This window comes from Micromonospora sp. NPDC050686 (assembly GCF_040654475.1).
Classification (GTDB): Bacteria; Actinomycetota; Actinomycetes; order Mycobacteriales; family Micromonosporaceae; genus Micromonospora.
The window spans coordinates 57,453-115,123 of record NZ_JBFAID010000011.1 but is presented as its reverse complement, the minus strand read 5'-3'; the positions used below and the strand labels follow the sequence as shown (position 1 = coordinate 115,123).

Genomic DNA, 57,671 nt, shown 5'->3' with positions numbered 1-57,671 from the left:
AGGATCGCGCCGACGAAGAACAGGACGAGGCCGACGGCTGCGGCCAATCCGAAGGGACGTGCGCCGAGAAGGCCGAGCACCAGACCGATGACGCCGGCCCCCTCGACCACCGCGAGGTACGGGATCCACCGCGCGGACAGCCCGACCTCGGCGCAGTTGCGCATCACGAAGTCCGCCCTGATCACCTTGGCGGTCACCTCGATGGCGTTGGCGAGGGCGCAGAGGATGGTCGCGACGACCAGGACGCCCTCCGGTACGGCGATCATGACGCGCGCCGGCGCGATCGAGCGATCAGCAAGCTCATAGGTGCCCCCATGTGCGTGGGTTCATCAGGTTGTGGCCTCCCGCCCCTTCCGACGCCCGGCACGCATGAAAGGTGACCAGACGTTGCACTCGTCGAACATTTCGAGGCCTCGAGGGCCCGACTGATGTCGTTGGCCTATCGCATCGTCGGCTCGCACCATGATGCCGAAGACGCGGTGCAGGCCGCCTGGCTGCGCGCGCGGTCGGCCGACCCGCGTAACTGGTCAACCCCGAGGGCTGGCTCAACACGGTGACGGCACGCCTGTGCCTCGATCAGCTTCGCGCCCGCCATCGCCGGCGCGAGGTCCCGCTCAACGCCGACGACATCCCCGGGCGAGCAGCTGGCGGCCGACGAGGCGTCCGTCCGTCGTGAGGATGTCTCCCGGGCGCTGCTGGTCGTGCTCGGCGAACCGTGGGGGACCGAACACTCGCTCCTTGAAGAAGCGGGCAATCCGATCTACGAGCAGGTTCTTGCCGCATCCCTCCTCTTCGTTCCGCCCCCACCCACGCCGGTCGCGGTTGTCACAGAAGAGATAGGACTGGAGTCGGCAGTTTTGCCCGGTTTGCAGGTGAGCGTTGTTCCGGCACTGATCGAGATCCTTTGCCCGAAATCTCCATGCCATACCGTATGGTATGTTCGGTTGATGGGAACGCGTGATCTGTGGCTCGGCGAGGGTGTCGTGGTGCTGGCCGACGAGGGGCCGGCGGGTGTGCGGATCGACCGTCTGGCTGCCCGCCTCCGCCTGACTAAGGGGTCGTTCCATCATCACTTCACGGGAGTCGCCGACTACCACGCGGCGTTGCTGACCCATATCGAGCATGGACAGGTCGCTCTGCTCGACGGGCTGTCCGGCGAGCTCGCGGCCGTCGATCCGGTCGACGCCCTGCAGGCCCTTCCCTCGCGGCTGGACGAGTTGTTCGACGCCGAACTGGATCGGGCCCTGCGGGCGTGGGCGATCGGAAACGACGGTGCCCGTGGCGTGGTCGAGCGCGTGGACAGCGCGCGCCTCACGTTCCTCGAGACCCTCTGGAACCGCGCTGTGCCCGACCCGACCCGGGCGCGCGCCGCCGCCCTGTTGCCGCATCTTCTCCTGATCGGAGCGAACGCCATCCGCCCACCGCTCGACGCTGCCAGTCGACGCGCGGTGTTCGACCTACTGCCAGACCTGATTCCCCATGTCTGAGGCCTCGTTCCGGCGTCCCCACCTGCGGGCGGGCGCCGTGATTGCCGTCGCTGCTGCGCTCGCGCCGGGCATCGGGACCGCTCCCGGGGTTCATCGCCCATAAGGAGGAATCAGATGGCCGCTGTCGATGTGTTGATCGTCGCGGCCGGCCCGACCGGGCTCACCCTCGCGGTCGATCTGGCCCGCCGTGGAGTTCGCGCGGTGCTGCTCGAGGCCGCCCCCGCACTGCCTCGACAGTCCCGAGGCAAGGGCCTGCAATCTCGAAGCCTGCAGGTGCTCGACGATCTCGATGTTATCGACGCGGTTCTGGGACACGGCCAGTCACGCCAGGACATCACCCTGTACCGCGATGGCCGACACCCCTCGCGGATACCCGCCGGTTTCGCCGAGCCGCGGGCGGATCTGCCGTACCCGAACATCGTGATGATTCCTCAGTGGCGCTCCACCACGCTGCTCGCACGGCTGCTGCACGAACTCGGTTCCGCGATCCGGTTCAACACCCGCCTCGAGTCGTTCACCGTCGGTGACGACGCGGTGCACGCCGTGGTCACCACACCGGACGGCGGCCGGGAGGACTTGACCGTCAGCTACCTCGTCGGCTGCGACGGCGCGCACAGCATCGTGCGCCGCACACTCGACCTCGAGTTCGCCGGCTCCTCCGACGAGACGCAGCGCTACCTGCTCGGTGATGTCACCGTTCCCGGTTGGCACCCCGAAGTCGACGGAGCCGTTCGCTCTCACGCATGGCTCGGCACGGACGGGTCGTTCCTCGGTCTGGCCGGCCTGCCCGGGACGGGGCAGTGGCAGATCGGCGCGAGCATCACCGTCGACGACGACCTCGAGCCCACCCTGCAGGCCCTCCAGCGGCTATGGGACGAGCGCACCGGCCACCCGCAGGTCCGCCTGTCCGACGCGACCTGGTTGTCGAACTTTCGGGTCAACGTCCGCATGGGATTGGGCATAATGGCGAACGGCGGGCAATTCGGGAAGGTTCCATAGTGGAGTTTCGGATCCTTGGCGCCGTCGAGGCGTGGGCCGGCGGGAAACGGGCCAACCTCGGTTCACGCAAGCAGCGCCTCGTGCTCGCGGTGCTGCTGCTGGAGGCCAACCACCTGGTGCCGCTGGACCGGCTGGTCGACCTCGTCTGGGGCGAGCGGGCGCCGGCGTCCGCACGGGCCTCCGTCCAGACGCTCGTGTCCCGGCTGCGTGCGGCGTTTCGACAGGTCGGCGACGGGCCATCCATCGTCGGCCGGGGAGCTGGCTACGTCGTACACGTGGATCCGCTCTTGATCGACGCGCATCGGTTCACCACTCTGGTCCTCGCGGCCGGCGCGTCGCGCGACGAGCCCGCCGTCGGTCTGTTCGACAAGGCGCTCGCGCTCTGGCACGGCGAGCCGCTGGCCGGTGTGGCGTCCACGGATGTCGCGGAACGCCTGTGCGGCCATCTCCGTGAAGCCCGATGGACCGCGCTCGAGGACCGCGTGGCTGCCCAGTTACGGCTGGGAGGCGGTCGGCAGTTGCTCGCCGAGCTCACCGGCATCGTAGCCGAACATCCTCTCCGGCAGCGGCTGGTGGGCCAGCTCATGCTGGCCTTGCACCGCGATGGCCGGACCGCCGCCGCACTCGATGCCTATCGCACACTGCGGACGCGACTGGCCGACGAGCTCGGCCTCGATCCGGCTCCAGAACTCGTGCGGTTGGAGTCCGCGATTCTGCGCGCGGACCCGGCTTTGGATCCGGCCACAAGATCCAGAACAGCATCGCCACCCGAGCCGGTACGGCCGGCGCAGCTACCGCACGACGCCATCGGGTTCGCCGGACGTGCCGAAGAGCTCGCCCGACTCGACGCCGGACTGCGCTCACCGTCAGGCCCGAAGATCTGGGTAATCAGCGGCACCGCTGGCGTCGGCAAAACGGCGCTCGCCGTCCAATGGGCCCACCGCAACCGCGACAAGTTCCCAGGCGGGCAGCTCTACCTCGACCTCCGTGGCTTCGACGCCGAGCACTCGCCGCTCAGCGCGGCGGCCGGGCTCCTCCAGCTGCTCAGTGGCCTCGGGGCCGATTCCCGGCTGATCCCGGCGGATCTGGATGGCCGGACCGCCCTCTTTCGCTCGCTGCTGGCCGACGAACGCGTCCTGCTGGTGCTGGACAACGTGCGCGACGCCGCCCAGGTGAACGCGCTGATCCCGCCTGCGGGCACGGTCATCCTCACCAGCAGGCAGCGGCTCGGTGACCTGATCGCCTCTACCGGCGCGCAGACGGTATCGCTGTCCGTGCTCGCCGCCGCCGACTCGCGCCGGCTGCTGGAGGCCGCGCTCGGCGTCGACCAGGTCGCCGCCGAAGCCTCGGCCGCCGCGAAGCTGGCGCATCTCTGCGGTCACCTGCCGCTCGCCTTGCGGATCGCGGTGGCCAACATCGTCGCCGTCCCGAAGGCCGAGATCACCGGGTTGGTGCAGGAGCTCTCTGATGGCGACCGGTTGGCCGGCCTCACCGTGGACGGCGCCGAGGAAAGCGCCGTGACGAGGGCGTTCGCCTCGTCCTACAAGGCACTCCCGGCGGAGCATCGGCGGCTGTTCCGCAGCCTCGGGCTGATGCCGGGATCGACGTTCACCCCGCTGGCGGCGAGCGTGGCCGCCGGGCTGCCGCCGGCCCGGACGGAACGGCTGATGCAGGCGTTGGCCGCGGCACACCTGATCGAGCAGCTCACGCGCGGGCGCTACCGGTTCCACGACCTGCTCAGACGGTACGCGGTCGACCGTTCGCTGGCCGAAGACACGGCGATCGAGCGCGAACGCGCTCGAGGACTCGTCCTGGACCACTACCTGCACACGGCTGACGCGGCGGGCAGACAGCTCATCCCTCACTTTCTTCGGCTGCCGCGAAAGGTGTCAGACGAGATCAGCTTTCCCGACAACACGAGCGCGCTCGCCTGGCTCGACGCCGAGTGGCCGAACCTCGCCGCCGCGGTCGACCAGGCGGCGGCAGGCGGCCCGCGACCGCTGGCCTGGCACATCGCCGACGCCCTGCGCGCCTACTTCCACCACCGCGGTCACCGCGCGGAGTGGGTCAGCGTGGCCTCGGTGGCGCTGGAAGCGGCACGCGGCGTCGGCGACGAACGGGCACAGGCCGCGATGCACCAGAGCATCGCACTGGCCTACGTCAACATGGGCCGCTACGCCGAGGCACGAGATCATCTCGACGGCGCAATACGGCGAACCGCGGCAGACGGCTGGCACGAAGGCCGTGCCGCCGCGCTGAACAATCTCAGCGCCGTGCACCAGCGCCTCGGCAACCCCCAAGCGTCGATCGACTGCGGGCTGGAGTCGCTGGACCTTCAACATCAGTTGGGGAAGGGCAACGGGACCGCCATGACACTGGCGAATATCGGCTTCGCCAAGTGGCAATTGGGCCTGCTCGACCACGCGCTCGAGCACTTCGCCCGGGCGCTGAAGCTGGGGAGACAGCAAGGCGCCCGCTACAGCGTCGCCGTCGTGCTGGTGGATCTCGGGAATGTGCACCGGGACCTCGGCAACCGAGACACGGCCGACCGGTTCTACACCCGGGCGCTGGCCGTCAACCGTGAGCTCGGATACCACTACGGCGAGGCGACCGCGCTGTCCGGCCGCGCACTGCTGCACTGCCAGACCGGCCCGTCGAAGCAAACCCTCGATGACGCCTTATCAGCAGTGGAACTGACCAGAAAGATAGGTGACCGCGGCACGGAGGCATGGACGCTCAACGCACTCGGAGACGTCTGCCTGCGGTTGGGCCTGACCGCCGAAGCCGCGGGCCACTTCGACCGCGCCTTGCAGATCGCGCGCACGACCAGCTTCCGTTGGTGCGAGGCCGACGCGTTGCGAGGCTCGGCCGCGGCGCTGCTCAACCTCGACGACCTCGATGAAGCCCTGGCCCGAGCCGCGCTCACGATCAAACTGTCCCACCATGCGGGTTATCAACTCGTCGAGGCCCGCGCACTGCGCACGCTCGCCGACATCCAGGCCAGACTCAACGCCGCTGGCCCGACCAGCGCCTGTACCTGATCGTGGACAACTTCTCCCCGCACAAACACCCCGAGGTCCGCGCCTGGTGCGACGCCCACAATGTCGCCCTGGTCTTCCTGCCCACGTACACGTCCTGGCTGAACTGGATGGAGGCCGAGTTCGCCGTCGTCAGGTACTTCGCCCTCAACGGCACCGACCACCGCACCCACGCCGAGCAGGTCGCGGCCATCGGCGGCTACATCCGCTGGCGCAACGACCGATCCCGCCCCAAGACCACAATCGCCGCCAACTCCAAGATCCGACATCCGGATTACCCGTTCAAAGCTGCATGACGAGGCACCAGTCCTCGAGTACGGCCGACAATCTGGACCGCCGGCTCGGACGAGGGCAGCGCTGCCGTCGTCCGAGCCGGCGTGCGGACTCATCTCTGCGGGGCGTCCCGTGGCCTTAGCAGCTCGAACACGCTGGAGAAGCTGTCTTTCCCGTTGCCGTCGGCCGACCGTCTGTCGAGCAGGGCCTTCAATGGTTCGTGCACGTCGGTGTCTATACCGTTGGCCCTGCTGATGTGGATGAGGTTGTCCACTCCGACCCGGTTCAGGTCGACCGTGGAAACCCCGCCTTCGTACGTCCCGGACGCGGCTTCGCGTGCCAACTCGGGCAGGAACTGCGCTATCCCGTTCATCCATCTGGCCGCCAGCGGGGCAAACACCGCCGGTGTGGTGCCCACCGCGTCGAGTACCGCCGCAGCGTGTAGGAATCCGGTGAGGGCCGCGTACCCGGTGCCCAGGAGGGCCAGGTCGTGGATCTCCGCCAGACCGGGGTCCACGCCGAAGTAGTGACTTGCCGCCATCACCTCCAGCTCGGTCCGGTAGGTGACGAAGGCCTTCCGGGAACCGCTGTAGAGGAAGAATGCCTCCGGGGTGGCGACTGTCTGCGGCAGGGCCATCATCGCGCCATCGAGGTAGTCGGCGCCGTGTCCGGCTGCCCAGGTGGCCAGCTCCCGGGCCTGCTCCGGGGCGCCGTTGGCGAGATTGACCAGGACGCGGCCGGGTAGGGCGGTGGTGGCCGGTTTGAGGGCTTGCCGTACCGCGTTGTAATCGAGGAGCGGGACGATCACCAGCGAGCTGGCCGCGACCGCTTCGGCGACGGTGACCGCGCGGATGGCGCCTTGCGCGACAAGCGCGTCGGCCTTCTCGTGGGTGCGATTCCATACGGTCGTGGAGTAACCGGCGCTGAGGAACGCGGCGGCGATCGGCGTGCCCATCCGGCCGAGCCCGAGGACCGTCACGGTCGGTTTTCCCTGCTCAGACATCCCGCTCGCCCTTCCTGATCGTCTCGACGACGCTCGCGATGCCATCGGCGCCGTACCCGGCGGCCCTTGCCCGGTCCAGCAGCGCCTTGACCAGTTCCGGCACATCCGTGCTGACGCGTTGGGCTTCGCTGGTATCGACGAGGTGCTCCATCGCTGCCGCGTGCACCTCCACGGTGCCGTCGTCGTTCGGGTAGTGGCCGTCCTCGATCTGGTGGGCGTGATCGGCCATCAGCGAGGTGACGAACGGCATGTGGCCCGTCGCCACGGCGGCGAAGGCGGTCGGGTCGACGCCCTCCGCGCCGACCAGGGCGACGGCGTGGTAGAAGCCGGCCAGCGCGCCCCAGGCCAGGCCGAACAAGGCGGTGTCGTACAGTGGGGCCAATGCTGGGTCGGCACCGAGGTGCACGGCGTTTCCCAGGCTCGCCAGCACCACCCGGTGCGCGGTGAAGGCGTCCGGAGAGCCGCTGAAGACGAACAGTGCCTCGGGGCGCCCGACCAGCCGGGTGCCGCTCATCGCGGCGCCGTCCAGGTATTCCGCGCCGTGTCCGGCTACCCAGTCGGCCATCCGACCGGCTGCCTCAGTGGTGCCGGAGGTTAGGTTCACCAGCACCCGGCCGCGCAGGCTCTCGGCCACCGGTCCAAGCAAGCCCTGCACGGTCTCGTAGTTCGGTAGGCAGACCACCACCAACGTGCTCCCAGCGACCGCCTCGGCTGCGGTGGCCGCACGGACGGCACCTTCCCCGACGAGCGCATCGGCCTTTTCGGCGGTGCGGTTCCACACGGTCGTCTGGTAGCCGGCGGCAAGGAACGCCTGGGCCAGCCGGGTGCCCATCTGGCCCAGGCCGATCACCGACACCGTGGACCGCTCGTGGTTCTCGATTTCTGACATACGAAGGCTCCTTGCTCCATAGACCGGGTTCGCCCCGACGGTGCCCCGAGGTGTGGAACCACCGTGCCGACGGGCGCTGTCGGGGGTCTGTCGAGCTGCTGTCGGGACTCGGCCGGCTCCTGTCGGATGGTGGGTACCGTGCTGCCATGTATTTCTCAGTGCTGGGCCCGCTCACCGCCTGGACGACAGATGGAAGGCAGGTCGACGTCCCTGAGGCGAAGGTCCGCGCTCTGCTGGCCGACCTACTCGTGCATGCGGGACATCCGGTGTCGGTCGACCGGCTGGTACACGACCTGTGGGGCGACAGGCTGCCCGGCAACCCGGCCGGTGCCCTGCAGACGAAGGTCTCCCGGCTGCGTCGTGCCCTGGCCCAGGCCGAGCCCGGGGCCGAGGCGTTGCTGGAATCCCGGCCCCCCGGGTACCTGTTGCGGGTCGGCCCCCGTGACGTTGACGCCGACCGGTTCGCCGACCTGACGGCCACCGCATACGCCACCGCGGACCTTCGCGCCAGAGCGGACCTACTGGTGGATGCTCTGGCACTGTGGAAGGGAGAGGCATTCGCTGACCTGGTCGATGCGGAGTTCGTCCGGAGCGCGACCGGGCGGCTTGAGGAGCAGCGGCTGGCGGCACTTGAGGCACTGGCCGAGACCCGACTGAAGCTGGGCGAGCACCACGCGCTGATCAGTGAGCTAGGCGAGTTGGTGGCCCGCCATCCGCTACGAGAGCGGATTCGGGCGGTGCAACTGCGTGCGTTGTACCGGGCCGGGCGGCAGGCCGAGGCGCTAGCTGGCTACACCGAGCTGCGGGAACAACTGGCCAACGAGCTGGGCGTGGACCCCGGTCCGGAGCTGACCGCTCTCCACCGGGCGATCCTTGAGCACGACGCGGCGTTGGACACGGCTCTGCCCTCCCGGTCGCGGGCGCCCGGAGAGTTGTCGGCGAAGCTGTCGGCCCCGCTAACCGACCTGGTCGGTAGGAGTGAAGCGGTGAACACCGTACGCGAGCTGCTCGCGGCCAACCGGCTGGTCACACTGACCGGCCCCGGCGGGGTGGGCAAGACCCGGCTGGCGGAGGAGACCGCCAGACAACCGGCCGACGCGTACCCCGATGGCGTCCGGGTTATCAGCCTGGCCGGATCCACCGAGGCGGCCGAGCAGCTGAGCTCTGCCTTGGGGGTCCGCGAGGACGGCACGGTGGGCCTGGAGGACGCGCTGCGTACCCGGCAGCTTCTCCTGCTGCTCGACAACTGCGAGCATGTGATCGATTCGGTGGCTGACATCGTCCGCAGGCTCCTGGCCGCCGCTCCCGGGCTGCGGATCCTGGCCACCAGCAGAGAGCCCCTCGGGCTGGCCGGAGAGACGGTGTGGACGGTGCCGCCACTTCCGCAACTTGACGCCGAGCGCCTGTTCGCCGCACGCGCCGCGGCCGCTGCCCCCGGGTTCGTCATAGGTGAGGACAACGCGGACGCCGTCGCGACGATCTGTCGCCGCCTCGACCGGCTCCCCCTTGCGTTGGAACTGGCCGCCACCCGGGTCCGGGCACTGGGCGTACACGAACTTTCCGCCCGGCTGGACGACCGGTTCCGGCTGCTGGCCGACGGCCACCGTGGTGTGCCACCGCGTCAGCGGACCCTACGCGCGGTGATCGACTGGAGCTGGGAGCTGCTGAGTGAGGACGAGCGGGTGGTCCTGCGGCGCCTGGCGGTCAACTCCGACAGCTGCACCCTGGATGCCGCCGAAGCGGTGTGCGGTCGCGACCAGCATGCGCTCGCCCCACTGATCCGACTCGTGGATCGCTCGCTCGTCACCGTGGCCGACGGCCCCCGCTACCGCCTCCCGGAATCGATCGCGGCCTACGCGAACGAACGCCTGGCAGAGGCGGGCGAGTCCGAAGCCGCTCAGCTGCGCCACCATGCCTACTACACCGACCTCGCCGAGGAGGCCGCCGCTCAGCTCCACGGCCCCGAACAACAGCGGTGGCTGAAGCGCCTGGACCACGAAACGGCAAATCTACGTATCGCCCTGGAACGTGCCGTCCAGCGGCAGATACCGGCTGGGGCGATACGTCTCACACTCGCCTTGACCTGGTATTGGTTCCTGCGTGGCCGCCAGGGCGAGGCTCGACGGTCGCTGGGCGAGGCTCTGACCATCGGCGACGACGTCCCGGCGGCCCTCCGCGCCCAGGCCGCGCTCTGGCATGCCGGCTTCACCCTGCTGACCGGAGGCGACAGCGACCCCACCGTGCGCATCGGGCCGGTCCGGGAATCCGATGGGGCCGCCGGCGACCGGGCCGACCTCGCACGCGCCGAATGGTTCCTCGGCTACGCGCTTTTCAGTAGCGGTGGGGACCTCGCCCGCAGCGAGAGCCTGGTGGATCGGGCCCTCGCGGACTTCCGTGCCGTCGGTGACCACTGGGGAATTGCCGCAGCGCAGAGCACCCGGGCCAAGCAGGCTCTCATGCGGGGTGACCTCGCCGCGCTGCGCAGCACCGGCGAGCACGGCCACGCGCTCTTCGAAGAACTGGGCGACCGCTGGGGGCGGTTGCAGACCACCTATCCGCTGGCAGCATTGGCCGAGATCACCGGCGACTACGAGCATGCCGCACAGATGCACCAGAACGGTCTCCAACTGGCCGAGGAACTGGGGTTCTGGACGGAGGCCGCCGACCGGCTCACCGGGCTCGGCCGGATCGCTTTACTGGTCGGTGACTTCCAGCAAGCCGGAGAACTCCACCGAAAGTCGATGCGCCTGGCCGCCGAGCACGGCTACACAGCAGGCGAAATCCATGCCGAGATCGGCCTCGCCCTCGGAGCCCGTAGAGAAGGCAGATTTGATGTCGCCGAGAAGTACCTACACAAGGTGTTGGAGTGGCACCATGAGGTCGCCTTCGGCCCCGGCCCCGCCCTCATCCTGGCCGAACTTGGCTTCCTCGCCGAGCAACGCGGCGACGAACACAGCGCCCTGGCGCTGCACCGGGAAGGCCTGGCCGTCGCACGGTCCGGCGGTGACCCCAGGGCACTCGCTCTCGCCTTCGAGGGCCTCGCCGGTGCGCAGGCCCTCGCCGGGCAGGCAGTGCAGGCCGCCCGCCTACTGGGCACGGCCGCCCGGATCCGCGAATCGGCTGGAGCCTCCATGCCGAAGGCCGAGCGTGGCGATGTCGATCGCATCACCGCCAGATCTCTAGCGGCCCTCGGCGAAGAAGCGTTCGCCACGGAGTTCTCGGCAGGCGTCGACGAACGCCGTGACGTAGGGCTGACATGCCAGACCGAGCCATACTCCCGGCACTAGCTGTGGCAGGCGGCCAAGGCGGTGAGGATGACGTCGACGAGCCGGTTCCGGGGATAGGGATCGCTTAGCTCGCCGGAGGCCGTGAAGTATTGCGGACGTGCGGAGGTGAGCCCGACCAGGCAGTCCAAGGCGAGGTCGATGTCGAGGTCGTTGGGGAGTTCTCCTCGCTCGATCGCCTTGCGCAGCATGCCGGCGCCAGCCGTGCGGCGGGGGCTGGTGCGCCCAGACGCACACCTAGCCTGGCGAGGCCGTGCCGGATCACCGCATCTCGGCCGCTGGCTTGACAACGCGTTACAGCGAGGAACAGCCCGAGCGTGATGCCACCGTGTCCGCGCCCGTAGCAGCCACTGACAGCGATCACCGAGTCCAGCCTGTAGACGGCCGTCGGCGTGGAGATCGAGCGCATCACGTCGTACCGGGAAGGATGATGGCTTGTGGCCTCCAGCCAGCACCGCGACGGCCGGGCCTGCGAGCCGGAGGCCCAATGGTCGTTCGTGGCCGTCGGCACCGGCCGGTGCCGGGAACGGCGCTGCCCGGCCGGCTCGGCGTGCACCCGCATTGCCCGAAGTGGGGTGACCCGCGTCACGTCATGTCAGGTGTCGGTGTTCCGCGGTGTCTTGAGGACATGAGAGAGCACGACAGGCGCCACAAAGTCACCGTCATCGGCGGTGGTTACGCAGGAACGCTGGCGGCCAACCATTTAAGGATGCGCGCCGACATCGACATCACGCTGGTCAATCCCTGGCCGGACTTCGTCGAACGGGTGCGGCTGCACCAGTTCGTGGCCGGCACCGGCGACGCCACGATCGACTACGGCACGCTGCTCGGCGAAGGCATCCAGTTGGTCGTCGACACCGCCACGCGCATCGACACCGCCGCCCGCGCAGTGCGGCTGGCTTCGGGCCGTGCGCTGAGCTACGACCATGTTATCTACGCAGTCGGCAGTACCGCGGCGATACCGTCATCGGTGCCTGGCGCCGCCGAGTTCGCTTTCCCCATCGCCGATTTCGACGCTGCGCGGCGGCTGCGCGCCAGGCTGGCGGAGGTGCCCGTCGACGCTCCGGTCACCGTGGTCGGCGGCGGACTGACCGGCGTCGAGACGGCGGCCGAGTTGGCCGAGCAGGGACGCAAGGTCACCCTGGTCGGTGGAGGAACCCTGGTGTCGTCGTGGAGTGCGCCGGGTCGCCGATACGCCGCCAGATGGCTGTCCCGGCACGGTGTCGCCCTGCTCGAAGGTGACGTGGTGACCGAGGTCCGGTCGGATGCGGTCGTCCTCGCCGACGGCACGGTGCGGTCGAGCACCCTGACCATCTGGGCGACCGGTTTTGGCGTGCCGGGGCTGGCGGCCGCGAGCGGGCTGCGCACCGACACCCTCGGCCGGCTGCTCACCGACGAGACGTTGGCCAGTGTCGACGACGACCGGGTGGTCGCCTGCGGCGACGCCGCGGCACCGTCGGGCCACCCGCTGCGGATGAGCTGCCAAGCCGCCGGGGCGCTGGGAGCCCAAGCCGCCAACACCGTGCTGAGCCACATCGCGGGTGTCGCACCGGCGGTGATCGACCAGGCGCTCACGGGGTCGTGCGTCAGCCTCGGCCGGCACACCGCCATGCGGCAGCTCGCGCGCAGGGACGACACCGCGGTGAACCTCTACATCGGTGGCCGCCTGGGCGCCGCGATCAAGGAGCTTACCTGCAAGGTCGCGGTGTCGCGGATCCGTCGCGAGGCCCGCAAGCCGGGCTCCGCGTCCTGGATCAAGGGCGGTCGGCGGCTGGAGCAGCCGGCGTCCGCTGCGGGGCCGGTCACGTCCCCGTGACCACCGATGAGCATGCCGAGCGGTTCACCCTGTTGCGGCCGCTGTTGTTTACGATCGCCTACGAAATACTCGGCTCGGCCACCGAAACCGACGATGTGTTGCAGGACAGCTATCTGCGGTGGGCCGAGGTGGACCTTGCGACAGTGCGGGACACCAGGTCGTACCTGGCGCGGCTGGTGACCCGCCAGACGCTCAACGCGTTGCGGGCGGGCGCGCGCCGTCGCGAGGACTATGTCGGTCCGTGGCTGCCCGAACCGCTGCTGCTCGACGAGAACGACCCGTCGGCCGATGTGGTGCTCGCCGAGTCGGTGTCGATGGCGATGCTCGTGCTGCTCGAAACACTCACCCACGATGAGCGTGCGGTGTTCGTGCTTCGCGAGGTGTTCGGCTTCGGCTACGACGAGATAGCCGCATCGGTGGGCAAATCCGTGGCGACGGTGCACCAGGTGGCGCACCGCGCCCGCGAGCACGTACGGGCGCGACGCAGGCGATTCCAACCCGTCGACGCCGCGAAGACCGCGCAGATCACCGAGGAGTTCATTACCGCGGCGGCCACCGGTGACATGGCAGGACTGCTCGCCCTGCTCGCTCCGAACGTCACCTGGACCGCCGACAGCGGCGGCAAGGCCACCGCGGCGCGCCGGCCGGTGGTGGGCGCGCAGAAGGTGGCCGCCGTTCTCATGAACCTCTTCCGCACAAGGTGGCAGATGCCAGGCATGCGGATCCAGATGGCCAACTGCAACAACACGCCCGCGGTGGTCGCCCACATCGGCGGTGACCACCCCGAAGGGGTCCTCCTGATCGAGATCATCGACGGGAAGATCACCAACTTCTACGCCATCCGCAACCCAGACAAACTCGTCGCGATGACGGTCCCCCGGCAGATCAGCCGCTGAGGAGCGCGACAAACCACCGTGAACTCGCGCCATCGCGTATGTCGACCAAAAACTGAGGAACTCCCATGTTGCGAAGAGTAATGACCTTGCCCAGTGGCAGGATTGCGAAGTGGGCCGTCGTGGCCATCTGGGTCGCCCTGCTGGTGCCGGCCTTCATGCTGGCCGGCAAGCTGGGCGACGTTGAGAGGAACGACAATTCGGCCTGGCTGCCCAGCAACGCGGAGGCGACCAAGGTCTTCGAGCAGGCCAGGAAGTTCCAGGCCGCCGAGACCCTGCCCGCGATCGTGATCTACGACCGGCCCGCCGGCGTCACCCCTGCGGACATGGCCAAGGCCCACGCCGACGCCGACGCCTTCAAGGGCATCGAGATGGTCGTGGGGCAGCCACAAGGTCCATTGAAGTCCCAGGACGGCAAGGCCATCCAGACCGTGGTCCAGGTTGACGACGGTAACGAGGGCTGGGACGGGGCCCACGAGGTCGTCGACGCGATGACGAAGATCGGCGAACAGAACGCCAACGGTCTCCGGTTCCACGTCACCGGGCCGGCCGGCTACGCATCCGACTCGATAACGGCGTTCGGTGGAGGCGGCGCCCTGGGGATGATCACGGCGTTGGTGGTGGTCGTCATCCTGCTCTTCACCTACCGCAGCCCCTTGCTGCCGTTGCTGCCGCTACTGACCGCGGGCGGCGCCCTGGTCACGGCGGAAGCGGTGATCTACCTGCTGGCGAAGAACACCGGGCTCATCGTCAACACGCAGACCAGCCTCGTTTTGACCGTACTGGTGTTCGGCGCCGCCACCGACTACGCGTTGCTGCTCATCGCGCGCTACCGGGAGGAGTTGCGGCGACACGAGGACCGGCACGAGGCGATGGCGGAGGCCCTGTACCGTTCCAGTCCCGCGATCATCGCCAGCGCCGCGACCGTCGCAGTTAGCCTGCTGGTGCTACTGCTGGCCACCCTCAACTCCACAAAAGGCCTCGGCCCGGCCTGTGCCATCGGTATCCTCATCGGGCTGCTCGCCATGGTCACCCTGATGCCGGCCCTGCTGGTCATCTGCGGCCGCTGGATCTTCTGGCCGGTGAAGCCGTCGTACGGCTCGGTTGGGACGGCCAAGGACAGCATCTGGACGCGGGTCGGCACCGCCATCTCCAGCCGGCCGCGGATCGTGTGGGTCAGCACCACCCTCGTCCTCGGCGTCATGGCGATCGGGATGCTGGGGCTCAAAGCCGATGGGATCCCGAGCAAAGGCCAGTTCACCAACGAGCCACAGGCCGTCGTCGGCGAGGAGATCCAGTCCAGGCACTTCCCGGCCGGGTCGGGTGACCCGATCTACGTCATAGCGAAGGCTGTCTCGGCGGAGCAGGTCAAGAGCGCGCTGTCAGGCGTCCCAGGGATCGCTGACGTCGCGACGCCCGTGATCAAGGATGGTGAGGTCTTCGTTCTCGGGACGCTCAAGGACGCTCCCGGCAGCACGGCCGCGATGCGCACCGTCGAGCAGGCCAGAACCGCGGTCCACAAGATCGAGGGTGCGGATGCCCGGCTCGGCGGCAGCACGGCGATCGCACTCGATACACAACAGTCGGCCGCCCGCGACTCCAAGGTGATCATCCCCGTCGTACTGATCGTGGTATTCCTCATCCTCGCACTGCTGCTACGGGCGATCGTCGCACCGCTGCTGCTCATGGCGACGGTGGTGCTGTCGTTCGGAGCGGCCCTCGGCGTGAGCGCTCTGATGTTCAACCATATGTTCGACTTCGCCGGGGCGGACGCGAACCTCCCGCTCCTGGTGTTCGTATTCCTGGTCGCACTAGGCATCGACTACAACATCTTCCTGGTCACCCGGGTGCGGGAAGAGTCACAGCTGCACGGCACCCGACACGGCGCGCGGACTGGACTGTCCGCCACCGGCGGTGTGATCACCTCGGCAGGTCTGGTACTGGCCGGTACCTTCGCGGCGCTGGGATCACTGCCGTTGGTGTTCGCGGCGCAGCTAGGGTTCGCCGTGGCGTTCGGCGTGCTGCTGGACACCATGATCGTCCGCTCGGTGCTGGTCACCGCGCTGACTGTCGATGTGGGTCGGTGGATGTGGTGGCCCAGCAAGCTGTCTGAACATCACGACCCCAATCCACCTGCGGGCGAGTCCGACCCTGAACCCGCTCTCATGGGCGCGGGCAGGTGACAACCGTGCCTAACCCTCCGCCGCGGGCCTTCTCGCGCCGGCCGGGAGGCCCGCTCCTGGAAGTGATGTCGCATGGGAAGGCCGGCCGTACGGTGCGCGAGCGGTAGGCAGCAGGGGCGGGCGGCCGTTCGGTCGCCCGCCTTTTCGAGCAGGTGTCCGGGTATGCCGCTGTTTCGGCTCGTTAGCAGTCCGAGGCGGTCGGCCCGTCGGCCTCGCGGCAGCGGCCTGACGTAGGAACAACGTGGAGGGTGCCGGCGCCCTGCCTCCGCCCTGGTCGCGTCGGGGCCGCCGCCCGAAACGAACCATTACCCCAGACTTTAGATCCATACGGCCGTCACTTTTGCTGAACTGGAGCGTAGTTTCCGATTCAGGCATCTAGCTTCCTGCGGTTCTCGGCGATAGCCTCGCGCCGGGCGTGTACCACACTCGCCTGGCTCGTCGAGATCCCCCTCCACTTCCGTCGCTGGAACTGGAAAGGAACCACATGTCCAGTCAACCTCCGGTCGCACGTACCCTCAGATCACACCCGCGCACGGGCCGAGACACCCGACGCCGTCTGCTGCGCTGCCTGGTCGCTGTCGTCCTACCGGCGGCGTCGCTGTCCGCCGGCTCCCTCGCCGTCGGCACCCCGGCCTGGGCCGCGCCCACCAGCGCGCCGGCCGTCCTCACCCCCACCGCCGCCACCGGGACCAACGGCTGGTATCGAGAGCCGGTCACGGTGAACCTCTCCGCGACCGACGCGGTCAACGGCGTCCAGCGCCTGGAGTACCGGCTCGGCAACTCGGCACCGTTCCAGACCGCGGCGGCCGCGGCCGCCCCGTACCCCGCCAGCCTGGCCGGCTCGGTCCAGATCACCCAGCAGGGCAGCACCGTCGTCGGCTACCGGGCCATCGGCGGCGACGGCTCGGCCGAGGCTCTCCGTACCATCACCGTCCGGATCGACACCGTGGCACCGGTGGTCAGCTGGCCCGGCATCGTCGACGGGCGCGTCGGCCACACCGCGACGCTGATCCCGACCCGGACCGATCCCGCGCCCGGCTCCGGGGGAGTCTTCATCCACCGCATGTGGATCGACGGAAGCGAGGTCACCCCGCTGCCCGTCGCCACCTCCAGCCTGGCCACCGGTGGGCACACGATCAGCGTGGTGGCCAGCGACGCCGCCGGCAACGCGGCGCGTTTCGACCAGGCGTTCGTGGTGACCACGTCCTACGCCGATCTCGACGCCCTCATCGCCGGCTTCGTCACCAGCGGCGCGATCAGCGCCGCCGCCGGGGACAGCCTGCGCGGCACGTTGGCGGAGGCGGCGAGCCTGGCGGAGGCGGGCAGCACCAACGCTGCCGTACGCGCCCTCAACCAGTTCGTCGCCGCGGCGCAGCGCGCGACGCAACCCGGCTCGGCTCGCGACACCCTGGTCGGTGACGCCCGCTACCTGCAGCAGCAGATCACCAACACGCTGCCGGAGGAACCGACGACCGGGATGACCGTCACGCCGACCGCGGGACCGAACCCGATCCCCGCGGCGAGGCCGCTCGCGGCTTCGACAAACTTCCCCGGCGCCGGCTTCCGGGTGCTGTACTTCTCGGCCACCAAGGGCTTCCGGCACGACCACATCCCCGACACCGCCCTGCTCGTCGAGCAGTTGGGTGAGCAGTACGGCTTCGACGTCGACATCTGGGACCCGAGGCTCGCCCCGGCGTCGCTGCCGAGCACGCCGTTCACCTCCGCGGCCGACCTGGCGAAATACAAGACGATCATCTTCTCCTCGCCGGTGGACGGGACGAACCCCAACAGCTCGCCGGACGCGGACGCGCTCAACGCCAGCGAGCTGGCCGCCCTCCAGGGATACATCCGGGCCGGCGGCGGGTACCTCGGGCTGCACGGCGCGTCGGACGCGATCCACAACGTGCCCTGGTACCGCGACCTGGTCGGTGCGTGGTTCACCAACCACCCCGGCGGTCAGAACGGCGAGGGGACCTGCGGTAGCTGCATCAACGTGCGGGTCAACACCGAGGACCGCACGAACCCGGCCGTCGCGCACCTGCCGAAGACCTGGCTCACCATCGACGAGCTGTACAACTTCGACCACAACCCGCGCGCCGACGTGCACACGCTGCTGAGCCTCGACGAGTCGTCGTACCAGCGGAGCCTCAACAGCGGCAACGCCGCGACCAACCCGCTGCGCCTGATGGGCGGGGACCACCCGATCGCCTGGTGCCAGGAGTACGACGGTGGACGCGCGTTCTCGCTCATCCTCGGCCACGATCGCGCGCAGTACTACCGCGACCCGTTCACGCGGATCCTGCTCAGCGGTATCCACTGGACGGCCGGGCAGTCCGAGGCGAACTGCTCGACCTTCCGGCAGACCCGGACGCTGATCAGCGGCGACGTTGCCGCCGGTGCCCTGGACGCGAAGTCGGCCGAGGCCGCCTCCGCGCTGCTCGACGAAGCCCAGGCCGCGTACCTCGCGCTGAACTACAACGCCGCGACCACGTCGCTCAACCAGATCATCGCGATCGTCGGCAACCCCGCGGCCGGCAGCGAGAAGGCCCGTGCCGAACTCGACCGCCAGGCCCGCCAGCTGCGGGACTGGATGTTGTCGTTGAAGTCGTCCTGACCCCTGCGTTGCCGCCGGCCCGCTACCGGCCGGCGGCAACGCGGGCGGGGACGCCCCCGCAGGCTCAGGCCGGCTTCTTCGCGGCATGCACAGCGAGCCGAGCCGCGCGCCCCTCGTCGCGCGGCCGATGTGGCGGTGGCGGGCACCGGCCGCCTCGCCGGCAATCCCGTGTTCACGGCACCGCACGGCGAGCCACGGGTGATGCTGGAGATCTAGGCTGTCGCCGGGGGACCGCGTGCCGCCGGGCAGGCCAGGGCGGCCGGCACCGGCGGGGTGACCGGCGGCGAGGGTGGCACGGACGCCGCGAGGCGGACGGTCGCTGGGGCGGGAGGTGGGACAGGTGCGCCACGAAGGGGCCCACGGCGGTGACGCCGACGGTCACGCCACGGGTAACCACGCCGGCCACGACAAGCACGCCGGCCACGACAACCACGCCGGTCACGACAAGCACGCCGGTCACGACCCGGCGATGTTCCGCCGCCGGTTCTGGGTGTGCCTGGCGCTGACCGTTCCCGTCGTGCTCACCAGCCACATGGTGATGGGCTGGCTGCACTACTCGCTGGAGTTCCCCGGCGTCTCCTGGGTGGGGCCGGTGCTCGGCTCGGTGGTGTTCGGCTACGGCGGCTGGCCGTTCCTGGTCGGGGCCGGCCGGGAGGTACGCGACCGGGCGCCCGGCATGATGCTGCTGATCTCGATGGCGATCACCGTGGCGTACGTCGCCTCGCTGGCCACCAGCGTCGGCCTCTTCGGCCTGGACTTCTGGTGGGAACTCGCCGCGCTGGTCACGATCATGCTGTTGGGGCACTGGCAGGAGATGACGGCGATCGGCCAGGCGCGTGGCGCGTTGGCCGCGCTGGCGGCTCTGCTGCCCGACGACGCGGAGCGGATCGGCCGGGACGGGGCCGTCGCACGGGTGCCGGTGGCCGACCTGCGCACCGGGGACCGGGTGCTGATCCGCCCCGGCGGCCGGGTGCCCGCCGACGGGCACGTCGTCGAGGGCGGCGCCGAACTGGACGAGTCGATGATCACCGGGGAGTCGCGGCCGGTGCCGCGCGGGGTCGGAGACCGGGTGGTCGCCGGCACGGTGGCCACCGACTCGGCCATCCGGGTAGCGGTCGACGCGGTCGGCGAGGACACCGCGCTGGCCGGCATCCAGCGGCTGGTGGCGCAGGCCCAGGCGGCCGGCGGACGCGCGCAGGTGCTGGCCGACCGGTTTGCCGCCTGGCTGTTCTACCTCGCCACCGCCACCGCCCTGGTCACCCTGGTGGTCTGGTTGGCGTTGGGCGACGTCGGTGAGGCGGTGGTCCGCACCGTCAGCGTGCTGGTGATCTCCTGCCCGCACGCGCTGGGGTTGGCGATCCCGCTGGTCATCGCGTTGTCGACCAGCGTGGCGGCCCGGGCCGGCATCCTGGTCAAGGACCGGCTGGCGCTGGAGCGGATGCGCACCGTGGACGCCGTCCTGATCGACAAGACCGGCACCCTGACCAAGGGCCGGCACACCGTGACCGGGGTGGCCGCCGTCGACGGGTTGGCCGAGGACGAGGTGCTGCGGCTGGCCGGCGGGGTGGAGGCGGACAGCGAGCACCCGCTCGCCCGGGCCATCGTCGCCGCCGCCGCGCACACCGGACCGGCCGCCGGCACCGACTTCCGGTCCCTGCCGGGCCGCGGCGTGCGCGCCACCGTGGCCGGGAAGCCGTACGCGGTGGGCGGCCCGGCGCTGCTGCGCGAGCTGCGTGCGGACGTCCCCGCCGAGCTGCGCCGGGCCGACGAGTCGTGGTCGGCGCGGGGTGCCGCCGTGCTGTACCTGGCCCGGCTCGACGGCGAACCGCGGCTGGTGGGTGCGTTGGCGCTGGAGGACGAGGTCCGCCCGGAGGCGCGGGAGGCGATCGCCGAGCTGCGCCGGCTCGGGATCGGCAAGATCGCCATGGTCACCGGCGACGCCCGGCCGGTGGCCGACGCGGTCGCCGCCGACCTGGGTTTCCGCCCCGGCGTGGACGAGGTCTTCGCCGAGGTGCTGCCCGCCGACAAGGACGACATCGTCGCCGGCCTCCAGCAGCGGGGCCACCGGGTGGCGATGGTCGGCGACGGGGTCAACGACGCCCCCGCCCTCGCCCGCGCCGACGTCGGGCTCGCCATCGGCGCCGGTACGGACGTCGCCATCGAGTCGGCCGGCGTGGTGCTCGCCTCCTCCGACCCGCGCGGCGTCCCCGCCGCCGTCCGGCTGTCCAAGGCGTCCTACCGCAAGCAGGTGCAGAACCTCGCCTGGGCGGCCGGCTACAACGTGGTCGCCATCCCCGCCGCCGCCGGTGTCTTCGCCTGGGCCGGTTTCTCCCTCGGACCGGCCGCCGCAGCCGTGCTGATGTCCGCCTCGACGATCGTCGTGGCCCTCAACGCGCAGACCCTGCGCCGGGTCCAGCTGACCCCGCAGGACGGCTGAGTGGGGTCCGTCCGCCCCGGGGGTGCTCAACCGGCGGCGGTGGTCCGGAAAGCCGCGGCGAGCCGGTCGAGTCCCGGGCCGATCCGGTCGCGGTCGATCCGGCCGAACCCGAGCACCACCCCCGCCAGGTCCGCGTCGAGCCGGTACCGGTCGAGGTCGTCGGCGGCCACCCCGCGCGCCCGGGCCGCCGCCAGCACCCGTGCGGTGTCCACCGTCGCACCGGGCGCGAGCCGGGCGGCCAGGTGCAGCCCGGCCGCCGACGGCACCCGTACCAGCCAGTCGGCGAAGTCCCGGTCGAGGCGGGCGGCGATCTCCTCGTGCCGGACGGCGTACTCCCGGGTGGCGCGGCGGATGTGCCGGGCGAGCAGCCCCTCTTCCATGAACTGGGCCATCGCGCCCTGGGTCGTCGGGTCCCCGTGCCAGTCGGTGAGCCGCTTCGCGGCCAGCAGGGCCGGTTGCAGCGACGCCGGCGCCACCAGGAACCCCAGGCGCAGCATCGGCAGCATCGTCTTGGAGAACGAGCCGACGTACACCACCCGGCCGTCCCGGTCGAGGCTCTGCAACGGTTCCAGTGGGCGGTCGGAGAACCGGAACTCGCTGTCGTAGTCGTCCTCGACCACCACCGCGCCGTGGCGTTCCGCCCAGGCCAGCAGCGCCGTGCGGCGGGCCAGCGACATCGGCGTGCCGAGCGGGAACTGGTGCGAGGGCGTGGCGTAGACCAGCCGCACGCCGGGCGGGATCCGGTCGACGACCAGCCCCTCGGCGTCGACCGGCACGCCGACCACCGTGGCGCCCAGGGACCGGAACAGCAGCCGCGCCGGCGGGTATCCCGGGTCCTCCACCGCCACCCGGTCACCCGGTGAGATGAGCACCCGGCCGATCAGGTCCAGGGCCTGCTGCGCGCCGCTGGTCACCAGCACGTCGTCGGCGCTCGCCCGCACCGAACGGGCCACCCCGACGTACCGGGCGGTCGCCGCGCGCAACCCCGGATGACCGGCCGGGTCGCCGTAGCCGCCGTCGCGGACCGTCGCGGCCCGCAGTTGCTGCGCCACCAGCCGCCGCCAGGTGTCCAGCGGGAAGAGCCGGCCGTCGGGCACGCCGACCGCGAAGTCGTACGCCGGCGGCGGCGACGGCCGGGCGGTGGCGGCCGGTGCCGCCCGCCACAGCGGGCGTGGCGCCACCTCCCGCCCGGCCGGCGCCTGCCGGCGGACCTGGGCCGGGGCGAGGGGAGCGGCGGCCACGAAGGTGCCGGCGCCGACCCGGCCGACCAGGAAACCCTCGGCGGTCAACCGGTCGTACGCGGCGGCCACCGTGTTGCGGGAGACGGCGAGCCGCAGTGCCAGCTCGCGGGTCGGCGGCAGCCGTTCGCCGGCGACCAGCCGGCCGTCGACGATCGCGTCCCGCAGCTGCCGGTAGATCCGGGCGGCGAGGTCGCCCTGCCCCGCCAGGCTCACCTGGATGTCCACCCGCCGGAGCCTACATTGGCCCAGATGATGCTCGTGTGATTGGTGCTTATCCTGGGCCAATCCTCTCCCTAGGCTGAACCCGCACCCCGCCTGAGGAAGAGGTACGCCAATGACGACCGTGGACATGTGGTTCGATCCCCGCTGCCCCTGGGCCTGGAACGCCTCCCGCTGGCTGCTGGAGGTCGAGCAGGTCCGCGACGTACGCGTGCGGTTCCACGTGATGAGCCTGTCCATCCTCAACGACGGGCGCGAGGGCCTGGAGGAGTGGTACCGGGAGTGGCTCACCCACGGCCGGGGACCGGTGCGGGTGTGCGTCGCCGCCGAACTCGCCCACGGCAACGACGTGCTGCGCGACCTCTACACCGCCCTCGGCAACCGCATCCACCACCAGCGGGCGCCGATCGGCCGCCAGTTGTACGTCGACGCCCTCGCCGACGTCGGCCTGCCCACCGACCTCGCCGACGCGGCCGAGACGACGGACCACGACAAGGCCCTGCTCGCCAGCCACGAGGCCGGGTTGAAGCCGGTGGGGGAGGACCTTGGCACCCCCACCATCCACGTACCCGGACCGGACGGGCGGGTGAACGCGTTCTTCGGGCCGGTGGTCAGCCCGGTGCCGCGCGGCGAGGCGGCCGGGCGGCTGTGGGACGGGGTGCTCCAGGTGACCGGGACGGACGGGTTCTTCGAGCTGAAGCGGGGGCGGGACCGGCGTCCGATCGTCAGCTGAGGCGGTCGCCACCGAGGCGAGCAAAGGCCACCGGATGGAAGCGGCTCGTCTGTCATCCACCGGATAGCGTCATCCATCACGCTGCGTAGGATCTGATGTGCCGAGCCGGTCGGTTCAATTCTTCGGGACGCGCGCCCCCGTTTCTCATCCCAGGCTTCGTCAACGCACGACAGAGGGTGTGGTGCTGTTGTGATCACTCAGGCGATGTGGACCCACGGGCACACCATGCGGGTGGAGAACGCCGCTGGTCTGGCCAGTGTCTGGCGCGCGGGATTCTTCATCCGCGTCGTCGGAAAACCGAACACGACCAACTGGTTTCATTTCGCGGTGCCGACCTCGGTCATCGTGAAGGACAAACGGCAGATGACCGATTCCGTCATGCTGCGGTTCCGCGCGAATTCCACCGCCGCGGCGGTGACCGCCGTCCACGTGTACGACGGCGAACGCCGCATCGTCAACCACGACGGGCTGAACCTGTCGCCCACGACCTTCGGCCTGAACCGGTTCGACGTGCCGGGCAAGCCCGACGTGCTGTGGGGGATCGGCATCTCCGTCGGCGTCCGCTTCTCCGGCGGCACCGACGCGCAGAACACCCTCGAGTTCGCCGCCGCCGGCTGCGACTTCAAACTGCTGGAGACCGTACGCCTGCACGTCAAGGTGCTGACCGCGCCGACCCGGTTCACCATCGACCAGATGATCGCCGGGATGCGCGAGTCGTACGAGCCGGCCGGCTTCCGGGTGGTCCGCGCCAGCGACGAGAACCTGAACCTGCCCGCGCTCAACGTGGTCGACGTCGGCGGCTGCACCCGGGGCGAGACGACCGAGGAGCAGCGCACCCTGTTCGGCAACCGCAACAACGTCGGCACCAACGAGGTCGTCGCCTACTTCGTACAGGCGACCAACCCGCCGTTGAACGGCTGCGCCGCGCATCCCGACGGCCGGCCGGGCGCGGTGGTGGCCAGCGGCGCGAGCCGCTGGACCCTCGGCCACGAGATCGGGCACGTCCTCGGCCTCAACCACGTCAACGACAACAACCGGCTGATGACCGGCAACGGCACCGACAACATCACCAACCCGCCCCCGGACCTCATCAACTCCGAGATCACGACCATGCGCAACAGCGCTCCGACGATCAATCCGTGAGGGGGGAGAAGACATGCCGATTTCCCTGGACGAGCTGCGTCGCCTGCTCAGCAGCGACGAGCCCGACTACCGGGCCATCGCCGCGGCGGCCGGACCGGAGGCGGCCGAGCACCTGCGGGTCCTCGCCCGCGACGACAACGTGATGCTTGCCAGCAAGGCCGTCTACGCGGCCAGCCTGCTGGCCGACAGCACCGCGCAGCAGGTCGTCGACGAGGCCGCCGCCAGCGACGAGCCGCTGCTGCGGATCGCGTCCGCGTCGGCGCTGGCCAACCTGCCCGAGGACGCCCGCAACCGGGTCGCCGAGCGGCTCATCGACGCCGGGGACGTCGCCGTCGAGAAGCTCGTCATCCGCTCGCTCGGGCCCTCGCTCACCCCGAAGCTCGAACGTTCCCTGGGCCGGCTGGCCGACACCAGCAACTCAGCGACCATCCGCGATCTGTCCCGCGCCAAGCTGACCGATCGCTGACCCCACCACCCACGACGCGACGAGAGGGACGGCAATGGCTCTGGAACAAGCGATGTGGGCGCACGGCCACAGCCTGGCGGTGGAATTCCCCGACCGCATCAAGAGCGAATGGCGGGCCGGCTTCTTCATCCGGCTCGTCGGCAGGCCCGGCACCACCAACTGGCTGCATTTCGGCATCCCCACCCCGGTGATCGTCAACGACAACCGGCTCGCGATCGACTCGGCGCTGATCCGCTTCCGCTGCGAGACCAGCCAGGCCGCGGTCACCAACGTGCACGTCTTCGACGGCGAGAAGCGGATCGCCGCGCACGACAACCTGGCGCTCGCACCGACGACCTTCGGGATGCAACGGTTCGGAGTGCCGGGCCGCCCCGAGGTGCTCTGGGGTGTCGGGGTGACCCTCGGCGTCCGGTTCAACGGCACCACCGACCAGCAGAACACCATGGAGATCAGCTCCGCCGGCGTGGACTTCTTCCCGTAGGCCCCGCCGCCGCCGGGGACGGAGCACGTGGTCTCCGTCCCCGGCCGGCTCTGGATGCCCAGCCCGGACGATAAGGTGCGCGCGTGGAGGAACTCAGCCGCCTGTTCCGCGCCGCCGCCGACCACGCCGCCGACTACCGGCGGTCGCTGCCCGACCGGCCGGTCGGCGTACCCGTCGACCAGGCCGCGATCGCCGCCGCGTTCGCCGGCCCGCTGCCCGCCGCGCCCACCCCACCCGCCCAGGTGCTGGCCGACCTGGTGGCCGCCGCCGAACCGGGCCTGGTCGCCACCGCCGGCCCGCGGTACTTCGGCTTCGTCGTCGGCGGGGCGCTGCCGGCCGCCACCGCGGCCGACATCCTCGCCGCCGGCTGGGACCAGCTCGCGTTCAACCCGGTCACCTCGCCGGCCGCCCTCGCCGCCGAGGCCGCCGCCGGCGGCTGGCTCAAGGAACTGCTGGGCATCCCGGCGTCGGCGTCGGTCGGCTTCGTCACCGGCGGCCAGGCCGCCAACACCGCCGGCCTCGCCGCCGCCCGGCACCAGGTGCTGGCCGACGCCGGCTGGGACGTGGAACGGCGCGGCCTGCTCGGCGCCCCGCCCATCCGGGTGATCGCCGGCGAGGAACGGCACGCCACCATCGACCGGTCACTACGGCTGCTCGGCCTCGGCGTGGACGCGGTGCAGCCGGTGCCCGCCGGCCCGAACGGCGCCGTCGACCCCGCCGCGCTGCGGGACGTGCTGCGCGCCGGCGCCACCGGCCCGACCATCGTGTGCCTCCAGGCCGGCAACGTGAACACCGGCGCCTGCGACGAACTGCGGGACGCGTGCGAACTGGCTCACCGGCACGGCGCCTGGGTGCACGTGGACGGCGCGTTCGGCCTCTGGGCCGGGGCCAGCCCGACCACCCGGCACCTGATGGACGGGCTGGAACTGGCGGACTCCTGGGCGTGTGACGGCCACAAGTGGCTGAACCTGCCGTACGACACCGCCTTCGCCTTCTGCTCCCGGCCCGACGTGCACGCGGCGGCCATGTCGTACGCCGCCGCGTACCTGGTCGGCTCCGGCGGCACGCCCACCGGCGCGGACCTCACCGCGGAGTCCTCCCGGCGGGCCCGCGGCTTCGCCGTCTGGTCGGGGCTGCGCGAACTGGGCCGCGACGGGGTCGCCGGGCTGATCGACCACTGCTGCGCGCTGGCCCGCCGGTTCGCCGACGGCCTGACCGCGGCCGGCTTCGAGGTGGCGAACGAGGTCGTCCTCAACCAGGTGCTGGTCGGCTTCGGCGACGACGCGCGGACCGATCGGGTGATCGCGGCGGCGCAGGCCGAGGGCACCTGCTGGGTGGGCGGCACGACCTGGCGGGGTCGGCGACTGATGCGGATCTCGGTGTCGAACGCCACCACCACCGAGGCGGACGTGGACCGTTCGGTCGCCGCGATCACCCGGCTCGCCGGCTGACCGCGCCGGCATGACCGCGGCTCCTACGGCACCCGGCCGGTGAACACCGGAACGGCTGGGACGTCGCGGTGGTTCGGGGCGGCGTCGACGCTGCGACGCCGCCCCGAACGCAGGCGGAACGTTCCCGGTCAGCGGGAGGCGAGGAACTCGTCGATGGCGATGGTCACCTGCCAGCCGCTGGCGTGGCTGCGCAGGATCGACATCACCCGGTCGTGCAGGTCGGTCGCCCCGAACCGGTCGTAGCTGTCGGAGACGACCAGGTCCAGCCACGACCGCTTGACGGGTACGGGCTTCCCCTCGACCGGCTTGGCGAAGAACCCGGCGAGAGCGTTTGCGATCCGCCGCTTCTCCACCGCGACCTGCTCCGACAGGTCGCCCCGCCGGTCGGCCGGCAGCCGGCCCACGATCGCCGTCGCCTCGGCGAGGTCGGTGACGGCGGAGTCGAGCTGACCGGCGTCGGCCAGCTCGGTCGCCGCGATCCGGTCGAGCAGCTCACGGGCCTGGACGAGGAGCTTCACGACCGCCACCCGCTGGTTCAACGCGGCGACCTGGGTCGGGTCGGTGACCTTCGCGATGGCCGCCTCGGCGGCGACGATCGCCTGCGCCGACGGGTCGGCCTCGGCGGCGGCGACCGCGGCCTGCGCCGCCTTCAGCAGGTAGGCCGGCGAGCCCGGGTCGTCGGCGAAGACCCGCCACTCGGTGATCGCGACCGCCGAGTAGGTGGTGCCGTTGCCGTTGGCCCGGATCGTGGCCCGTACCCGGCGGGTGGTGACGGGGTCGAAGGTGACGTTGTTGAACGCGGTGGTGCTGGTGCCGTAGGCGGATGGGCCGGTCACGTCACGCCACCCGGCGCCGGCCTCGTCCCAGTACTGCAGCACCCACCCGTCCGGTTGGGCGACCCCGTCGCCGGTGCCCCGGTTGGAGTCCCGCCAGAACTTCAGCTCCGTCCCGGCGAGCCGCACCGGACGGGACCAGTCGTACTGGACCCACTGGGTCGCCGGTCGGTCGCCGGACCAGGTGCCCCAGATCTGCGCCTGGCTCGGGTTGGCCGGGTCGGTGTTGTCGTTGAGCGCGGTGACGCTGTTCCAGCCGGCGGTGTAGGAGGCGGTGGGGGTTCCGACGGGACCGATGTTGCCGGTGAGCGGGCCGGACAGGTCCGCCGGGACGGTGACCGTCTTGGCGGTCTCCACGTTGCCGGCCCGGTCGATGGCACGGAACGAAACGGTGTGCTTGCCCGCGTCGGGTGCGGCGATCGGGCCGCGGTAGGTGGTCCACGCCCCGGTGTCGACGGAGTACTCGATGCCAGCGGCCCCGGAGGTGGCGTCGCTCGCGCTCACCGTGACCGCCCGGGTGTCGCCGTCCACGCTGGCCGTGCTGACCGGGGCGGTCGCGTCGATGCGTACGGTGAGGCTCGCGGGCGTCGAGGGATTGCCCGCCCGGTCGGTCGCCGTAGCCGTGACCGTGTGCTGGCCGTCCCCGGAGACGGTGACGTCGACGTACCGTACGTCGGTGTCGACGACCGGTTGGCCGGCGTCGCCCCGCGACTCGATGCGCAGTCGGCCGCCACGGTCGTCGACGCCGGCTACGCGCACCCGTACCGCGGACCGGAACCAGCCGGCGGTGCCGGCGCTGCCGCTGGGCGTGAGCGTCAGGGTCGGCGGAGTCTCGTCGCCCTCGGTGTCGTCGGGTGAGATGACCGTGACCTCGGCGGAGACGCGCCCGGCGGCGTAGCCGAGCACGGTGCCCCGGGTGGTGAACCTGCCGGTCTTCGCGACGTCCTCCGCCGTCACGGGGTCCCAGAAGACCGGCACCTGCAGCGTTTCGCCGGCGAAGGGCACGGGGAGCGTGCCGGGCAGCTCAATCTCGCCCACCTCGACAGTCATCGGTGGTGCGGTGACGGATTCCGGCTGTGCGGCGAGAACCTTCCACTCCTCGACCGCCACCGCCGAGAAGGTGCTGCCGTTGGTCGACGCGTCGAAGAGCGCGCGGACCTGCGTGGTGGTCACCGCGTCGAACGTGGTGTTCTGGAATCCCTGCGTGCCGGTCGGGTAGCCGGTCGGGTTCGGGACGTCGGCCCACTGGCCGGTGGCGAGGTTCCAGTACTGGATGCGCCAGCGGGCGGGTGCGGCGACGCCGATGCCGCTGCCCTGCGGTTGGTCGTTCCAGAAGTCGATCTGGGAACCGGAGATCCGCATCGGCTGGTCCCACGTGTACTGCACCCACTGCTGAGGCGGGTTGGTGCCGGTCCAGGTCCCCCACATGTCCGGCGGCAGCGGGTTCGACCGGACGATCTCGTCGTTGAGCGCCTTCACCCAGTACTGCGTCGGCACGGGCTCGTTGGAGACGGTGACCTTCGCCTCCTGGGCGATGTTCGCCCGGGGCGTCAGGTCGCGTCCCTTGACCGGGGTCGTGGCGACCATCTTCATCCGTGGCGGGGTCTGTGTGTCGTCCCACTCGACCGGGTCGATGGCCACGGAACGACGGAAGTGACCGCCGCCCACGGCGTCCGCCGTGTGGTACGTGAGGTACCACCGGCCGTTGAACTCCACGATGCCCGGGTGGCTCGTCGTGGAGGAGACCGGCCGAAGTACGGTCCCCCGGTAGGTCCACGGTCCCGCGGGCGATGCGGCCGTGGCGTAGGCGATGCAGGCGTGGTAATTCGCCGGGGTGCACTGTGAGGTCGGGCCGGCGTTGTTTCCGGCGTAGGCCAGGTAGTAGGTGCCGTTGCGTTTGAAGATCCAGGGGGCTTCGAAGAAGCCGGTCAGGCCGGTGACGGAGCGCTGGCTGCCGACCGGAGTCTTCATGTCCTGCTGGAACTCGAGCATGCGCAGTTGGCCGAAGGTGCCCCAGTAGACGTACACCCGCTGGTTGGGGGCCTCACCGTCGATGAGGATCGTCGGATCGATGTTCTGGATCGTGTTCGCCGTGGGCACGCGCTGCGAGATCAGCGGCCCGCCCACGTGGTCGCTCCACGGCCCGGTCGGCGTCTCGGAGACGGCCACCCCGATGGCGAACTTGTCGGACGCGGTGCTGCTGCGCTCGAAGACCGGAACGTACCAGTAGTACCGGCCGTCCACGCCCTGAATCATCTGGCCGGCGTACGCGCGACCCGGCGTGGCCCAGGCGAAGACGGTCTCTGGGCGCATCAGCGACGGATGGTGGGTCCACTGCCCGGCCGCGACGTCGGTGGTCCGGAACGCGCCCCACTCGTTCATGATGAAGTCGTTGGTGGACGGCCCGGCCTGGTCGCGACCGGTGTAGATGTAAAGCTCGTCCCGACCGCTGTCGTTGCCCCGGGCCCCGGCCGGCACGACGACCGGCGCCGGGTCCGCCGAGTAGTAGCTGCCGTCGCCGAGGATCGGGTTGCGGGTGTTGGTGAAGGTGTATGAGTCGGCGGCGTGGGCCGGCGTGGCGACCCCGGCCAGGACGCCGGCGACGAGCCCGGCGACCGCCGCCAGGGCGGCGGCCGCGCGGAACCGGCGCGCCGGCCGGCAGGTCGGTGGCGCGGCACCGCGCCCCGCGGTGGTGTTCACGGTTTCGGATCTCCTCGCTGCTGGGTGGGGGAGGGTGGTGGCGCCGGTGAGCCGCCGCCGGCGTGGAGCTGGCCGGCCGCGCGCCCTTGGTTAGCGCTAACAATCCTGGGCGCGCGCGCCGGCCAGCTGCCGCTGAGCTATGGGGCGAGTTCGTTCTTCGCCTTGGCCGCGCCGGAGACAACGAGGTCCTTCTCCGCCTCGGTGAAGGTGCCGTCCCGCAGGAACGCCTCCGCGGTGCGGGCGACCGCCGACTGGAAGGCGCCGTGGGTGGCGAACGGCGCCTGGTCCCACACCAGGTCGAGGAAGGTCGGACCGTCGTCGCCGGGGGAGGTGATGCCGGTGACGGGGACGTCGTAGTTCGGCAGGCCGTCGTCGCGCTTGTAGTTGGGCACGCCGGTGTCGACGGATCCGAACACGATCGTCGGCTCTACCCGCCGGAAGTACGACGAGGCGGCCTGCGAGTCGCTGATGTAGTACGGCCGCAGGGTGAAGCCGTGGGTGGTGAAGATCGGGTCACCCGCGGCGGTGGTGCTCGCGTGGGTGATGGCCGAGCGGGCGTAGTCACCGTCCCGCTTCAGGTGGCGGTACAGGGACAGTTCCCGATAGCTGCCGGCGCCCGGGTTGCCGAGGATCTGCAGCAGGACGGGGCCCCAGAAGATCGCCTGGGTGTCGGGGCGGTCCAGCGCCCGCTCGACGCGGATGCTGAACGGCATCCGGATCTCGATGGTGTCGCCCGGCTTCCAGGTCCGGCTCAGCGTGACGTAGCTCCCCGGACTGGCGGCGACTCCGGCGTCGACTCCGTTGACGGTGACGAAGAAGCCTCGCTGCACCCAGCCCGGCACCCGCAGCTTGATGTCGAGCGGGCCGGCGCCGTTGACGACCAGCTTCGTGCGGTCGGCGCGGGGGTAGCTCGTCTCCTGGGTGACCGTGAAGCCCTTCTCTGCCCAGGCCAGCGTGGACGGCACGAACAGGTTGACCCACAGGGTCGCGCCGTCGGCGGACTTGAAGTAGATCGTCTCCTGATACTTGGTGTGGTTCTCGACGCCCGTTCCGCCACAGCAGGTGCCGGCGTTGCCGTAGCTGCGTACGGTGCCCGGGGTCAGTGGTTGGAAGTAGGTGACCTGGGGGTTGCTGACGCTCGCGCTGTCCGCCCGCGAGCCGAGGATCATATTGAACAGACCCCGCTCGTAGTAGTCCATGTACGCCGGGTCGTGCTCGTGCAGGAACAGGTTACGAGCCAACTTGATCGTGTTGTAGGCGGTGCAGGTCTCGGCGCCGCCCTGGGCGATGGCGTTCGCGATGTTGTCCCGGTTCTGGAACAGCTCGGTGTTGTTGTTGGACCCGGGGTAGTTGCCACCCGTGCCGCCGTGGGCGAACATCCGGTGCGGGACGACCATCCCGTAGAAGTTCTTCGCGACCTGGAAGTAGTCCGGATCGCCGGTGTGCTCGTAGACCCGCAGGTACCCGATGAACTGTGGCACGTGCGTGTTGGCGTGCAGTCGGTCCGGGCGGCGCCGACCGGGCCGGTTCTGCGGTGTCGCCACGAGGATGTCCCGGTTCTCCAGGCAGGCGTCGAAAAGCGACTCGCGGTTGTCGAAGCGCTTCGCGGTGTCCAGGTGCCTCGCGTCGCCGGTGAGCGCGTAGATCTCCGGAAACACCTCGTTGGCCCCGCCGAACTCGCCGGCGATGTAGAGGTCCCACATGTAGTTCAGGTTGTCCCGGGTGATGGGGCCGGAATAGTTGGGATGGTTCTTGTCCCCGATCGTCAGCGCGAGGTGCGCCCAGTTCCCCATCCTGACCACGACGTCGCGGGCCGTCTCGTTGTCGGTGTGGTAATAGGCGTCGAGCAGGCCACGCATGATCTTGTGCTGGGTGTACCAGGGAGCCCAGGTGTTGGTGTCCGCGTTGCCGCCGTAGACCGCCCAGCGCGGCGGCCCGAGCCGCAGCACCGCGTCTTCCGGGATCGCACCGAGGTAGCCGGGGTGGGTGGGGATCCACGCGGCGGCCCCGCCGTCCCGGGCCGGCACGATGCCGGCGTCGCGACCGTTGGGCGAGGAGTCCCTGACGGTGGTGCCGCCGTCCTCCTCGAACCGGTACCACGCGATGGTCCCACCGCCGGTGGTCCCGGCCGGCGACTCCAGCAGCGACCGGACCTCCTGCTCATCCAGCGCCCGGTCGAAGATGTGGAACTCGTCGATGCTGGCGTCCAGGAACGGGTCGCCGTACTGCGATCGGCCGATCCACCGGTTGCCCGGGTTGCCGAGGTTGGTCGGGTTGAGGGTCATGTTCGTGTTCCTGCCGGCCTGCTGCCCGTTCACGTACAGCGTGCCGGTGTTCTGCGACAGCGTGACGGCAAGGTGCACCCACTGGTTGGTCGGCAGTGCGGCGTTTCCGTTGATCTGCTGTTCCTGGCCCGACCCGCCTACCGTGATGGCGAACCTCGGCACGTTGCCGGTAACGCCGGCGCGCGGCGTCAGGAACATGTTGACCGTAGCGTTCTGACCGAAGTCGAACAGCCGGCTCCAGTTCTGGGTGGAGGCGAGGTTCACCCAGGTGGCGATGGTGAAGTTGGTGAGCTGGTTGATCGACTCCTGGGGAAGGGTCACGTACTGCGCCCTGCTCGGCCCGTTCAGCCGCAGCCCGTTACCGAAGCGGCCCGCCACCCGGCCGATCTGCGGCGGCGGCGGGTCCTCGCCGCCAGGGCCGCCGTTGTCCATCCGCGCGGTGATCGCGGCCTGGCACGCGGCGAGCTCACCGACCATCCAGTCGAGCTTGCTCTTGAAGATCGGCTCGCCCTGGTCGGCGTAGGCCTGGGCGAGGGCCGTCATGAAATGACCGGCCCAGTGGCCGCTGAGCAGGCCGCCGTCCTCCCACCCCCCGGGGACCGAGACGCCGGGAGGGTTCGGCCGGCCGGCCTGGTTGTTGAACAGTACGAGGAAGCGCCGCTCGTCGAACTGCCGAAGGTAGTTCTTCATACGGTCGCGCTTCTCCTGCAGCAGGCCGCTGCCCAGGCTCACCTCCCGCAGTTGGAAGGGCCGGACCGGCGCGGTGCCGCCGGGGCCGGGATCGGCTGGTGTCGAGCCGAGGGCGGTCGGACCTGTCGCCGCTGCGGCGGTGTTGGCCGCCCGGGCGGCGGCCGGGAGCATGCCGCCGCCGGCGACCGCGGCCACGCCGACGGCTGAGGCCTGCAGGATGTGACGTCGGTTCACGGAGCGCTTGTCGGATTGAGTCACTGAGGATCGTCCTTTCACGTCTGTTTACGCTGACCGGTCGATCAAGTTGGTGTTCGCGGATTCGGATCGGCGACCGCCGGCGGGGCCGGCCGGGGTCAGAGCCCCTGCGCCAGCCGGTGATAGGCGCTGTTCCATCGCAGTTCGCGGGCGAAGCCGCGGGGTGTGGTGTTCTCGTCGATGTAGGCGAGCTCGACGCCGGCCATCTCCGCGAAGTCTTCGAGATGCTCACGGGTCAGGGCCGTGGAGAGCACCGTGTGGTGGGGGCCGCCGGCGGTGAGCCACGACGAGGCCGAGGTGCGCAGGTCGGGGCGGGGCGCCCAGACCGCTCGGGCGACGGGAAGCGCGGGCAGGTCCTCGAGCGGTTCGACCACGTCGATCGCGTTGCCCACCAGGCGGAACCGATCGCCCATGTCGGCCATGCCGACGACGAGGCCCGCTCCGGGGGTGGCGTCGAAGACAAGCCGGACCGGGTCCTCGCGGGCGCCGATGCCGAGCGGGTGGATCTCGAGGCGGGGTCGGTTCGCGGTGATGGAGGGGCAGACCTCGAGCATGTGGGCGCCGAGCACGAGTTGGTGGCCGGGCTCGAGGTGGTACGTGTAGTCCTCCATGAAGGAGGTGCCGCCGGGGAGGCCGGCGGCCATCACCTTGAGGGTGCGCAGCAGGACCGAGGTCTTCCAGTCGCCCTCGCCGCCGAAGCCGTAGCCGTCGGCCATCAGCCGCTGCACGGCCAGGCCGGGCAGTTGGCGCAGGCCGCCGAGGTCCTCGAAGTTGGTCGTGAACGCGCCGTAGCCACCCTCGGTGAGGAACTGCCGCAGGGCCAGCTCGATCCGGGCGCCGTAGCGCAGCGACTCGTGCCGCTGCCCACCGGCGCGCAGCTCGGGGCTGACGGCGTAGAGCTCGTCGTACTCCTTGACGAGGGTGTCGACGTGGGAGTCGGCGACGGCGTCCACGACCGCGACGAGGTCGTTGACTCCGTGGGTGTTGACCGAGACGCCGAAGCGCCGTTCGGCCTCGATCTTGTCGCCCTCGGTGACCGCGACACCGCGCATGTTGTCGCCGAAGCGGACCAGCCGGAGCCTGCGCACCTCGGCGAGCGCGACGGCCGCGCGAGCCCAGACCGCGACCGCCGCGACGGTTTCCGGGTCGGAGACGTGGCCGGCCACGGTCTTGCGTACGACCCCGAGGCGGGACTGGATGTAGCCGAACTCACGGTCGCCGTGCGCGGCCTGGTTCAGGTTCATGAAGTCCATGTCGATGGTGCGCCACGGCAGGTCGCGATTCGCCTGGGTGTGCAGGTGCAGCAGCGGCTTCTGCAGGCGCTCCAGGCCCGAGATCCACATCTTCGCCGGAGAGAAGGTGTGCATCCACGCGATGACCCCGACGCACGCGTCGTCGCTGCTGGCCTCGAGCATGACGCGGCGGATCGCGTCGGCGTCGGTGAGCACCGGCTTGGCGACGACCGCGGCGACGATCGCCCCGTCGGCCGCGAGTGCGTCGGAGATCAGCTTCGACTGCTGGGCGACCTGGTCGAGGACGTCGTCCCCGTACAGGCCCTGGCTGCCGGTGAGGAACCAGATCTGGGGGTGGGCGTTCATCGGATGGCGTTTCCCTTCTGCTCCGAGCGCTGCTCGCCGGTGGTGCCGTGGTCGACGTGCGATCGCCCGGCGACCGGCAACCACACGCGCATGGTGGACGGACCGCGCTCGGCCCAGTCGTGGTATGGGATGAGCGGCACGTCGAACGAGGTGGAGGGTGCCGGCTCTAGTGAACGCTCGGCGTAGGGCCAGGCGAGATCGTCCGGCGGCCCCGCCGCCGTCACGACGAGGCACGCCAGTGGTCGGCCGTCGTGGTCCTCGACGGGGGCGGTGTCGTCGATGCGGACGTCCGCGACGTCGGTGACGGCGCCGTGGCTGACGGCGTCCAGGTCGACGGACTCGAGGCAGTACACCTCGGGTCCCCGTTCGACGGCGACACAGCCGCGTACCGCGTCGATGCGGGGGTCGGGGTGGGTCAGGCGTGGGCGCATCGGCAGGACCAGCTCGACCACGTCCCCGGTGCGGAACGCGTGGCGCACGCTGGCCCAGCCCGGGGCGGCGTGTGTGGTGCTGACCTCGCCGGCGGCCCTGGTCACCACCAGTCGGGCCCCGTCGGCCCAGTGCGGGACGCGGACCGACAGGGTCCACGGGTCGGCGGCGTCGCGGGTCGGGGTGAGGCGCACGGATCCGCGGCGGGGATAGTCGGTCTGCACGTCGAGGGCGACGAGTTCCCCGTTGTCCAACCGGGTCTGGATGCGGCAGTCGGCGAACTGGTGGATCTGGACGCCCTGGGTGTCGGCGGTGGCGACCAGCGCGTCGAGGCTGGCGAACGTGCGGGCCACGTTCGGGGGGCAGCACGAGACCCCGAACCAGGGGGCCCGGAGGGAGGACTCGGCACGCAGTGAGGCGGTGTCGGGGTCCGGAACGGATCCGGGGGTGCGCTGGTGCAGGGTGTTGGCGTAGTAGAAGGCGGTCCCGGACGCCGAGGGGGACGTGGCGACCACGTTGTACAAGGTGCGCTCGATGAGGTCGCCGTAGCGCGTGTCGCCGCGGGCCAGCAGCAGGCGCCAGCTGAACATGATCGAGGCGATACCGGCGCAGGTCTCGGAGTATGCCCGGTCCGGTGGGAGCACCCAGTCCTCGCCGAAGGCTTCGTCCTGGTGGTGGGAGCCCTGGCCACCGGTGATGTACGTACGCCGGGCCACCGTGTTGTCCCACTGGGTGACCAGCGCGGAGAGCAGGTCCTCGTCGCCGGTGTCGACCGCGACGTCGACCGCTCCGGCGGCCAGGTAGTTGGCCCGCACGGCGTGCCCACGCAGCACGGTGGCCTGGCGCACCGGGGCGTCGTCCTGGAAGTACTGCGGGCCCCACTCGATTGGGCGCAGGGTGCCGGTGCCGCGACGGGCGACGAACAGTTGCGCCTGCCGCAGGTAGCGCTGCTCGCCGGTGACGCGCGCCAGTTCCGCGAGGCCGACCTCGATCTCGGCGTGCCCGCACACGCTCTGGACACCCTTCGGGCCGAAGACCTCGCAGACCAGGTCAGCGGCGCGGCGGGCGACGGCCAGCAGACCGTCGTCGGCGTCCGGCCGGGTACGGGCTCTGGCCACGGCGGCCTGGCACAGGTGGCCGAGGCAGTACAGCTCGTGGCCCCACTCCAGGTCGGACCAGCGCGGTGCCTGCCCGGGCCGGCCGAAGTTGGTGTTCAGGTACCCGTCGGGTTCCTGGGCCCGTTCCACCCGGCCGACCAGGTCGCGGAAGGTGGCTTCCAGTTCGCCGTCGCCGGTCCGGCCGATCTCCCAGGCCAGCGCCTCCAGGTACTTGTAGATCTCGGAGTCGGAGAACTCGCGCCCGCGTCGGTCGGCGGGCAGGGAGCCGGCGGCGGCGAGGTCAAAGTTCCGGCTCCAGCCCGCACGCTCGAGCCAGCGACCGATGTGTGCCAGCGTGTGCCGGTGGTTGACCGACTGGCGCTCGGCCCAGAAGCCGCCGGTGATACGAACCTCGTCCAGGCCCAGTGGGCGCAGTCGTCCGGTCCTCGGTGCGGCGGGGACGATCCCGGCCCGATGGTGGGCGGTCCTTGGTTCGGTGCTGGTCATCGTGGGGTTCATCCTTTGAAGGCGCCGGACATGAAGCCGCGGACGTAGTGACGTTGCAGGAGCAGGAACAGGACGATGCAGGGCAGGGCCAGCACGACGACGCCGGCTTCGGTGGCCCCGTAGTCGATGACGCCCTGCACCTGCACCCGCAGGTTGGAGACGGCCAGCGGCAGGGTGAACTTGTCCGAGTCGTTGATCAGGATCAGCGGGGCCATGAAGTCGTTCCACGCCGTCAGGAAGGCGAAGAGGCCGACGGTGATCAGCCCGGGCTTGACCGCGGGCAGCAGCACCCGCCACAGCGCGGCCCAGGAGGAGCAGCCGTCGACGAGGGCGGCCTCGTCCAGCTCGCGGGGGATGGCCTCGAACGAGATCCGCATCATGAAGGTGGAGAACGGCAGCTGGAACATCGTCAGGACCAGGGCCACGCCGAGCAGCGAGTCCTGCAGGTTCAGCTGGGTCAGCAGGACGTACAGCGGGATCAGCATGGTCGCGTAGGGCACCATGAGGATCGCCAGCGTGACCAGGAACAGGACGTTCTTGCCGGGAAAGTTGAACCGGGCGAACGCGTACCCGCCCAGCAGGGAGATCGCCAGGGTGAGCGCCACGGTGGTGAGCGAGACGAAAGCCGAGTTGGCGAGGTACTGCCAGATGCCGGCCTGGTAGTGGGCCAGCGTGCGGTAGTTGCCGAAGCCCCAGCCATCGGTCTGGTTGGTGCCGGGGTGCGGCGCGACGGAGGCGAACGCCGTCCAGACCAGCGGGAACAGGAAGATGACGGCCAGGCTCCCGGTGAAGATCCAGTACGGTGTGCGCAGCACCAGGCCGCCGATGCTCGTGGTGGGGTGGCGGCGCGCGGGACGGGGCTGTGCCGGCGTCGCGGTGGTGGTGCCGTCCTCCGCCGAGGGCCCGTCGGACCGTCCGCTGTCCGTCGCCCTCGGGGTGTGCGGGCCGGCGGAGATCGGTACGTGGGTGCTCATGACGCTCTCACTTCTCGTCCGGGTTGTGGAAGGCCCGCAGCTGCACGGCATTGATGACGACCAGAGCGATGAGGGCGATGACCGACAGCGCGGCGGCCACGCCCAGGTCGTTCTGCCCCTGGAAGGCCATCGTGTAGATGAGCTGGACGACGGTGATGGTGCTGTTGTCCGGGCCGCCCTTGGTGAGGATGTAGAACTGCTCGAAGGCCAGCAGGGAGCCGGTGACGCACATGATGGTGGTCAGGGCCAGGGTCGGCTTCAGCAGCGGAAGAGTGATCCGTCGGAAGATCTGCCACCGCGACGCCCCGTCGATGCGTGCCGCCTCGTAGATCTCGGCGGGGATGCCCTGCAGGCCCACCAGCATCAGGAGCATGTAGAAGCCGGCAAAGCGCCAGACGATGAGGAAGACCGTGGACAACAGGGCGCCGGTGGGGCTGCCGAGAAACGTCCAGCCGAGGTCGTTCATCAGCTCCGCGGCGGGCCCGGCGATCGGTGAGTAGAGCACGTAGAACAGCAGGGACGCGGAGGCGAGCCCGAGGGCGCTGGGGATGAGGAACGATGCCCGCAGCAGTCCCTTCCATCGGCTGGACTCCTGCACCAGCAGGGCCAGGCCCAGGCCGAGTGTGATGAGCAGGACGGTGGCCAGGGCCGTGTACTTGAGTGTGAAGATCACCGAGTCGGTGAAGAAGCGGTTGTCGAAGACCTTGGTGTAGTTGTCCGGGGCGTTGACGCCCTGGTCGCCGGTGAGCAGCGGCCACCGGGAGAGCGACATCCTGACCACCAGCAGCAGCGGCACGATGAACAGGACCGCTACGAACATCGCGGTGGGTGAGACGTAGAGCCACCCCTTGAGGGCCTGGCCGCGTCGTGTGGGCGATGCCGGGCGAGAGCGCCGGCGTGACCGTCGGTCCCGTCCGGACATCATGGACACACTCATGACGTAGTCCTCCAATGAGACTGCGCGGTGCGGGGGAGCGGAGCACCGCGGTGCCGGGCCCGGACGTCGACGGCACGAGCCCGGCACCATGGTGGGGGTGGACTACTGGGACAGGACCGAGGTGACCTGCTCGTTGTTCGACTGCAGGTTGTCGCCCTCACCGAGGACGTGGCCGCGGACCAGGCTGAGCCACGGGCTGTTCGGGGCGTTGAACGCCTGCTGGAAGTTCAGCGCGAACGGGGTCTGGCCCTTGCCGGCCACCTCGTTGATGGTCACCAGGCGCGGATCCTTGGCGGCGTACTTGTTGCCGGCCAGGTCGTTGCGGGAGACCACGTCGTTGTTCTTGGCCAGCACCTCGACCTGGGCCTCCTCGGACATCATCCAGTTGAGGAAGTTCCAGGCCTGCGCGGCCTTCTCGGAGTCCTTGGAGATGCCGATGCCGTCACCGCCGACGAAGGTGGAGGCCCCGCCGCCGGGTCCCGGAATGCCCGCGACACCGACGTCGAACTTGGTCGACGACAGCAGGGTGGCCGGGTAGAACATCAGGCCCACCTTGCCCTCGGTGAAACCCGCGGTCCAGGTGGCGCCGGTCTCGTCCTTCGACGACGGCAGCACCGCGCCGGACTTCCAGAGATCGCGCCAGACGTCGAAGACCTTCTTGCTCTGGTCGTCGGTGAACTTGGCCTGCGTCCCCTCGTCGTTCATCACCTGGCCGCCGGCGGCCCAGACGCTCGGAAACCAGGTGAAGACGAGACACCCGCCGCAGTTCAGACCGGTGGCGGTGCCGTAGACATCCTTCTTGCCCAGTGCCTGGATCTTCTTGGCGGCGTCGGCGTACTCCTCGAGGGTGGCCGGCGGCTTGGCCGGGTCAAGTCCGGCCTCGGTGAACAGCGCCTTGTTCCAGAAGAGCATCGACAGGTCCAGCACGAACGGCAGGACATGTTCCTTGCCGTCGGCCGTGCCCGCGCTGAGGTGGCCCTTGTTGACCGAGTCCTTGAAGCTCAGGCCGTCGACGTTGGCGCTGATGTCCCGGAACAGGCCCTGCTTCACCCAGTTTGGCACGTAGACGATGTCCGCGGCGAACAGGTCCGGCAGACCCTTCGACCCGGCCGCGGCACCGACCTTGGCGACGTAGTCGTCGTTGGGAACGACGGTGAGAGAGACCTGGTTCTTGTGGCTCTTGTTGTATGCCTCGACCAGAAGCTTGGCCTGCTTCTCCAGGGGCGCTCGCGTCCACAGGGTGAGTTGGCTGCCGTCATCGGTGCCGTCCGGTGCGACACTGACCGCCGCGCCCGGGCCCGCGTCGCTCCCGCCGCCACATGCGGCCAGCGCGAGGACGGCCGCGCTGAGGCCGGCTGCCGCGACGGTACGTAGACCGCCCCGACGGTGGAACATCTTCATCGCTACTCCTTCGCCCATCTTCGAGCGGGAGCCGCTGCACGGCCCCGGTGGTGGTGTGGTGAGAACCTGCCGTGTTACACGTGTCGCTGGTATGACCGGTGCGAATCGTCGCCGACGAGATGCGGCCACATCCGCCGTCCTGCGGGAGATCGCGTGACGGGCGGTGATCGCCCCCACTACGAAAAGACCGAAATCCTTTTCTGTTTCGTGTAAAGTAGTGGCCGGCGTCACCCCCCGTCAAGCACCGGTGCGAGGTCTTGGCGCAGGAGATCGAGCCCACGGGGAGCTGTGGGCGACAGCGGTGGAGGAGAGTGCATGGCTGGCAAGGACCATGTCGGGGGCGGCAAGGCGGTGACCCTGACGGACGTGGCACGGATCGCCGGCGTCTCCGTGGCCACGGCCTCGAAGGCCCTCAACGGGCGCAGTCAGGTCGCCGCCCACACCCGGGCCCGGGTGGTGCAGGCGGCCGAACAGTTGTCCTTCGTTCCCAACACGCTCGCGCAGGGCCTGCTGGTCGGCCGTACGGGCACCGTCGGCCTGCTCACCAGCGATCTCCAGGGCCGGTTCGTCATCCCCATTCTGATGGGTGCCGAGGACGCCTTCGGCGCGGGCCGGGTGAACGTCTTCCTGTGTGACGCGCGCGGGGACACCATCCGCGAGCAGCACCAGCTCAAGGCGCTGTTGAGCCGGCGGGTCGACGGGCTGATCGTGGTGGGCAGCCGGACCGACTCGCGTCCGTCGGTCGGCCGCGACCTCCCGGTACCCGTCGTGTACGTCTACGCCCCGTCGGAAGACCCGGAGGACCTGTCGCTCGTCCCTGACAACGTGGCGGCCGGTCGGCTCGCCGTCGAACACCTCATCAGCTGCGGGCGGCGCCGGATCGCGCACGTGACCGGTGACCCCTCCTACGCGGCCGCCCAGGACCGGGTCAAGGGCGCGCTGGAGGCACTCGGCGCCGCCGGCCTGGAACTGGTGGGTGAGGTGATGTACTCCGAATGGTCCGAGCGCTGGGGTCGCGACGCCTCCGCGGTGCTGCTCGAACGGTACCCCGACATCGACGCGGTGCTGTGTGGCTCCGACCAGATCGCGAGAGGCGCCCTGGACACGGCGCGTGACCAGGGGAGGAAGGTGCCGAACGACATCGCGGTCATCGGGTTCGACAACTGGGACGAGATGGTGACCAACTCCCGACCGGAACTGACCAGCATCGACCCCAACCTGCAGTTGCTCGGCAGGTCCGCGGCCCAGCGCGTGTTCGCCGCCCTCGACGGCGAGGAACTGGGCACGGGCGTGCACTCCCAGGCGCCCCGCCTGGTCATCCGGGGCTCCACGGTGGCCCGCCAGTGAGCTGAGGACGTCACCTACCGAGCCCGCTTCCGGTGGCGCCTGCCGCCGGGGCGGCTCCACCGCCGTTGGCACGGGCATGCTCGGCGCCGGCGTCCGCCGTCCGGGCGGCGGCGGAGTTCCAGGTCACTTTCCGGAGGCGCTGCCTGGCTGTCCGAAACCTTTTCGGGGATCGCGCCGACACGCCAGTCGCAGCAGTGCCGAATTGGCCTTGTTTGGCATCTTGCCGAAAAGGTTTTCGTGCGCGAAGGTGGGCGCTAGTGGCCTGGGTCACGTGACAAGGCACCACCGCCACCGCCGCTCGACGTCCGGCCCGGACGCCGTCGGGAACAGAGGCCGCCACCCCCACCACACCGCCATCCGGAGGAAGACCATGATCAGTAGACGTAAGAGGAGAGGGCCCGTCTGGGCGGCGGTGGCCGCGCTGGTGGTGGGCACAGTGGTCGGCGTACCGTCCGCGGCCCACGCCGACAGTCCGATCCTGCCCGGCAATGAGAGCGACGTCGGGGTCTACACCAACGGACAGAGCCACGTCATGGAGATCGGCGAACCGACCTACAGCAACGCCGGCGAGGTCGCCGCGCAGCTCGCCCCCGGGGTGCCGTTCACCGCCGGCAACATGCACCAGTCGATCTTCGAGAAGGACCTCGCCGCCGGCGGCACGGACTACTACCTCGACCGGGTGCTCGGCGTCCGCGGCACGCTCGGGTCGGCGGTGCTGATGACCAGGGGCCGCTCCCTCTACCTGCGCGGTGCGAGCAACAACAACTTCACCGTCATGGGCTTCGCCGGCAGCACGTACGTCGGCGGCCCCAACAACCTCGGCAACCTGTACACCGTCACCGTGCCCGGGCAGACCGTCACCGAGGTCAGCGCGAGCCGGTTCAACGCGCCCAGCCACGCCAGGAGCCGGTACACGATCGGCACCACCGGAGTCACCGCGGACCTGACGAAGTTCATCACTTACGACAACGTCGCGGTCACCGCCATCGACTTCACCAACCCCGGCAGCGCGGCGACGACGTTCACCGTGCGCGCCGCCTCGCCACTGGCCACCCAGGCCGGAAAGAGCGCGGCCGAGCTCACCGGCACCCGTACGATCACCAGCGGTTCCAACAACGGCCTCGTCGACACCCCGTGGAACACCGTCACCATCGACCTCACCGGCGCGGACTTCGCCCGTAACGGCACCAACCTCGACCGCCAGGTCACCGTGCCCGCCGGGGGCTCGCTGTCGGTGTCGGTGGTTGGCGCCGTCTCCTCGGCCACGCTGCCCGAGACGGTCAAGAGCTACCAGGAGTACGCCGCGCTGTCGCCGGCCGATGCCGTGCGCACCGGCGTCACCGAGTTCAACCGCCGCTGGGCGCAGGACGTCCCGTACATCGACGTCCCCGACCCCGCCCTGGAGAAGGCCATCGTCTACCGCTGGTGGGGCGAGCGATACAACAGCCTGGACGCCAACGCGCCCGGTTACGCCTACCAGTACCCGACCACGGTGGAGGGCTCCAACCTCTACCAGAACGCCATCGCGCTGACCCAGCCGATGCACCTGCAGGACACCAAGTGGCTGCGCACGCCGTACCTGCCGTACGGCCAGATCCTCAACATCGGCGAGCTGTCCGGCTCGTCGGCCTTCCTGGACAGCCCCGGCCACACCAGCTGGAACAACCACTACTCGCAGTACATCGGCACCGCCGGGCTCGAGGCGTACAACGTGCACGGCGGCGGTAAGGAGATCGCGCGCAAGTTCGCCGGCTACTTCGAGGGCGACGGCGTCGGCCAGCTCGAGCACTACGACGGCAACGACAACAAGCTCATCGCCTACGACACCAACTACATGCCGGGCAACGACGCCGACGCGATCTCGTTCGGCTTCCCGAAGGCCAACGCCGGCGCAGCGGGCGCGCGGACCATCGAACGCCCGGAGTCGGCGTACGTGTGGGGCGCCTTCGACGCGGCCCGGCAGCTGTACCAGATCTCCGGCGCAGACCAGGCCAAGGTCGACGCGATGGCCGGCCAGGCCGACGGGATCCGCAACTCGATCCTGAGCCGCCTGTGGAGCCCCGACATGCGGATGTTCCTGGCCGGCACGTCGTACGGGGCCACCAGCGCGGCCAGCTCCAACGGCCGGCCCAACCCGTTGCCCACGTCGGCCCGTAACCTGATCCCGGCCAAGGAATCGAACCTCTACGATGTCTACGCCCAGAACCTCATCCCGCAAGACCAGTGGCAGAAGTACGTCGACGGGTACCGCTTCCTGACCTACGGCGACAACTTCCCGATCTTCCCGTTCTACACCGCCAACCAGTACGACCGGGCCGCCTACGGCATCGGCGGCTCCAACAACTTCTCCAACATCAACTTCACCGTGCAGTACCGTGGCGTCCGCTCGGGGCTGCGCCACTACGACCCGGAGCAGAAGTACATCACCCCGGCCTACGCCAAGCGCCTGCTGGACTGGATGGCCTGGAGCATCTACCCGAACGCGGACCTGCGGGCCCCGAACCAGGCGGAGTACTACTCCAACTGGAACCCGACCGCGAAGACCTACAACCGCAACAACCCGAACCACGTGATGCTCGGGAACATGAACTACATCTTCGTCGAGGACATGGCCGGCCTCCAGCCGCGCTCCGACGACAAGATCGAGTTGTGGCCGATCAAGTTCGGCTACGACCACTTCATGGCCAACAACCTGCGCTACCACGGGCACGACGTCACGATCGTCTGGGACCCCGACGGCAGCAGGTACGGCCTCGGCGCCGGCTACAGCCTGTTCGTCGACGGCGAGAAGAAGGTCAGCACCGACAAACTCGGCAAGCTCACCTACGACCCGAACAGCAACGACGTCCAGGTCGAATCCGGTCTGAGCGTCACCTTCAAGGCCGGCAGTGGGACCAGCTTCGCGAGCGCGGTGAACACCACTATCCAGGACGACCGCGTCGTCGAATACCTCAAGACGGCCGGTGTCGACCTCACCCAGAGCGCGCCGAACCTGGCGACGGGCGCCACGCTGAGCTCGTCGTACAGTCAGCAGGGTGCCCGGCCGACCCCGTGGCGGCAGTTCCACACGCCCGGCTGGAGCACCACCTCGATGAACTACACCCCGGGCGCGACAAAGGAGACCGAGCGGCCGGTGTCGCTGGCCGCCGTGACCGACGGCGTCACCGCCAACGAGCCGTACTGGGGCAACTACGGCACCACGGAGAAGAACGGCTACGTCCAGCTCGACCTCGGGTCGGCCAAGTCATTCGACAACGTCAAGGTGACCTTCGTCAGCGACCGTCAGGCCGGCGGATACCGCGAACCCGCACGCTGGTGGGTCCAGGTGCCCGACGGACACGGCGGCTGGAAGGAGGTGCCGAACCAGTTCAAGAACCCGACCGTCCCGGCGGCTAAGTTCAACGAGGCGCTGTTCAAGACCGTGACGTCGGACAAGGTGCGCATCGCGTTCACGAACAGCCCGGGCCTCTACACGGCCATCGCCGAGATCCAGGTGTTCCACTCGGGCCGCGACGTGCCGCCGGTGTCCAACCAGGCGCCTGTGGTCACCGCCGTCCGCGACGGATCGGCGGACGGCAACCTCTCCACCACCCTGGTGGGTGCGGCCTCCGACGACGGCATTCCCTACGACGCCGAGCTGACCTTCGGCTGGGAGACCGTCTCCGCGCCGCAGGGAGCGGGAGTGATCTTCTCCGACCCCAAGGCGCTGAGGACCCGGGTGACCGGCACCGTCCCCGGTGACTACGTGTTCCGGATCGTCGCCCACGACGGCGAGAAGCGGTCGGAGGCGAGCGTGGCGGTAGCCCTCACCAGGCGGGCGACCTCCGCCGAGTTCGGCTCGTCCGCGACGATCACCACCAGCGGTACCGCGTCCTGGGAGAACCACCAGCGGGTCAACGAGGTCAGCACCCCGAGCAGCTCGAACCCGGGCGCCGGCAACGGTTGGGGCAACTGGGGCCAGCCGGCGAACGGCACCAGTGTCGCGAACACGGCATGGATCCAGTACCGGTGGGACGCACCGGTGCGGCTCTCGTCCACCGACATCTACTGGTACGACGACAACGGCGGCACCCGACGACCGACGGCGACCACGTACGCCATCGAGAGCTCCACGAACGGCACCACCTGGACGCCGGTCACCCTCACCGGTGGGTCGACGTACGCCGGTGGGCTGGCCGTCAACGCCTACAACAGGTTCAACTTCCAGCCGATGACGACCAGCTACCTGCGCATCCGCATCTGGGGCGTGCAGAGCGGCGGTGCGGGCACGGGCGTGCTGCGCTGGCGCGCCAACGGCGAGACCGTCGAGTCGGTGCGCACGCCGGTGCTGATCCGAACCGGTGTGGGCCAGGTGCCGACCCTGCCGAGCACGCTCGACGCGGTCTACGCCAGTGGCGCTCGGGGCAGCGTCGCGTTCAACTGGCAGCAGATCACGCCCGAGATGGTCGCCGAGCCCAACGTCGATCCGTTCGCGGTCTACGGCACCAACGACGCGTACGGCCTGATCGCCGAGGCCCGCGTGTACGTGCGGCCGGAGATGTCCACCGGCGGCATCTCGATCCAGGGCGCTGAGACGTTCCAGCAGAGCGTGCAGGTGGGCGAGCTGCCCTACCTGCCTAGCAAGGTGGAGGTGTCGTACAACGACGGCTCCCGGGACAACCAGGCCATCGGTGTCGACTGGGACTTCGACGAGAGCGTCGTCGACACCCCCGGCGTGTACACCGTCGTCGGTGACCTGATCCTGCCCGACTACGTCAGCGAGGCCGGCACCACCCGCACGACGCTGACCCTCACCGTCGGCACGGACACGGTGGCTCCGACGACAACGCTGACCTGGTCGCCGGCGGAACCGGATGGCGACAACGGGTGGTACACCAGCGTGCCGTCCTTCACGCTGACCGCGAAGGACGCGTTCGCCGTGGCCGGCACGCAGTACCGCCTCGACGGCGGTCAGTGGACGGCATACCCGGGCACCCCGGTCCTCGTCGACCAGCAGGGCACCCACCGGGTGGAGTTCCGCTCGACCGACACCAGCAACAACGTCGAGGAGGTGAAGACGGCCACCGTCAAGGTCGACACGGTCGCGCCGACGGCCACGTTCAGCTCGACGGTCGGCGGCGGGTACTTCGGGTCGGTCCCGCCGGCGCCGACGTGCACCGCGAGCGACGCCACCTCCGGTCCCGCCGGCTGCGTCGTGACCGGCTACCGCACGGACGTCGGCACGCACACGCTCACCGCGACGGCGACCGACGCCGCGGGCAACGTGGGTACGGCAACCCAGACGTACACGGTGCTGCCGTGGACGCTGAGGGGCTTCCACGCCCCGGTCGGCATGGACGGACTCGTCAACCTGGTCAAGGGCGGCAGCACGGTGCCCTTGAAGTTCGAGGTCTACTCGGGCGCCACCGAGCTGGCCGATCCGGCGCTGGTCACGATGACGGCCAAGCAGGTCACCTGCACCGCCGGCGCGCAGACCGACGAGATCGAGGCGGGCGCCAGCGGCGCCACGTCGCTGAGGTACGACCCGACAGCCGGCCAGTTCGTCTACAACTGGAAGACCCCGGCCACGCCCGGCGCCTGCTACTCGGTCATCGCCACGACGCGTGACGGGTCGAGCCTGACGGCGCTGTTCAAGGTGAAGTAACGGTCGATGATCGCGACGGAGGGGCTGCATTCGCGGCCCCTCCGTCGCATGCCGGCGGCGGTCTCGGCCGCGTACGTCGGGGCCGACCTCGTCATGCAACGAATGGTTGCGTGTGCCGACCCTTTCCGGCTAAGGTGATGCGCAACCAAACGTTGCGGAAGGTGGCCGGCATGGAGCACGGAACGATCGAGCGGGAGATCCACATCGACGCCTCACCCGAGGTCGTCTTCGACGTGGTGAGCAGTCCCGAGCACCTACGCGAGTGGTGGCCGGACGAGGCGGAGTACCCGGCCGTGCCCGGGGGAGCGGGCCGGATCGGCTTCGGAGACCCCGCGCAGGGCGGCATCTGGGTGCAGTTCCAGGTCGTCGACGCCGTGCCGCCCCGCCTGTTCTCCTTCCGCTGGACCCACGAGGAGGGGCAGGCCGCCGCCCCCGGCAACTCGTACCTGGTCGTCTTCGAGCTGGAACCCGCGGGGACCGGGACGCTGCTGCGGATGACCGAGCGCGGCTTCCGCGAGCGCGGCTGGGACGAGGCGAAGATCGCCGCCGAGTACGCCGAGCACGTCACCGGCTGGGACTACTACCTGCCCCGGCTGCCCACGTACGCCGCGAAGGTCGGAGCGGGCGCGTGAGCACCCTGGTCGACGACGACCTCTGGTCGGCCGTCGGCGACCCGACCCGGCGCCGGATGCTCGACCTGCTGCTGCGCGAGGGCAGCGGAACGGCGACCAGCCTGAGCGGGCACCTGCCGGTGACCCGGCAGGCGGTGGCGAAGCACCTCGCCGTGCTCGACCGGGTCGGCCTGGTGCGCGCCACCACCGCCGGCCGCGAGAAGCAGTTCCGCGTCGACCAGACCCAGCTCGCCCGAGCCGTGGCGCAACTCGCCGACGTCGGCGCCGCCTGGGACTCCCGCCTGCGCCGCATCAAGCGCATCGCCGAAACCATCCAGCGCGACAAGGACGCGAAGAACGGCACCGACAACCAGCAGTAGAGAGGAACACCCGAATGGTAGACATCCTGCACCGCATCGGCGTCGAACGCTCCTCGCCCGAGCAGGTGTACGCGGCACTCACCACCCTGGACGGACTGTCCGGCTGGTGGACCGAGAAGACAACGGGGGAGACCGACCTCGGCGGTGTGATCGAGTTCCGGTTCGGGCCGGGCGGGTTCGACATGAAGATCCTCGAACTCGACCCCGGCCGCCTCGTCCGCTGGGAGGTCGTGGACGGGCCGCCGGAATGGATCGGCACCACCGTACGGTGGGAGCTGCGCCAGGACGCCGACTGGACGATCGTGCTGTTCCGGCACGAGGGCTGGCGCGAGCCGGTGGAGTTCATGCACCACTGCAGCACCAAGTGGGCGGTCTACCTGCTGAGCCTCAAGCAACTGCTGGAGACCGGGCAGGGCGCGCCCGATCCGCGCGACGTGCGGATCAGCGACTGGCACTGACCCGGAGGCACCGCTGAGGCTGAGTGTCGCGGGCAGAACTGTCACACCCGGCGGACATGGTGGGCGACGGACGGACGGAGAAAGGTGAGCATCGTCATTCCGCGCCACCAGCCCATGGAAAGGGCGTAGGCCATGGTCGTCAAAGGAGAACTGCAGTGACATATCCCGCGCCGCAGTACGTCGGGGCCACCGGGGAAACCAACGCGACGTACCGCCCGGCGGACACCGAACCCGAGTTGCGCCACGCCAACGAGGGCGGGGCGCACTACCTGGCCACCGGCGCCACGACGAACGGCCAGTTCGGCCTCTACCGCTGGGACATGGGCCCGACGCCCAGCGGCCCGGCACCGCACTTCCACCGCAGCATCTCCGAGTCGTTCTTCATCCTGGCCGGCTCGGTACGCATCTACGACGGCAGACGCTGGATCGACACCGCGCCCGGCGATTTCGTGCATGTGCCCGAGGGCGCGGTGCACGCGTTCCGCAACGAGTCCGGCGAACCCGCCTCGATGCTGCTGCACTTCGCGCCGGGCGCCCCTCGAGAGGGCTACTTCGAGGGGCTGGCCGGGCTGGCGACCATGACCGAGGAGGAACGAACCGAGTTCTTCCTTCGCCACGACACATACTGGCTCTGAGCTGACGTGTGCCCGTGCGGCGGCCGACGGACATGCCCGTCGGCCGCCGCACGAGGCCGTGCCGCGGCCCCCGTTCTCTGACCGCTCACGCCGGTTGGCCTGCGTCGATCGGGCGATCCAGCAGGCCGACATGATGCGCCTGGTAGTGCCAGCGGCCGTCGCGAAAGACGAGCACGTCCGTGGCGACCCCGCGCAGCTCGAAACGCGCGCCGTTGACGACCCCTTGCTCGGCCCACTCGTACGAGCACACCGCGACGTCCCCGTGCTCGCGTACCTCCAGCGCAGTGACCGACCAGTGCTGAATCGATGCCTCCGCGAGGAATGCCTCGGCCATCACCAGCAGCGGCTCACGACCCACCGTCCGGCCCTCCGGCCCGCCCGTGGAGATGTGATCCGGAAGCGTTGCCGCCGCGATCGAGGCAAGGTCTCCCGCCTGCATCGCCTGCCACCAGGAGGTGACCGCAGCGGCCGCCGATGGGCGGCTGCTGTTGACGGTGTCCGGGTTGCTCAAGGTGTCGTCCCTCTCAGAGTCGATATGGCGTGGGGGTACCGGGCCATCCGCAGCCGCTCCCACTCGATGGGGCAGCCGGAGTCCGGGGTCACTCCTTCGAGTTCGGCGAGCGCCGACAGGAGGACCTGCCGACGGTGCGCCGAGAAGGTCACCACGTGGGCGACCGCCCCGCCGAAGGTGAATGTCTGCGGTGGGTCGCACAGCGCGTCGATGAAGGCGTCGTCCCACTCGCCGCGTTCCCGGATGCCCTGCACCAGTCCACGGAACTGGGCGCTGGACGTCGCATGCCGGGCCCGGAGAGCGCCGACGCTGCGGTCGGGTTCATCCGGCAGCGGGTGGCCCATCATGGCCGCGGTCCACACTTCCTTGGTCCAGACAAGCCGGTCCAGCATGGCGCGTACCGTCTGCTCGGGTCCGTCGAAGGCCAGCACGACGTGGCCGGGTCTGATCTCCCGGTCGAGCGTCGCGGCCGGCAGCGACGCGGCCCGCTCGATCAGTTGGTCGGTCAACCACCGATCGTGGTCGAGCAGGCGGTCGGTGAGGTCCATCGCGCCACTTTCTTCACCAGTCGCCGGGAGACGCACTCCATCGGGTGGATGGAAGTGCACCCCGTTCGGGGCACCGATGCGGAAATCGCGCCCGGACGCCTGGAAGCCGCTCGGGCTGATGCCGTGAGCGCGGCTGAAAGCGCGGGAGAACGACTCGGTCCAGTCGTACCCGGCGCGCAAGCCCGCCTCGGTGACGCTCATGCCGTGGCTCAGTTGCCATGCCGCCCGTTCCAACAGCAGCCGCCGGCGTAACGCGCCGGGCGCCTCCCGCACTCCGGCGCTGACGAGACGGTCGAAGTGGAAGCGGCTCAGGTGTACCCGGTCCGCCGCCGCAGGGCCGTCTGGCTCTGCGCCGAGCGTGTCGACGATGGCGTCGAGCAACTGCCGAAGGCGGTCCGGTCGGATGAGGGTTGGCACAGGAGGATTCTGTCGCTGACGGGGGCCGCTCCACCTGACAGTCCTTGCGCAATCCGCACATCAGCTGAGGGCCGAGCGGCGCCGCGAGCCCCGGCATCGAGCAGGACCGGTGCCAGCCCACCGAGCGCCGCGACGGCCTGGTCAGGCTTCGGTGGACCGGGTGTGCGACAGAGCGACGGCGGTGCCGGTCACCGCGATCCCGGTTCCGGCCTGGGCGGGTATCCGTATCGTCAGCCGGCTCGGCCGGCCCATGTCCTGCCCCTGCCGAACGGTGACCGTCGCGGGCGGCCGCACCAGGCGCATCTCGCGCAGGTAGCCGCCCAGGGCCGCGGCCGCCGCGCCGGTCGCGGCGTCCTCGACGACGCCGCCGGGCGGGAACGGGTTGCGCGCGTGGAACACCAGCGGGGACTCGCGGTGCACCAGGTTGATGGTCGTCCAGTCATGCTGGGCCATCAGGCTGGCCAATGCGGGCATGTCGTAGTCCAGGTCGGCCAGGCGTTGCCGGCTCGCGGCGGCTACGACGGGATGCCAGGCCCCGGCGAAGGCGACCCGCGGCGGCAGCGCCCCGTCGAGGTCGTCCCGCACCCAGCAAAGCGCGTCGAGCAGCGCCGCGAGATCGCCGTCGGCGATGGGTCTGGTCCGCGGTTCGACGCTGATCAGGGTGGCGGTGACAGTGCCGTCGGCGAGCACCGTGGTGGAGACCTCGACCAGGCCGGCGCGGGTGTTCAGGAGCAGCACCCCCGGACCGTGCCGCTCGGCGTGGGCGACAGCCGACGCGATGGTCGCGTGGCCGCAGAACGGAACCTCGGCCTTCGGGCTGAAATAGCGCACCGTGAAATGCGAGTGCCGGCCCGGCACCAGGAAGGCCGTTTCGGAGTACCCGACATCGGCCGCCACCCGCTGCATCTCCGCCTCGCCGATGCCGGTGGCATCCAGCACCACACCGGCGGGGTTGCCGCCGGCCGGGTCGGCGCTGAACGCGGCGTATCGCAGGATCTCCATGAGGACGGATTCTAGGCGGGCGGCCCGGGCTGGCAGGTCACCCGGAGGAGGGCAGCCGTCATGCGGCGGCTGCCAGCAGCGTTCGGCGGCGGGCGTAGGCACGCGGCTGAGCCGATCGCGGCGGCCAGCGCCCTGGTGCGCCGGCCGCGCCCTCCCAGAGCGTCCCCACGTCCCTCAACGGGTACGCCAACTGCGGGTTGATCGCGCTGCTGGCCGTCGGCAGGTGGTAGAAGCCGTCGCCGTCCCAGGTTGTCAGCCGAGGCCGACAGCCGCTGCCCGCAGGTGGTCCAGGAAACGCGTGGCCGCCGGCGCCGGTGTCCTGGCCCGTACCGTCGCCGTGAAGATCTGCCGTACCGACTCGTCGTCGGGGTGCAGGCGGAGCAGGGCGATGTCCGGTGGGGTGCCGCGCACCGCCAGTGCTGGGACCAGAGCCACCCCCAGTCCAGCGGCGACGCACCCCAGCCTGCCGGTCCAGTCGGCCGCGACGATGTCGACGCGTGGCGTGAAGCCCGCGGGCAGGCTGGCGCGGAGCAGACTGTTCTCCGCGGTGGCCGAGCCCACGACGAACGCGTCCTCGGCGAGCTCCGCGAGGCGCACGGTGCGGCGGCGCGCGAGTCGGTGGTCGCGTGCGACCGCGACCAGGAGCCGCTCGTCGAGCAGATGTCGCAGGTCGAAGCGTTCGCGGTCCAGTTCGTCGGTGGGCGAGGCGCTGACCACGGCCACGTCCGCCTCCTCCGCGAGCAGGCGCTCCAACAGCCGCGGGGTCACGCCCTCGACCAGCGACAGCCCGATTTTTGGGTACGCCGCGCGGAACGATGCCATCGCCCGGGGCACGAGCGCCGCGACCGCGGTCGGGAAGGCGCCCACGCGGAGCCGGCCCCGGCCGAGTCCGCGCAGGTCATCGAGGTCACGCCGGGCGGCGGCGAGGCGGTCGAGGACCGCTTCGGCGTGCGGGAGCAGCGCGTGGCCCGCCGCGGTGAGGGCAACGCCGCGGGGAAGCCGGTCGAACAGCTTCGCGCCGACGTCGGCCTCGAGCGCGGCGATCTGACGGGACACCGCCGACTGGGTGAAGCCCAGGGCGCGGGCGGCGGTCGTGATCGAGCCCTGCCCGGCGACGGCGCGGAACACGTCCAGCAGCTGAGTGTCCATGGGGTTGGAATGCTAGCCACGCATGGCAGGTATGCGAAACATTCGCTGGCGGCATCGATGATGGCCGCCTAGCGTTACCGGCGTGAAGATCATCGCGGTCCTCGGAACCGGACACATGGGTACGCCCATCGCGCGCCGCCTCCTCGCCGCGGGCCACCACGTCACGGTGTGGAACCGCAGCCCGGCGCGGGCGGAACCGCTGGCCGCGGACGGCGCGGCGGTGGCCACGAGCCCGGCCCGCGCGGTCAACGGCGCCGACGTCGTCATCGTCATGCTCACCGACGCCGGCGCGGTCCAGGCGGTGCTGTTCGGACCGGACGGCGCCGCCACCGCGTTGCGTCCGGGCACGGTGGTGGTGCAGATGTCGACCATCGGGCCGGACGAGGTCCGGGCGGTCGCCGGTCGTCTCCCGGCCAGCGTGTCGTTCCTCGACGCCCCCGTCGCCGGCAGCGTCAACGCCGCCGAGACCGGCACCCTGGCGATCTTCGCGGGCGGCGCCGCCGACGCCGTGGCGAGCGCGGCTCCGGTGCTGGAACAGCTCGGTACGGTCCGCCACTGCGGCCCGATCGGCGCCGGAGCGGCCGTCAAGCTCGTCGCGAACACGGGCCTGGTGACGGCGGTCGCCGGGCTGCGGGACGCGCTGGCCGTCGCCGGGGCGCTCGGCGTCGACCGGCAAACCGCCCTCGAGGTGCTCGGACGTGGACCCCTCGCCGGAGCTGTTCAACGCGCCGGAGCGCCGGGTGCGTCGTTCGCGGTCGCGTTGGCGGCGAAGGACGCCCGGCTGGCACTGCGCCGCTCGGCGTCGTCTCCCGCCCTCGAGGCAGCCCTCCACCTGATGCGAGCCGCGCCCGACCAGGACGCGGACATCTCCTCCCTCGTCTTTGCCGACTCCGTGAAGGACTCCTGATGAACCTCACCCTGGACAATCCCGCATCCGTCGCGGCCCCGTTCGGCGACCGCTTCGCCCACGTCGCCCGCCTCGACATCGGCGACGGCGCGCTGCTGATGCTCGCCGGACAGGTCGCCGTCGACGACGACGGCGAGGTCGTCGCTCCCGGAGACGCCGCCGCTCAGGCCGAGCGGATCTTCGAGATCGTGCGCGGCGTGCTCGCGGCGCACGGCGCGAGCTTCGACGACGTGCTGCACATCCGTACCTTCATGACGGACCTGGGCGACCTTCCCGCGTACGGGGCCGTCCGGCGTCCCCTCTTCCCGGGCACGCCGCCGCCGGCAAGCACCACGGTCGAGGTCGGCAGGCTCTTTCTGGCGGGCGCCGTGCTCGAGGTCGAGGTAACGGCCGTGGCTCGGTCCGCCGCAGAACACTAGCGACACTCGTCGTCGTCATCGGTTCTGGAGGGCCTTGACGTTGTCGCCGAAGGTCCACCCCTTCGCCCCGTCCCAGTTGATCGACCAGGTCATCAGGCCTTTGAGGCCGCCCTGGTACGTGTTCCACGCCTGGGCCACCTGGCTCGGTGACAGGTACCCGCCACCGGCGCCCGCCTGGGCGGGCAGCCCTGGGACCTGGCGGTCGAACGGCACCCGGATGGTGACGCCCTGCACGACCAGGCCGGCGTTGAGGCAGTTGGTCTGCGCGGTGAAGCCCTGGACGGTGCCGGCCGGGTAGGAGTCGCCGGCGCAGCCGTACATGCTGCCGTTGTAGTACTGCATGTTCAGCCACCAGAGCCGGCCGTTGTCGGCGTACTTCTTGATGACCGGCAGGTAGGCACCCCAGATGGAACCGTAGGTCACGCTGCCACCGGTGACGTACGCGGTCTCCGGTGCCATGGTGAGCCCGAAGGTCCTCTGGTCCACCCTGAATAAACGAACTGGTCTTTCGCAACTGATGCCGCGTCCGGTGGCGAAGCCGAGGATGCGATCTTCGCCGCTGTTGAGGGCTGGCACAACACCCGAGGTGTCCACAAAGGTTTTGACCGGTAATCCCCGGACGAGTAAGAGGCGGCCTGACGCAGCCATCGAGTTCAGCAGAAATCGGGGAAACCTCAGGCAGGCGCGAAGTTATGGTCGTCGCACTTCTCGCCGGTGGTCCCAGAACGCATTTCCTGTGTCGCCTTCCGTTCGCGGAGAACACGTCGGGCAACCGCTTCGGCGCCAGATGTCTGCGGCCGGCCGGGCGAATTATTGTGCGAGAGCCGGCCTGATGCTCTGCTGCCGGGTTGACGCCACCGTGGCCCCGGGTGACGACACCAGGTCGAGGGGCTGGCCAGAGCATCCCCGGACCCTTCCCCAGCCGTATCGCGGACCGGACGCTGGTCGTCGTTCGACGGCCGCGGCGCGGTCTGCGGGGTGCGCCCCAATTTTTTGATGGATCGACCGCCCCGACCGACGGCGTGGTGAAGGTGATCAGCGAGTAGTGCCGCGTCGGCGCAAACGTCCCTATTTGACCCTGCTCTGCTGTGAATTCGCTGATAGCTAAGCGGTGTTGCTTCGCCCGGTCCGCCAAGGCCGGGCCCGGGTCGATCTATTGATCACCGCCCGAACGTGTGCTTAGGTGGCGGGCACGATCTGCCGTCCACCTTGGAGGAATTCTCGTGCGCCGAGCAATTACGTCATCGCCAAGAAGTCGAGCCAAGCGCCACCTCGCGGTCGCGGCCGCGGCACTCATGGGCGTGTCAGGCGTAGCGGTGGTAGCAGCCGGGCCGGCAGCGGCTCAGCCCCTCGAGTCTCACTGCGGAAACGAAACAGGCAACAAATCGATCGAGGGTTTCATCAGTCATGAGGACCTCCGGCGGAGCCTCCAGCAGATCGAACAATCGAGCAGCGGCAAGGTGAGCGTCGACGTCGCGGGCTACTCGAACCAGGGCCGCGAAATCTGGACCGCCCGGGTTGGCGAGGGCGACACCGTTGTCCTGATCCAGAGCCAGATCCATGGCAACGAAATGCACGGCACGGCGGCCCTGCTTGACCTCCTCCGCAAGCTCGGCAACAACTCCGAGCGATCCACGGCGATCCGCAAGGCGGTCACCGTCGTCGCCGTACCGAAGATCAACCCCGACGGTGGCGAGTTGGACACCAGGCAGAACGCGCGAGCCTGGGCCGACGTCGTTGCTGACTTCCCGCAGCTCGCCGGTGCACGGCCAGCCTGGAACTACAGTTCCCGAGTTGGCGGGTTCGACGTGAACCGCGACTTCAATCCCAACCTCGACTACGTTCCCCAGCCGGGCGACTTCCCGGGTAACAGCGCCTCCGTCGGCTGGTACATCACCCCGGAAGCGCAGACCGCCCGTGAGGTGTACCGCTCGCTGGAGCAGGAGTTCGGAACCGTCGACGTCTTCGCCGACCTGCACAACCAGGCGGCCTGCTACACCGGCGTCGGGATGGACGACTTCACCAGCTTGTCGATCTCCGGGCGCTTCATCTCGGACCCCGCTCAGCATGGCAACTGGCCCAAGTTCAACTACGACGCGTCCCGCCGGGTCAACGTCGCGGCATACGACGCACTCCAGTCCGGTAACTCGCCGCAGAGCAAGGTGACGCTCTACCCGCAGGACACCAACCTGCCCGGCACCGCGCTCGGTTCGTTCGCTCTGCGCGGCAGCGCGACGATCCTGTTCGAGACGCGTGGACAGACCCAGTCCTGGGGCCAGAAGCAGCACGGCATGCTGGCCAAGCAGGTCGAGGATGGTCTGGTCGGCATCATCGGCTCGATCACCGACGGGACGCTGGATGATATCGACCCCGCGCAGTACGAGCTCATCCCCGAGCGGATGAACGTCCCGCGTAGCTGACAGGTGGGTACCGACGTCGCCCCGGCCATCACGGCCGGGACGACGTCGGCCCAGCCCCGACGGACAGGTGCTGCTGCTGCCCAGCGAGCTATGGCGGCGTTGCCGGTTGTGGAAGATCTCCAGGGCTGCGCGCATCTGGGACCGCACGCCGAGCAAGCACCACCGGTCCAGATGGCCAACCAGATGGGCATGGTGTTGTCCAGGCTCGCGTGCAGCATCCGCATCTCCAATCCTGAAGACACGGCGGCCTTCGCGCTCGTCGGAACGGCCGAGCGCGTCAGGACTGCGCGCTGGTTCGGCAGGCGTCGCGCCAGAGCCTCGAGTTCCTTCGGTGGCCCTGGCACCGGCCGACGATCCTGCGTCCCCATCGGGAGGACGGTGCGGCTCAGATCCAAGGTAGCGGATCGACTGGTCGGCCGCCGAGACGTACCTCGAAGTGCAGGTGGGGACCTGTGGAGGCGCCGGTCGATCCGACCAGTCCGATGACCTGGCCGGCGCGGATGCGCTGACCGGGCGACACCATCAGTTTGGACTGATGGCCGTAGCACGTGGACAGCCGCTGCCCGTCAGCCCTGCCGTGGTCGATGCAGGTGTAGTTGCCATAGCCGCCATACCAGCCGGTGCGCGACACACGGCCGGCCGCGGCCGCGCGGATCGGGGTACCAATCGGGGCGGCGAGATCCACACCCGAGTGCAGCTGCCACACCTGGTAGTACGGGTCGAAACGGGTGCCGTACCTGCTGGTGAGCCGTCCCGACAGTGGACGCCCGAGCGGGCCCCCGCCGACCCTGGCGACGGTGCGGGCGGGTGCCGTTACGGCGGGCACCGGGCGGATGCGGCGGTTGATGTCCTGCCGCAGCCGCGCCT

Annotated in this window: 41 protein-coding genes and 2 pseudogenes (2 of these 43 cut by a window edge); 25 read left to right on the top strand and 18 right to left on the bottom strand. The window is 70.1% G+C overall.

The features are described 5' to 3' along the window. Nucleotides 1-266: the 5' portion of a DoxX family protein gene (locus tag AB0H57_RS11290; RefSeq protein ID WP_357505109.1), read on the bottom strand. It extends 103 nt beyond the left edge of the window; only the first 266 of its 369 coding nucleotides appear in the window; its start codon is at nt 264-266; its stop codon lies off the left edge, out of view. Nucleotides 267-416: 150 nt separating this feature from the next. Here AB0H57_RS11290 and AB0H57_RS11285 point away from each other — a divergent pair. The 5 genes and pseudogenes from AB0H57_RS11285 to AB0H57_RS11265 form a co-directional block, all read left to right on the top strand. Continuing rightward, nucleotides 417-557: pseudogene (locus tag AB0H57_RS11285) on the top strand (sigma factor); the annotation flags it as partial. 144 nt (nt 558-701) lie between these two features. Next, nucleotides 702-1,487 carry a hypothetical protein gene (locus AB0H57_RS11280; protein ID WP_357505107.1) on the top strand — a complete coding sequence of 262 codons (786 nt, stop codon included), beginning with the start codon at nt 702-704 and terminating at the stop codon, nt 1,485-1,487. 114 nt (nt 1,488-1,601) lie between these two features. Further along, nucleotides 1,602-2,486, top strand: a complete 885-nt coding sequence (locus AB0H57_RS11275) for an FAD-dependent monooxygenase (protein WP_357505105.1) — start codon at nt 1,602-1,604, stop codon at nt 2,484-2,486. Next, complete coding sequence (locus AB0H57_RS11270) at nt 2,486-5,527, top strand: tetratricopeptide repeat protein (RefSeq protein WP_357505103.1); 3,042 nt, start codon at nt 2,486-2,488, stop codon at nt 5,525-5,527. The genes AB0H57_RS11275 and AB0H57_RS11270 overlap by 1 nt, the downstream gene beginning before the upstream one ends. Nucleotides 5,528-5,529: 2 nt before the next feature. After that, nucleotides 5,530-5,820, top strand: a complete 291-nt coding sequence (locus AB0H57_RS11265) for a transposase (protein ID WP_357505101.1) — start codon at nt 5,530-5,532, stop codon at nt 5,818-5,820. A gap of 89 nt (nt 5,821-5,909) precedes the next feature. On the opposite strand, the gene AB0H57_RS11260 is transcribed toward AB0H57_RS11265, so the two are convergent. Both AB0H57_RS11260 and AB0H57_RS11255 read right to left on the bottom strand, forming a co-directional pair. Next, nucleotides 5,910-6,800: an NAD(P)-binding domain-containing protein gene (locus AB0H57_RS11260; protein WP_357505099.1), complete on the bottom strand. Its 891-nt coding sequence runs from the start codon at nt 6,798-6,800 to the stop codon at nt 5,910-5,912. Beyond that, a complete protein-coding gene (locus AB0H57_RS11255; RefSeq protein WP_357505097.1) occupies nt 6,793-7,689 on the bottom strand; it encodes an NAD(P)-binding domain-containing protein in 897 nt (298 codons plus the stop codon). The genes AB0H57_RS11260 and AB0H57_RS11255 overlap by 8 nt, the downstream gene beginning before the upstream one ends. Nucleotides 7,690-7,835: 146 nt before the next feature. Between AB0H57_RS11255 and AB0H57_RS11250 the strand changes: the two genes are divergently transcribed. After that, complete coding sequence (locus tag AB0H57_RS11250) at nt 7,836-10,976, top strand: BTAD domain-containing putative transcriptional regulator (protein ID WP_357505094.1); 3,141 nt, start codon at nt 7,836-7,838, stop codon at nt 10,974-10,976. Here the strand turns inward: AB0H57_RS11250 and AB0H57_RS11245 are convergent. Continuing rightward, nucleotides 10,973-11,263, bottom strand: coding sequence for a TetR-like C-terminal domain-containing protein (locus AB0H57_RS11245; protein WP_357505092.1), 291 nt, complete (start codon nt 11,261-11,263; stop codon nt 10,973-10,975). The genes AB0H57_RS11250 and AB0H57_RS11245 overlap by 4 nt on opposite strands. On the opposite strand from AB0H57_RS11245, the gene AB0H57_RS11240 reads away from it, so the two are divergent. The 5 genes from AB0H57_RS11240 to AB0H57_RS11220 all read left to right on the top strand — a co-directional run bounded on the left by AB0H57_RS11240 (nt 11,227) and on the right by AB0H57_RS11220 (nt 20,916). Then, nucleotides 11,227-12,789 (top strand): FAD-dependent oxidoreductase, encoded by a 1,563-nt coding sequence (locus AB0H57_RS11240; protein WP_357505090.1) that lies wholly within the window; start codon nt 11,227-11,229, stop codon nt 12,787-12,789. The genes AB0H57_RS11245 and AB0H57_RS11240 overlap by 37 nt on opposite strands. Next, nucleotides 12,786-13,685 carry an RNA polymerase sigma factor SigJ gene (gene sigJ, locus AB0H57_RS11235; RefSeq protein WP_357505088.1) on the top strand — a complete coding sequence of 300 codons (900 nt, stop codon included), beginning with the start codon at nt 12,786-12,788 and terminating at the stop codon, nt 13,683-13,685. Before AB0H57_RS11240 ends, sigJ begins: the two co-directional genes overlap by 4 nt. A gap of 119 nt (nt 13,686-13,804) precedes the next feature. Then, nucleotides 13,805-15,865, top strand: a complete 2,061-nt coding sequence (locus AB0H57_RS11230; protein ID WP_357505086.1) for an MMPL family transporter — start codon at nt 13,805-13,807, stop codon at nt 15,863-15,865. Between the two features lie 484 nt (nt 15,866-16,349). Continuing rightward, nucleotides 16,350-18,479 carry a ThuA domain-containing protein gene (locus tag AB0H57_RS11225; RefSeq protein ID WP_357505084.1) on the top strand — a complete coding sequence of 710 codons (2,130 nt, stop codon included), beginning with the start codon at nt 16,350-16,352 and terminating at the stop codon, nt 18,477-18,479. Nucleotides 18,480-18,948: 469 nt separating this feature from the next. Beyond that, nucleotides 18,949-20,916, top strand: coding sequence for a heavy metal translocating P-type ATPase (locus AB0H57_RS11220; RefSeq protein WP_357505140.1), 1,968 nt, complete (start codon nt 18,949-18,951; stop codon nt 20,914-20,916). Nucleotides 20,917-20,942: 26 nt separating this feature from the next. Here AB0H57_RS11220 and AB0H57_RS11215 read toward each other — a convergent pair whose 3' ends face one another. Then, a complete protein-coding gene (locus AB0H57_RS11215; RefSeq protein ID WP_357505082.1) occupies nt 20,943-22,382 on the bottom strand; it encodes a PLP-dependent aminotransferase family protein in 1,440 nt (479 codons plus the stop codon). A gap of 109 nt (nt 22,383-22,491) precedes the next feature. Between AB0H57_RS11215 and AB0H57_RS11210 the strand changes: the two genes are divergently transcribed. The 5 genes from AB0H57_RS11210 (at nt 22,492) to AB0H57_RS11190 (ending at nt 26,650) form a co-directional block, all read left to right on the top strand. Continuing rightward, nucleotides 22,492-23,109 carry a DsbA family protein gene (locus AB0H57_RS11210; protein WP_357505080.1) on the top strand — a complete coding sequence of 206 codons (618 nt, stop codon included), beginning with the start codon at nt 22,492-22,494 and terminating at the stop codon, nt 23,107-23,109. Nucleotides 23,110-23,298: 189 nt separating this feature from the next. After that, nucleotides 23,299-24,252: a DUF6623 family protein gene (locus AB0H57_RS11205; RefSeq protein ID WP_357505078.1), complete on the top strand. Its 954-nt coding sequence runs from the start codon at nt 23,299-23,301 to the stop codon at nt 24,250-24,252. A gap of 13 nt (nt 24,253-24,265) precedes the next feature. Next, nucleotides 24,266-24,718 (top strand): hypothetical protein, encoded by a 453-nt coding sequence (locus AB0H57_RS11200; protein ID WP_357505076.1) that lies wholly within the window; start codon nt 24,266-24,268, stop codon nt 24,716-24,718. Between the two features lie 34 nt (nt 24,719-24,752). Continuing rightward, the gene (locus AB0H57_RS11195; RefSeq protein WP_357505074.1) at nt 24,753-25,199 is read left to right on the top strand and encodes a DUF6623 family protein; all 447 of its coding nucleotides are present in this window, start codon (nt 24,753-24,755) and stop codon (nt 25,197-25,199) included. A gap of 83 nt (nt 25,200-25,282) precedes the next feature. Then, the gene (locus tag AB0H57_RS11190; RefSeq protein ID WP_357505072.1) at nt 25,283-26,650 is read left to right on the top strand and encodes an aminotransferase class V-fold PLP-dependent enzyme; all 1,368 of its coding nucleotides are present in this window, start codon (nt 25,283-25,285) and stop codon (nt 26,648-26,650) included. Between the two features lie 128 nt (nt 26,651-26,778). Here AB0H57_RS11190 and AB0H57_RS11185 read toward each other — a convergent pair whose 3' ends face one another. From AB0H57_RS11185 to AB0H57_RS11155, 7 genes are all read right to left on the bottom strand, one after another. After that, the gene (locus AB0H57_RS11185) at nt 26,779-30,183 is read right to left on the bottom strand and encodes a family 43 glycosylhydrolase (protein WP_357505070.1); all 3,405 of its coding nucleotides are present in this window, start codon (nt 30,181-30,183) and stop codon (nt 26,779-26,781) included. Between the two features lie 137 nt (nt 30,184-30,320). Further along, nucleotides 30,321-33,392, bottom strand: a complete 3,072-nt coding sequence (locus tag AB0H57_RS11180) for a beta-L-arabinofuranosidase domain-containing protein (RefSeq protein WP_357505068.1) — start codon at nt 33,390-33,392, stop codon at nt 30,321-30,323. 119 nt (nt 33,393-33,511) lie between these two features. Then, nucleotides 33,512-35,011, bottom strand: coding sequence for an L-arabinose isomerase (gene araA, locus AB0H57_RS11175; RefSeq protein ID WP_357505066.1), 1,500 nt, complete (start codon nt 35,009-35,011; stop codon nt 33,512-33,514). Then, nucleotides 35,008-37,044: a beta-L-arabinofuranosidase domain-containing protein gene (locus tag AB0H57_RS11170; RefSeq protein ID WP_357505064.1), complete on the bottom strand. Its 2,037-nt coding sequence runs from the start codon at nt 37,042-37,044 to the stop codon at nt 35,008-35,010. The genes araA and AB0H57_RS11170 overlap by 4 nt, the downstream gene beginning before the upstream one ends. A gap of 8 nt (nt 37,045-37,052) precedes the next feature. Next, a complete protein-coding gene (locus AB0H57_RS11165) occupies nt 37,053-38,018 on the bottom strand; it encodes a carbohydrate ABC transporter permease (protein WP_357505062.1) in 966 nt (321 codons plus the stop codon). A gap of 7 nt (nt 38,019-38,025) precedes the next feature. After that, the gene (locus tag AB0H57_RS11160; protein WP_357505060.1) at nt 38,026-38,838 is read right to left on the bottom strand and encodes a sugar ABC transporter permease; all 813 of its coding nucleotides are present in this window, start codon (nt 38,836-38,838) and stop codon (nt 38,026-38,028) included. 219 nt (nt 38,839-39,057) lie between these two features. Further along, complete coding sequence (locus AB0H57_RS11155; RefSeq protein ID WP_357505058.1) at nt 39,058-40,356, bottom strand: sugar ABC transporter substrate-binding protein; 1,299 nt, start codon at nt 40,354-40,356, stop codon at nt 39,058-39,060. Nucleotides 40,357-40,671: 315 nt separating this feature from the next. Here AB0H57_RS11155 and AB0H57_RS11150 point away from each other — a divergent pair, with 315 nt between their 5' ends. The 6 genes from AB0H57_RS11150 (at nt 40,672) to AB0H57_RS11125 (ending at nt 49,431) form a co-directional block, all read left to right on the top strand. Beyond that, a complete protein-coding gene (locus AB0H57_RS11150; protein ID WP_357505056.1) occupies nt 40,672-41,703 on the top strand; it encodes a LacI family DNA-binding transcriptional regulator in 1,032 nt (343 codons plus the stop codon). Nucleotides 41,704-42,073: 370 nt separating this feature from the next. Beyond that, nucleotides 42,074-47,347 carry a PxKF domain-containing protein gene (locus AB0H57_RS11145; protein ID WP_357505054.1) on the top strand — a complete coding sequence of 1,758 codons (5,274 nt, stop codon included), beginning with the start codon at nt 42,074-42,076 and terminating at the stop codon, nt 47,345-47,347. 170 nt (nt 47,348-47,517) lie between these two features. After that, on the top strand, nt 47,518-47,979 hold the full coding sequence (locus AB0H57_RS11140) for an SRPBCC domain-containing protein (protein WP_357505052.1): 462 nt from the start codon (nt 47,518-47,520) through the stop codon (nt 47,977-47,979). Continuing rightward, nucleotides 47,976-48,338 (top strand): helix-turn-helix domain-containing protein, encoded by a 363-nt coding sequence (locus AB0H57_RS11135; RefSeq protein ID WP_357505050.1) that lies wholly within the window; start codon nt 47,976-47,978, stop codon nt 48,336-48,338. The genes AB0H57_RS11140 and AB0H57_RS11135 overlap by 4 nt, the downstream gene beginning before the upstream one ends. A gap of 14 nt (nt 48,339-48,352) precedes the next feature. After that, nucleotides 48,353-48,796, top strand: a complete 444-nt coding sequence (locus tag AB0H57_RS11130; protein WP_357505048.1) for an SRPBCC domain-containing protein — start codon at nt 48,353-48,355, stop codon at nt 48,794-48,796. A 155-nt stretch (nt 48,797-48,951) separates the two neighbouring features. Continuing rightward, on the top strand, nt 48,952-49,431 hold the full coding sequence (locus AB0H57_RS11125) for a cupin domain-containing protein (RefSeq protein WP_357505046.1): 480 nt from the start codon (nt 48,952-48,954) through the stop codon (nt 49,429-49,431). Between the two features lie 85 nt (nt 49,432-49,516). On the opposite strand, the gene AB0H57_RS11120 is transcribed toward AB0H57_RS11125, so the two are convergent. The 4 genes from AB0H57_RS11120 to AB0H57_RS11105 all read right to left on the bottom strand — a co-directional run bounded on the left by AB0H57_RS11120 (nt 49,517) and on the right by AB0H57_RS11105 (nt 53,058). Next, nucleotides 49,517-49,942: a nuclear transport factor 2 family protein gene (locus AB0H57_RS11120; RefSeq protein ID WP_357505044.1), complete on the bottom strand. Its 426-nt coding sequence runs from the start codon at nt 49,940-49,942 to the stop codon at nt 49,517-49,519. Beyond that, nucleotides 49,939-50,907 carry a helix-turn-helix domain-containing protein gene (locus AB0H57_RS11115; RefSeq protein ID WP_357505042.1) on the bottom strand — a complete coding sequence of 323 codons (969 nt, stop codon included), beginning with the start codon at nt 50,905-50,907 and terminating at the stop codon, nt 49,939-49,941. Before AB0H57_RS11115 ends, AB0H57_RS11120 begins: the two co-directional genes overlap by 4 nt. 141 nt (nt 50,908-51,048) lie before the next feature. Further along, nucleotides 51,049-51,909: a PhzF family phenazine biosynthesis isomerase gene (locus AB0H57_RS11110; protein ID WP_357505040.1), complete on the bottom strand. Its 861-nt coding sequence runs from the start codon at nt 51,907-51,909 to the stop codon at nt 51,049-51,051. Between the two features lie 252 nt (nt 51,910-52,161). Then, nucleotides 52,162-53,058: a LysR substrate-binding domain-containing protein gene (locus tag AB0H57_RS11105; RefSeq protein ID WP_357505038.1), complete on the bottom strand. Its 897-nt coding sequence runs from the start codon at nt 53,056-53,058 to the stop codon at nt 52,162-52,164. 82 nt (nt 53,059-53,140) lie between these two features. Between AB0H57_RS11105 and AB0H57_RS11100 the strand changes: the two genes are divergently transcribed. Both AB0H57_RS11100 and AB0H57_RS11095 read left to right on the top strand, forming a co-directional pair. Continuing rightward, nucleotides 53,141-53,965 (top strand): NAD(P)-dependent oxidoreductase, encoded by an 825-nt coding sequence (locus tag AB0H57_RS11100; protein WP_357505036.1) that lies wholly within the window; start codon nt 53,141-53,143, stop codon nt 53,963-53,965. Continuing rightward, on the top strand, nt 53,965-54,384 hold the full coding sequence (locus tag AB0H57_RS11095; RefSeq protein ID WP_357505034.1) for a RidA family protein: 420 nt from the start codon (nt 53,965-53,967) through the stop codon (nt 54,382-54,384). The genes AB0H57_RS11100 and AB0H57_RS11095 overlap by 1 nt, the downstream gene beginning before the upstream one ends. 15 nt (nt 54,385-54,399) lie before the next feature. On the opposite strand, the pseudogene AB0H57_RS11090 reads toward AB0H57_RS11095, so the two are convergent. Continuing rightward, nucleotides 54,400-54,855, bottom strand: a pseudogene (locus AB0H57_RS11090) (glycoside hydrolase family 18); the annotation flags it as partial. Between the two features lie 824 nt (nt 54,856-55,679). Between AB0H57_RS11090 and AB0H57_RS11085 the strand changes: the two are divergent. Next, on the top strand, nt 55,680-56,804 hold the full coding sequence (locus tag AB0H57_RS11085; protein ID WP_357505138.1) for a M14 family zinc carboxypeptidase: 1,125 nt from the start codon (nt 55,680-55,682) through the stop codon (nt 56,802-56,804). 385 nt (nt 56,805-57,189) lie between these two features. Here the strand turns inward: AB0H57_RS11085 and AB0H57_RS11080 are convergent, their stop codons facing one another. Next, nucleotides 57,190-57,671 carry the 3' end of a peptidoglycan DD-metalloendopeptidase family protein gene (locus tag AB0H57_RS11080; protein WP_357505032.1) on the bottom strand. The gene runs 775 nt beyond the window's last position, so only the last 482 of its 1,257 coding nucleotides appear in the window; the start codon falls outside the window, past its right edge; its stop codon occupies nt 57,190-57,192.

Coding starts and splice junctions, on each gene's coding strand:
- AB0H57_RS11130 (WP_357505048.1), top strand. CDS start 48,353: ATGGTAGACATCCTGCACCGCATCGGCGTCGAACGCTCCTCGCCCGAG.
- AB0H57_RS11105 (WP_357505038.1), bottom strand. CDS start 53,058: ATGGACACTCAGCTGCTGGACGTGTTCCGCGCCGTCGCCGGGCAGGGC.
- AB0H57_RS11255 (WP_357505097.1), bottom strand. CDS start 7,689: ATGTCAGAAATCGAGAACCACGAGCGGTCCACGGTGTCGGTGATCGGC.
- AB0H57_RS11275 (WP_357505105.1), top strand. CDS start 1,602: ATGGCCGCTGTCGATGTGTTGATCGTCGCGGCCGGCCCGACCGGGCTC.
- AB0H57_RS11200 (WP_357505076.1), top strand. CDS start 24,266: ATGCCGATTTCCCTGGACGAGCTGCGTCGCCTGCTCAGCAGCGACGAG.
- AB0H57_RS11145 (WP_357505054.1), top strand. CDS start 42,074: ATGATCAGTAGACGTAAGAGGAGAGGGCCCGTCTGGGCGGCGGTGGCC.
- AB0H57_RS11225 (WP_357505084.1), top strand. CDS start 16,350: ATGTCCAGTCAACCTCCGGTCGCACGTACCCTCAGATCACACCCGCGC.
- AB0H57_RS11085 (WP_357505138.1), top strand. CDS start 55,680: ATGGGCGTGTCAGGCGTAGCGGTGGTAGCAGCCGGGCCGGCAGCGGCT.
- AB0H57_RS11160 (WP_357505060.1), bottom strand. CDS start 38,838: ATGTTCGTAGCGGTCCTGTTCATCGTGCCGCTGCTGCTGGTGGTCAGG.
- AB0H57_RS11195 (WP_357505074.1), top strand. CDS start 24,753: ATGGCTCTGGAACAAGCGATGTGGGCGCACGGCCACAGCCTGGCGGTG.
- AB0H57_RS11095 (WP_357505034.1), top strand. CDS start 53,965: ATGAACCTCACCCTGGACAATCCCGCATCCGTCGCGGCCCCGTTCGGC.
- AB0H57_RS11155 (WP_357505058.1), bottom strand. CDS start 40,356: ATGAAGATGTTCCACCGTCGGGGCGGTCTACGTACCGTCGCGGCAGCC.
- araA (WP_357505066.1), bottom strand. CDS start 35,011: ATGAACGCCCACCCCCAGATCTGGTTCCTCACCGGCAGCCAGGGCCTG.
- AB0H57_RS11140 (WP_357505052.1), top strand. CDS start 47,518: ATGGAGCACGGAACGATCGAGCGGGAGATCCACATCGACGCCTCACCC.
- AB0H57_RS11165 (WP_357505062.1), bottom strand. CDS start 38,018: ATGAGCACCCACGTACCGATCTCCGCCGGCCCGCACACCCCGAGGGCG.
- AB0H57_RS11110 (WP_357505040.1), bottom strand. CDS start 51,909: ATGGAGATCCTGCGATACGCCGCGTTCAGCGCCGACCCGGCCGGCGGC.
- AB0H57_RS11150 (WP_357505056.1), top strand. CDS start 40,672: ATGGCTGGCAAGGACCATGTCGGGGGCGGCAAGGCGGTGACCCTGACG.
- AB0H57_RS11220 (WP_357505140.1), top strand. CDS start 18,949: ATGTTCCGCCGCCGGTTCTGGGTGTGCCTGGCGCTGACCGTTCCCGTC.
- AB0H57_RS11210 (WP_357505080.1), top strand. CDS start 22,492: ATGACGACCGTGGACATGTGGTTCGATCCCCGCTGCCCCTGGGCCTGG.
- AB0H57_RS11250 (WP_357505094.1), top strand. CDS start 7,836: ATGTATTTCTCAGTGCTGGGCCCGCTCACCGCCTGGACGACAGATGGA.
- AB0H57_RS11260 (WP_357505099.1), bottom strand. CDS start 6,800: ATGTCTGAGCAGGGAAAACCGACCGTGACGGTCCTCGGGCTCGGCCGG.
- AB0H57_RS11170 (WP_357505064.1), bottom strand. CDS start 37,044: ATGACCAGCACCGAACCAAGGACCGCCCACCATCGGGCCGGGATCGTC.